The 50,276-nt window shown below is 72.9% G+C and carries 48 protein-coding genes and 1 tRNA gene; 24 read left to right on the top strand and 25 right to left on the bottom strand.

Annotation, left to right across the window (positions count from 1 at the left end):
- Positions 1 to 124: 124 nt before the first annotated feature.
- The gene (locus tag ACWEJX_RS21620; protein ID WP_451609037.1) at positions 125 to 1,036 is read right to left on the bottom strand and encodes a serine/threonine-protein kinase; all 912 of its coding nucleotides are present in this window, start codon (positions 1,034 to 1,036) and stop codon (positions 125 to 127) included.
- Positions 1,037 to 1,123: 87 nt separating this feature from the next.
- On the opposite strand from ACWEJX_RS21620, the gene ACWEJX_RS21615 reads away from it, so the two are divergent.
- The 3 genes from ACWEJX_RS21615 (at position 1,124) to ACWEJX_RS21605 (ending at position 3,362) form a co-directional block, all read left to right on the top strand.
- Positions 1,124 to 1,669: an RNA polymerase sigma factor gene (locus ACWEJX_RS21615; RefSeq protein ID WP_451609036.1), complete on the top strand. Its 546-nt coding sequence runs from the start codon at positions 1,124 to 1,126 to the stop codon at positions 1,667 to 1,669.
- A 53-nt stretch (positions 1,670 to 1,722) separates the two neighbouring features.
- Positions 1,723 to 2,556 (top strand): hypothetical protein, encoded by an 834-nt coding sequence (locus ACWEJX_RS21610; RefSeq protein ID WP_451609035.1) that lies wholly within the window; start codon positions 1,723 to 1,725, stop codon positions 2,554 to 2,556.
- A 95-nt stretch (positions 2,557 to 2,651) separates the two neighbouring features.
- Complete coding sequence (locus ACWEJX_RS21605; RefSeq protein WP_451609034.1) at positions 2,652 to 3,362, top strand: hypothetical protein; 711 nt, start codon at positions 2,652 to 2,654, stop codon at positions 3,360 to 3,362.
- A gap of 79 nt (positions 3,363 to 3,441) precedes the next feature.
- On the opposite strand, the gene ACWEJX_RS21600 is transcribed toward ACWEJX_RS21605, so the two are convergent.
- The 7 genes from ACWEJX_RS21600 to ACWEJX_RS21570 form a co-directional block, all read right to left on the bottom strand.
- On the bottom strand, positions 3,442 to 3,738 hold the full coding sequence (locus tag ACWEJX_RS21600; RefSeq protein ID WP_451609033.1) for a YciI family protein: 297 nt from the start codon (positions 3,736 to 3,738) through the stop codon (positions 3,442 to 3,444).
- 68 nt (positions 3,739 to 3,806) lie between these two features.
- Complete coding sequence (locus tag ACWEJX_RS21595) at positions 3,807 to 4,664, bottom strand: LysR family transcriptional regulator (RefSeq protein ID WP_451609032.1); 858 nt, start codon at positions 4,662 to 4,664, stop codon at positions 3,807 to 3,809.
- 37 nt (positions 4,665 to 4,701) lie between these two features.
- Entirely contained in the window at positions 4,702 to 5,163 is a 462-nt protein-coding gene (locus ACWEJX_RS21590; RefSeq protein WP_451609031.1) for a hypothetical protein, read from the bottom strand.
- A gap of 36 nt (positions 5,164 to 5,199) precedes the next feature.
- Complete coding sequence (locus ACWEJX_RS21585; RefSeq protein ID WP_451609030.1) at positions 5,200 to 5,745, bottom strand: RNA 2'-phosphotransferase; 546 nt, start codon at positions 5,743 to 5,745, stop codon at positions 5,200 to 5,202.
- An 89-nt stretch (positions 5,746 to 5,834) separates the two neighbouring features.
- Complete coding sequence (locus ACWEJX_RS21580; protein ID WP_451609047.1) at positions 5,835 to 6,749, bottom strand: MerR family transcriptional regulator; 915 nt, start codon at positions 6,747 to 6,749, stop codon at positions 5,835 to 5,837.
- A 167-nt stretch (positions 6,750 to 6,916) separates the two neighbouring features.
- Positions 6,917 to 8,707 carry an SDR family oxidoreductase gene (locus ACWEJX_RS21575; RefSeq protein WP_451609029.1) on the bottom strand — a complete coding sequence of 597 codons (1,791 nt, stop codon included), beginning with the start codon at positions 8,705 to 8,707 and terminating at the stop codon, positions 6,917 to 6,919.
- Positions 8,707 to 9,603 (bottom strand): M24 family metallopeptidase, encoded by an 897-nt coding sequence (locus tag ACWEJX_RS21570; protein ID WP_451609028.1) that lies wholly within the window; start codon positions 9,601 to 9,603, stop codon positions 8,707 to 8,709. The genes ACWEJX_RS21575 and ACWEJX_RS21570 overlap by 1 nt, the downstream gene beginning before the upstream one ends.
- Before the next feature lie 241 nt (positions 9,604 to 9,844).
- Between ACWEJX_RS21570 and ACWEJX_RS21565 the strand changes: the two genes are divergently transcribed.
- From ACWEJX_RS21565 to ACWEJX_RS21550, 4 genes are read left to right on the top strand one after another with little or no spacing between them, the layout of a single operon-like run.
- The gene (locus ACWEJX_RS21565; RefSeq protein ID WP_451609046.1) at positions 9,845 to 10,810 is read left to right on the top strand and encodes an ABC transporter ATP-binding protein; all 966 of its coding nucleotides are present in this window, start codon (positions 9,845 to 9,847) and stop codon (positions 10,808 to 10,810) included.
- Positions 10,807 to 11,748, top strand: a complete 942-nt coding sequence (locus tag ACWEJX_RS21560; protein WP_451609027.1) for an ABC transporter permease — start codon at positions 10,807 to 10,809, stop codon at positions 11,746 to 11,748. The genes ACWEJX_RS21565 and ACWEJX_RS21560 overlap by 4 nt, the downstream gene beginning before the upstream one ends.
- A gap of 1 nt (position 11,749) precedes the next feature.
- Entirely contained in the window at positions 11,750 to 12,661 is a 912-nt protein-coding gene (locus ACWEJX_RS21555; RefSeq protein WP_451609026.1) for an ABC transporter ATP-binding protein, read from the top strand.
- A gap of 14 nt (positions 12,662 to 12,675) precedes the next feature.
- On the top strand, positions 12,676 to 13,395 hold the full coding sequence (locus ACWEJX_RS21550) for an ABC transporter permease (protein WP_451609025.1): 720 nt from the start codon (positions 12,676 to 12,678) through the stop codon (positions 13,393 to 13,395).
- Positions 13,396 to 13,547: 152 nt separating this feature from the next.
- Here the strand turns inward: ACWEJX_RS21550 and ACWEJX_RS21545 are convergent, their stop codons facing one another.
- On the bottom strand, positions 13,548 to 14,735 hold the full coding sequence (locus ACWEJX_RS21545; RefSeq protein WP_451609045.1) for a CynX/NimT family MFS transporter: 1,188 nt from the start codon (positions 14,733 to 14,735) through the stop codon (positions 13,548 to 13,550).
- 218 nt (positions 14,736 to 14,953) lie between these two features.
- Positions 14,954 to 15,658 carry a FadR/GntR family transcriptional regulator gene (locus ACWEJX_RS21540; protein ID WP_451609024.1) on the bottom strand — a complete coding sequence of 235 codons (705 nt, stop codon included), beginning with the start codon at positions 15,656 to 15,658 and terminating at the stop codon, positions 14,954 to 14,956.
- A gap of 146 nt (positions 15,659 to 15,804) precedes the next feature.
- On the opposite strand from ACWEJX_RS21540, the gene lpdA reads away from it, so the two are divergent.
- Entirely contained in the window at positions 15,805 to 17,208 is a 1,404-nt protein-coding gene (gene lpdA, locus ACWEJX_RS21535) for a dihydrolipoyl dehydrogenase (RefSeq protein ID WP_451609023.1), read from the top strand.
- Positions 17,209 to 17,357: 149 nt separating this feature from the next.
- A complete protein-coding gene (locus ACWEJX_RS21530; RefSeq protein WP_451609022.1) occupies positions 17,358 to 18,056 on the top strand; it encodes a rhomboid-like protein in 699 nt (232 codons plus the stop codon).
- A gap of 79 nt (positions 18,057 to 18,135) precedes the next feature.
- Here the strand turns inward: ACWEJX_RS21530 and ACWEJX_RS21525 are convergent, their stop codons facing one another.
- The 9 genes from ACWEJX_RS21525 to ACWEJX_RS21485 all read right to left on the bottom strand — a co-directional run bounded on the left by ACWEJX_RS21525 (position 18,136) and on the right by ACWEJX_RS21485 (position 27,799).
- Entirely contained in the window at positions 18,136 to 18,942 is an 807-nt protein-coding gene (locus tag ACWEJX_RS21525) for an HAD family hydrolase (protein ID WP_451609044.1), read from the bottom strand.
- 11 nt (positions 18,943 to 18,953) lie between these two features.
- Positions 18,954 to 20,243 carry a serine--tRNA ligase gene (serS, locus tag ACWEJX_RS21520; protein ID WP_403794515.1) on the bottom strand — a complete coding sequence of 430 codons (1,290 nt, stop codon included), beginning with the start codon at positions 20,241 to 20,243 and terminating at the stop codon, positions 18,954 to 18,956.
- Between the two features lie 316 nt (positions 20,244 to 20,559).
- Positions 20,560 to 21,495, bottom strand: coding sequence for a prephenate dehydratase (gene pheA / locus ACWEJX_RS21515; RefSeq protein ID WP_403794518.1), 936 nt, complete (start codon positions 21,493 to 21,495; stop codon positions 20,560 to 20,562).
- A gap of 102 nt (positions 21,496 to 21,597) precedes the next feature.
- The gene (efeB, locus tag ACWEJX_RS21510) at positions 21,598 to 22,854 is read right to left on the bottom strand and encodes an iron uptake transporter deferrochelatase/peroxidase subunit (RefSeq protein ID WP_451609021.1); all 1,257 of its coding nucleotides are present in this window, start codon (positions 22,852 to 22,854) and stop codon (positions 21,598 to 21,600) included.
- 5 nt (positions 22,855 to 22,859) lie between these two features.
- Entirely contained in the window at positions 22,860 to 24,830 is a 1,971-nt protein-coding gene (locus tag ACWEJX_RS21505; protein ID WP_451609020.1) for a copper resistance CopC/CopD family protein, read from the bottom strand.
- Between the two features lie 25 nt (positions 24,831 to 24,855).
- The gene (locus tag ACWEJX_RS21500; protein WP_451609019.1) at positions 24,856 to 25,329 is read right to left on the bottom strand and encodes a copper chaperone PCu(A)C; all 474 of its coding nucleotides are present in this window, start codon (positions 25,327 to 25,329) and stop codon (positions 24,856 to 24,858) included.
- A complete protein-coding gene (locus ACWEJX_RS21495; protein ID WP_451609018.1) occupies positions 25,326 to 26,042 on the bottom strand; it encodes an SCO family protein in 717 nt (238 codons plus the stop codon). Before ACWEJX_RS21495 ends, ACWEJX_RS21500 begins: the two co-directional genes overlap by 4 nt.
- Before the next feature lie 45 nt (positions 26,043 to 26,087).
- Complete coding sequence (locus tag ACWEJX_RS21490; RefSeq protein ID WP_451609017.1) at positions 26,088 to 26,861, bottom strand: DUF1775 domain-containing protein; 774 nt, start codon at positions 26,859 to 26,861, stop codon at positions 26,088 to 26,090.
- 125 nt (positions 26,862 to 26,986) lie between these two features.
- Positions 26,987 to 27,799 carry a hypothetical protein gene (locus ACWEJX_RS21485; protein WP_451609016.1) on the bottom strand — a complete coding sequence of 271 codons (813 nt, stop codon included), beginning with the start codon at positions 27,797 to 27,799 and terminating at the stop codon, positions 26,987 to 26,989.
- A gap of 237 nt (positions 27,800 to 28,036) precedes the next feature.
- Between ACWEJX_RS21485 and ACWEJX_RS21480 the strand changes: the two genes are divergently transcribed.
- Positions 28,037 to 28,486: an ATP-binding protein gene (locus ACWEJX_RS21480; RefSeq protein ID WP_451609015.1), complete on the top strand. Its 450-nt coding sequence runs from the start codon at positions 28,037 to 28,039 to the stop codon at positions 28,484 to 28,486.
- Between the two features lie 98 nt (positions 28,487 to 28,584).
- On the opposite strand, the gene ACWEJX_RS21475 is transcribed toward ACWEJX_RS21480, so the two are convergent.
- Together ACWEJX_RS21475 and ACWEJX_RS21470 are read right to left on the bottom strand one after the other, a co-directional pair.
- Complete coding sequence (locus ACWEJX_RS21475) at positions 28,585 to 30,054, bottom strand: aminopeptidase P family protein (RefSeq protein ID WP_451609014.1); 1,470 nt, start codon at positions 30,052 to 30,054, stop codon at positions 28,585 to 28,587.
- 107 nt (positions 30,055 to 30,161) lie between these two features.
- Positions 30,162 to 31,694 (bottom strand): PP2C family protein-serine/threonine phosphatase, encoded by a 1,533-nt coding sequence (locus ACWEJX_RS21470; protein WP_451609013.1) that lies wholly within the window; start codon positions 31,692 to 31,694, stop codon positions 30,162 to 30,164.
- A 381-nt stretch (positions 31,695 to 32,075) separates the two neighbouring features.
- On the opposite strand from ACWEJX_RS21470, the gene ACWEJX_RS21465 reads away from it, so the two are divergent.
- Both ACWEJX_RS21465 and ACWEJX_RS21460 read left to right on the top strand, forming a co-directional pair.
- Complete coding sequence (locus ACWEJX_RS21465; protein ID WP_451609012.1) at positions 32,076 to 32,891, top strand: bifunctional DNA primase/polymerase; 816 nt, start codon at positions 32,076 to 32,078, stop codon at positions 32,889 to 32,891.
- Between the two features lie 241 nt (positions 32,892 to 33,132).
- Entirely contained in the window at positions 33,133 to 33,756 is a 624-nt protein-coding gene (locus ACWEJX_RS21460) for a hypothetical protein (protein WP_451609011.1), read from the top strand.
- 219 nt (positions 33,757 to 33,975) lie between these two features.
- Here ACWEJX_RS21460 and ACWEJX_RS21455 read toward each other — a convergent pair whose 3' ends face one another.
- From ACWEJX_RS21455 to ACWEJX_RS21445, 3 genes are all read right to left on the bottom strand, one after another.
- Complete coding sequence (locus ACWEJX_RS21455) at positions 33,976 to 34,953, bottom strand: DUF5926 family protein (RefSeq protein WP_451609010.1); 978 nt, start codon at positions 34,951 to 34,953, stop codon at positions 33,976 to 33,978.
- A gap of 335 nt (positions 34,954 to 35,288) precedes the next feature.
- Positions 35,289 to 35,900 (bottom strand): ATP-binding protein, encoded by a 612-nt coding sequence (locus ACWEJX_RS21450; RefSeq protein WP_451609009.1) that lies wholly within the window; start codon positions 35,898 to 35,900, stop codon positions 35,289 to 35,291.
- Between the two features lie 107 nt (positions 35,901 to 36,007).
- Positions 36,008 to 36,832: a glycerophosphodiester phosphodiesterase gene (locus ACWEJX_RS21445; protein WP_451609008.1), complete on the bottom strand. Its 825-nt coding sequence runs from the start codon at positions 36,830 to 36,832 to the stop codon at positions 36,008 to 36,010.
- A gap of 149 nt (positions 36,833 to 36,981) precedes the next feature.
- Between ACWEJX_RS21445 and ACWEJX_RS21440 the strand changes: the two genes are divergently transcribed.
- The 12 genes from ACWEJX_RS21440 (at position 36,982) to ACWEJX_RS21385 (ending at position 48,500) form a co-directional block, all read left to right on the top strand.
- On the top strand, positions 36,982 to 38,430 hold the full coding sequence (locus ACWEJX_RS21440) for a S1C family serine protease (RefSeq protein ID WP_451609007.1): 1,449 nt from the start codon (positions 36,982 to 36,984) through the stop codon (positions 38,428 to 38,430).
- A 59-nt stretch (positions 38,431 to 38,489) separates the two neighbouring features.
- Positions 38,490 to 38,574: transfer RNA gene (locus ACWEJX_RS21435), tRNA-Ser, on the top strand.
- A gap of 141 nt (positions 38,575 to 38,715) precedes the next feature.
- Entirely contained in the window at positions 38,716 to 39,165 is a 450-nt protein-coding gene (locus ACWEJX_RS21430; protein ID WP_451609006.1) for a hypothetical protein, read from the top strand.
- A gap of 365 nt (positions 39,166 to 39,530) precedes the next feature.
- Positions 39,531 to 39,839, top strand: a complete 309-nt coding sequence (locus ACWEJX_RS21425) for a hypothetical protein (RefSeq protein WP_451609005.1) — start codon at positions 39,531 to 39,533, stop codon at positions 39,837 to 39,839.
- A gap of 173 nt (positions 39,840 to 40,012) precedes the next feature.
- On the top strand, positions 40,013 to 41,215 hold the full coding sequence (locus ACWEJX_RS21420) for an acyl-CoA dehydrogenase family protein (protein ID WP_451609004.1): 1,203 nt from the start codon (positions 40,013 to 40,015) through the stop codon (positions 41,213 to 41,215).
- Positions 41,212 to 42,171 (top strand): bifunctional MaoC family dehydratase N-terminal/OB-fold nucleic acid binding domain-containing protein, encoded by a 960-nt coding sequence (locus ACWEJX_RS21415; RefSeq protein ID WP_451609003.1) that lies wholly within the window; start codon positions 41,212 to 41,214, stop codon positions 42,169 to 42,171. Before ACWEJX_RS21420 ends, ACWEJX_RS21415 begins: the two co-directional genes overlap by 4 nt.
- Before the next feature lies 1 nt (position 42,172).
- Entirely contained in the window at positions 42,173 to 43,168 is a 996-nt protein-coding gene (locus ACWEJX_RS21410; protein ID WP_451609002.1) for an acyl-CoA dehydrogenase family protein, read from the top strand.
- Between the two features lie 14 nt (positions 43,169 to 43,182).
- Complete coding sequence (locus tag ACWEJX_RS21405) at positions 43,183 to 43,578, top strand: MaoC family dehydratase (RefSeq protein ID WP_451609043.1); 396 nt, start codon at positions 43,183 to 43,185, stop codon at positions 43,576 to 43,578.
- Entirely contained in the window at positions 43,575 to 44,741 is a 1,167-nt protein-coding gene (locus ACWEJX_RS21400) for a lipid-transfer protein (protein WP_451609001.1), read from the top strand. The genes ACWEJX_RS21405 and ACWEJX_RS21400 overlap by 4 nt, the downstream gene beginning before the upstream one ends.
- Positions 44,742 to 45,072: 331 nt before the next feature.
- Complete coding sequence (locus ACWEJX_RS21395; RefSeq protein ID WP_451609000.1) at positions 45,073 to 45,921, top strand: DUF1906 domain-containing protein; 849 nt, start codon at positions 45,073 to 45,075, stop codon at positions 45,919 to 45,921.
- Positions 45,922 to 46,134: 213 nt separating this feature from the next.
- The gene (locus ACWEJX_RS21390) at positions 46,135 to 46,668 is read left to right on the top strand and encodes a SigE family RNA polymerase sigma factor (protein WP_451609042.1); all 534 of its coding nucleotides are present in this window, start codon (positions 46,135 to 46,137) and stop codon (positions 46,666 to 46,668) included.
- A 176-nt stretch (positions 46,669 to 46,844) separates the two neighbouring features.
- Positions 46,845 to 48,500: a long-chain fatty acid--CoA ligase gene (locus ACWEJX_RS21385; RefSeq protein ID WP_451608999.1), complete on the top strand. Its 1,656-nt coding sequence runs from the start codon at positions 46,845 to 46,847 to the stop codon at positions 48,498 to 48,500.
- Between the two features lie 169 nt (positions 48,501 to 48,669).
- On the opposite strand, the gene ACWEJX_RS21380 is transcribed toward ACWEJX_RS21385, so the two are convergent.
- On the bottom strand, positions 48,670 to 50,276 hold a 1,607-nt coding region (locus tag ACWEJX_RS21380; protein WP_451608998.1), incomplete at its 5' end, for a response regulator.

The raw sequence follows: 50,276 nt of genomic DNA, 5'->3' as shown, positions 1-50,276 counted from the left end.
GACCGGCTCCCCGCCGGTGCGGACCGGCTCCCCGCCGGTGCGGACCGGCTCCCCGCCGGTGCGGACCGGCTCCCCGCCGGTGCGGACCGGCTCCCCGCCGGTGCGGACCGGCTCCCTGCCGGGTTCAACGCTGCAGCCAGCTCAGCAGGGTCGTCGCCGTGAACACCGTGGCCGACGCCACACAGACCGCGCGGGGGGTCAGCCATGCGGGGCCTTCCGCGGGCCGGGACTGTGGCACCGGAGCCAGCAGCGCGTCTGCGAAGGCCCGGGCGGTCGGCGGTCGGTCCGCCGGCTCGACGGACATCGCGGCCCGCAGCAGCAGGTCGACGTGGGGTGGGAGCTCCGCTCCGGCAGGGAGCGCCGGCAGCGTCGAGGCGGACGGCTGGTCGGTCATCAGGGCCGTGGCGCGCCCGCCCGGGCCGAACGGCTTCCGCCCGGTCAGCAGCTCGTAGGCCACGACGGCCAGCGCGTACACGTCGGCCCTGCCGTCGAACCCGTCGGTCTGGAAGGCCTGCTCCGGGGCCATGTACGCGGGCGTACCCGTGGTCACCGTCAGCCCGGACGCGTCGGCCAGTTGCTTCGCGCTGCCCAGATCCGCCACCAGCACCGCGGCGGGCGCGGGGCCGGTGGCGAGCAGCAGGTTGGACGGCTTGACGTCGCGGTGCACCACACCCGCCTCGTGCAGGACCTGGACCGCGTAGCCCGCCTCCGCGGCCAGCCGCAGCGCCTCCTGCGGGTCGCACTGCCCGACCCGGTCCTCCAGGGTGCCGCCGCGGACGAGGTCCATGACGAAGTAGGGCTGGTCCTCCTGCACCCCGACGTCGTGCACCCGGACCACCCGCGGGCTGGCGATGCGGCGCAGCAGCCTCGCCTCCGCCAGGAACCGCTCGCGCACATCGGCGTTGGCGGCCCAGTTCTCGGCCAGCACTTTCACCGCGACCTCGGTGTCGAGCTCCGGATCGTAGGCCTTCCAGACCGTCGCGAAGGAGCCGGCTCCGAGCCGCTCCAGAAGGAGGTAACGGCCGAGCTTGCGCATGTGGCAGCATTCTGCCGGAGTCGGCGGGGGTGTGGAACGCCCGTTCGGCGGGTGTGATGCCAGGCGGCAGGAACCGGGGGGATCCGAGTGTTCGAGGAAGGCGAGCTGGAGCGGCTCGTGACGGCCGCTCAGGCCGGCGACCCGGGGTCGATGGAGTATTTGCTGGCCAAACTGCGGCCGGTGGTGCTGCGCCGTTGCTCGCGCTTCCTGCCTCACCACGCCGACGCGGAGGAGGCCGCGCAGGACGCGCTCCTGTCCATCAGCAAGCACCTGGGGGAGTACGGCGGCCACGGCTCCTTCCTGGGCTGGGTGACGGTGATCGCCTCGAACGCCGCCCGGTCGACCTACCGCTCGATGCGCCGGCGCGCCGAGGACAGCCACGCCGACCTCCCCGACTCCGTCGACCCGCGCACCACCAGCGTCATCGCGGGGACCCGGCTCGACCTGATGGAGGCGCTGGCCGCGCTGGAGCGGCAGCACCCCACCCTGGTGGAGTCCTTCGTGCTGCGTGACCTGGGCGACCTGACCTACGTCCAGGTGGCCGAGCAGCTGGACGCCCCGTTGGGCACGGTCAAGGACCGTATCCACCAGGCCCGCCGCTTCATGCGCGAGCGCCTGGTCACCGGTCGGTGAACGGCGGTCCCGCTCAGGGCGGCGGTCGCGCCGTCATCCGGTACCGGTCCGCCGTGGCCGCTCTGGTGACGGCCGCCGCGCTCGGGCTGGTGACCGGCCGATTCGTCCTGCCGCCGCCGCCCGGGGCCGACGCGCCCCCGGGTGCGCGGTCGGGTGCCGCCGCCGGCGGGGCGTCCCGGGGCACGTCCGCCCTCCCGGCGCCCGGCGTGTCCACGCCGACGCCCGCGCCCTCGGCCTCCGGCTCGGCCTCCGGTTCGGCCTCCGGCTCGGTCTCCGGCTCGGTCTCCGGCTCGCCGACCGGTGCGACCGGGCCGGTGACGAAGGCGAACCTGCTGGAACCCGCGGCGTTCAGCCCGGATGTCGGCGTCGGTCGGATCCACGTCACCGACCGGTACGGCGACGGGCATTACGCCAACGCGGCCTGCACCGGGGAGAAGACCCTCACCGAGACCCTGGGCGGACCCGGTGCCCACTTCCGCGGACTGATGACCAGCACCCGCACCGAGCCGGACGACCCCACGCTGGCCCTGGACGGCGCCGACCAGGTCGCCCGCGAGGTCGCCGCCGAGGCCCGGAGCCCTTCCCTGGCGCAGAACTTCGCCCAGCGCCTGCTGCTGGAGCAGGTGCCCTGCCAGGAGGAAACGCCAGGGCACTGGGTCTACGGAAGGACCACGACCGTGCGGCTCGCCCCGGACGTCACCGCGAGCTGGATGGGCGCCTACCAGGGATCCCTCAACACCACCGGCACGGCGCCCGAGGGCGAGGAGCCCTGCGGCGGCATCGCCGTGCTGCGCAGCGGCACCCACTACGGGGTGCTGGAGGTCGACGCCTGCCTGGGGAGGGCCGCGATGGACCGCGTCGTCAGGACCGCTCTGTCACAGCTGTGAAACAGCGGGTCGGGGCTCCAACTTTCCCTCCGCCGGCGGCATCACCCCGGTTGTACGAGGACGCAGCAGGCGTCCCGACCAGCAGGGGGACCAAGATGACCGAGAACCAGACCGCCCAGCAGAAGTCCGTTCGCCGCAACCGGTTCGCCGCCGCGGCCTGCGTCGCCGCCGCGCTGATCACGGCCACCGTCGTCGGCACCCAGTCGGCCACCGCCGCCGGGGCCGCGCGCACCACCGGGGCCGCCGCCCACCCGGTCGTCGCCCACCCGGCCGCGGTCGCGGCCGTCGCGCCGGGGCTCGGCTCCGCCGACCTCGTCCAGAGCGAGGACTTCTTCCGGCAGGGTCTGAACCCGGTCGGCGCGACCGTCGCGCTGAACGGACGCCAGGCGCTGTCCGCGTGCTCCGGCGAGGAGACGATGCGCGACCTGACCAAGGGCAAGGCCACCGCGTACGCGTCCGTGACCTGGAGCTTCACCACCGACGGCGTGCTGACCGAGTCGGCGGCGAGCGCCCCCACCAAGACCGCGGCCGCCACCTGGGAGAAGCAGCTCGTCGGGCTCGTCCAGGACTGCCAGAACGAGCCCGCCGGCCACTGGTACTACGGCGCGGCCCACACCCTGACCACCGCCGGCGGCACCGCCCGCTGGTACCCGGCCCACAACGGAGACGGCGCCGTCAGCGGCGGGGTCGCGGTCCTGCGCAGCGGCACCAGGGTCGCCGTCGTCGAGCTCACCGGCCGGCCCACCGACGCCCCGACCTCCGTCGAAGGCATCGCCACCGCGGCACTGAACCGCCTCGCCTCCTGAACGGCGGCCCGGCTCCGTCCGCGCCGCCGGGCGGAGCCGGCCCCGAACCACCCGGCCCGGCACGTACGACAGCGCGAGGTCACCGGCGTCCCGAGGCGCGCAGGCCGGGGAGCGCGGTACGCGTGGGCTCGAACTCGATCACTTCGTAGGTGACGGCGCCGGTGCGGAGGAAGGGGTCCTCGGCGATGACCTTCTCGATGGTCTCCCGGCTGTCGGCGCGGGCCAGGATCACGCCGCCGGTCCTCGGCACCCGGCGTCCGGTCAGGAGGAAGACGCCGTCGGCGATGTTCCGGTCGACGTACGCGTAGTGCTCCGGCAGCAGTGCGTCGAGCCGGTCCAGGATCCCGTCCCGGTAGGTCAGCAGCAGAATGAACATGTCGGCAGGTAACGCCTGATCGCCGGGGGCCGTCCACGAGGCAGCGCCTCATGCGGCTGAGCCGCTGCCTAACGCGCCAGCGTGCGGGCGATCGCGCGCAGCCCGGAGTGAGGCAGGTCACTCGACCAGGCGAGCGCCAGGCGCAGCCGGGGCGGGTCCTGTGCCAGCGGGCGCCATGTCAGGCCCGGTTCCTCCGCGGCGGGGCGGGGCCGCAGCGCGACCACCGGGTCGCCCGAGCCCAACTCGGCCAGGAGCAGCGCCCGGCGCGGAGGCACGGCGCGCACGGCGGGTCGCCAGCCGGCGGCGTGGCAGGCGGCCAGGACGGCATCGTGGTAGCCGGGGGCCAGCTCCCGGCGGAACCAGAGCAGTTCCTGTCCTTCCAGGTCGGCCCAGTCGATCGCGCCGCGCGCGGCCAGCGGATGCCCGGGGGCCAGCAGCACACCCAGCGGCTCGTCGTGGATCACCACCGATTCGAGGCCGTCCGTGTCGGCCGGGAGCGTCAGCACGCAGCAGTCGAGTTCGCGGCGGCGCAGCCGGGCGAGCTGCTCGGCGGAGCCCGCGTCCGCGAAGGTCAGCGCCACACCGGCCGCCGTGGCGGCGATGCGGAACCGTCGTGGCAGTTCGGGCGGCACCCCCGGCGGCACACCCACCGTCCACGCGCGCGCGGCCGATGCCGCCGCCACCGCGCGGATGCCGCGTTCCGCCGCCGCCAGCGTCGCCCGCGCCTCGGGCAGCAGGGCCGCGCCCGCGGCCGTGAGGGTCATCCCGGCAGGGGAGCGCACGAACAGGGGGGCGCCGAGCTCCGCTTCCAGCGAGCGGATCTGCTGGCTCAGCGAGGGGGACCGCAGGCCGAGCCGCTGCGCCGCCCGCCCGAGGTTCTCCTCCTCGGCGACGGCGCAGAAGTATGTGAGCTGCCGCAGCTCCACGGGCCACCTCCCCGTCGGCCATCATCCCCCGCGGCAGCTACTTCCGGACCCGGCCCGAGAGCCAGGGGGAGAGCATGCGGAGGGTGACCGGCTCCTTGTGGGTCTCGTCGCCGGGGAGCGGGACGACCAGCCACCAGCCGGGCGGGAAGAAACGGCCCTTGACGTGGGCGAGGCCGCCGAAGACGGAGCGGAGGAAGGCGGGTACGGAGTCGCGCGGGACGTCGTCGAAGACGACGCCTTCGACGGTGATCTGCGCGTCGTCCTCGGGGTAGAGGCGGACGGTGACCGACGGGGTGCCGCCGAGTTCGACGAACGCCTCGTGGGGGAGGGTGCCGTCCGGGTCGAGGACGGTGAAGGCGCCGGCGGAGGTGCGGCGGGAGGTCCGGTCGGCGCCGATGTCGTCGGTGACCAGCATCTCCAGGTTGAATTCCCGGGCCACCTCGCGGATGGCGGCGACGGCCGATTCGGTGGTGGGCAGGTGCGGGTGGTGGGCTCCCATGGGGACGATCATGCCCGACCGCTGCCGGTGCGGGCCTCAGCGGGGGAAGCGGATGAACTCCGGCGGTACGGCGTCGGTGAGCCAGACGCCGTTGGCGCTGACGTGGAACACGTGCCCGGCCCGGTGCATCGCGCCGGCGTCGACGCTCAGCACCACGGGGCGGCCGCGGCGGGCGCCGACGCGGGTGGCGGTCTCGCGGTCGGGCGAGAGGTGGACGTGGTGCCGGCTCATGGGGCGCAGGCCCTCGGCCCGGATGGCGGGCAGCCGGCCGGCGACCGTACCGTGGTAGAGGTACGCGGGCGGTTCGGCGGCCGGCAGACCGAGGTCGACCGGGACGGTGTGGCCCTGGCTGGCCCGGATCCTGGTGCCCTCGATCGCGAAGCGTTTCTTGTCGTTGGCGGCGACCACGTGGTCGAGCTCGGCGCGGGTGATCGGGAAGCCGTGCGCGGCGGCGGCCCGCAGGAGCGCGTCGATCTCGGTCCAGCCGTGCGCGTCGAGCACGAGCCCGATCCGTTCGGGCTGGTGGCGCAGGTGTTTCGAGAGGTATTTCGACACCTTCACGGTGCGTTTCTCGTCGTTCATGAATTCATTGAAGCTCCAGGTTTGATCCACAGCCAACTGTATTTATCCACAGGCAAGTTGGCGTTTCTGTGGACAACGAGCCTGGAAAATCAGATGGATTGATCGACTTGGTTGTTTTTCAGGTTGTTTGAGGCAAGTGCATCCAATGTCCTGGTCTGCACCTCGCGTTCGGCCGCCGCCGCGATGAACGCCGACACGTTCTCCTGGCCAACGAGCCGCTGTACGGCCCGGATCGTCTCCGGCGGAAGCGCGACCGTACGGGGCTCCCGGCCGCTCGGCGGGGGCGCGTCCGGGGACAGGTGGAACTGGAGGTGAGCGGTGGCGAACAGGCGCATCGCCCGCGCCAGTTCGGCGTCCACGGTCTGCTGGGCGAGCGGGCGGAGCCGGCGCACCAGATCCGTCGCCTCCTCCGCGTCCGCGTCCGTCGGCGGCCGGTGCTCCAGATAGCGGGCGAAGACGTGCTCGCTGGTGAACTCCAGGAAACGGGCGGCGATGTGCTCGACCTGACCGCGAAGTTCCCTCAGATGGCCGGTGATGGCGGCGAGCGGCACGCCCGCCGCGTGCAACTCGGCGGCCACCGCGAGCTCTTGGGGGCTCGGGACGAGGTATTCCTCGGTCTCCCGGTCCGGGATGCGCTCCAGGACACCGAGCTCTATGGCCTCCCGGACCGCGTCCTCGTCGGGCCGGCCGCCGAACCGGGCGTCGAGCTCGGCGCGCGAGATCCGGTCGGCCTCCTCGTCCGTCCACGGCCCGTCGACCTCGGCGACGAGACCCAGCACCCCGCCGAGCCCGCGCCCGGCGTCCCAGGCCTCCAGGAGCTCCTTGATGGAGGCCAGGGTGTAGCCGCGGTCCAGCAGGTCGGCGATCTGCCGCAGCCGGGCCAGATGCGTGTCCCCGTACACGTTCGACCGGCCGCGGCGCTCCGGGCGGGGCAGCAGACCGCGGTCCTGGTAGGCGCGGATCGTGCGCACGGTGGCTCCGCTGCGATGGGCCAGGTCCTCGATCCGGTACTCCGGATGCGACCCCGACCCGGACCCCGACCCGGACCCCGACCCCGGCCCCGGCCCGGACCCCGGATGTGCTGACTGCTCCGACAAAACCGCTCCCACCGACCGCTCCCTTCACCCGCCGAGGGATCGTACGACCCGGCCCGCCCCGCCCGGGCCGTCGCCTACGCCGGCGGCTGCCAGCGCGCGAGGCCGCGCAGCAGGCCCGGCGCCAGCCGGGACAGGACGTGGGCGCCGCGGGCCTCCGGGGTCACCGGAACCACGGCCTCGTTGCGCAGCACCGCGCGCAGGATCGCGTCTGCGACCTTCTCCGGCGGGTAGTTGCGCAGCCCGTAGAGGCGCGACGCCTTCTTCTGGCGGCGCTTCTCCTCCGCCTCGTCCGTGACGCCCGCGAACCGTGCGGTCGACGTGATGCCCGTGTTCACGATGCCCGGGCAGATCGCCGAGACCCCGATGCCCCGCCCCGCCAGCTCGGCTCGCAGGCACTCGCTGAGCATCAGCACCGCCGCCTTCGACGTGCTGTACGCGGGCAGCGCGCGGGAGGGCTGGAAGGCCGCCGCCGACGCCGTGTTGACGATGTGGCCGCCCTGGCCGCGCTCGGCCATCTGTGCGCCGAAGGCCCGGCAGCCGTGGATCACGCCCCACAGATTGACGTCGAGGACCCGCTTCCACTCCTCGCTCGTGGTGTCGAAGAAGGAGCCGGTCAGGCCGATCCCCGCGTTGTTGACCAGGACGTCGACCACGCCGTACTCGCTCGCCACCTTCGCGGCCAGCTTCTCCATCGCCTGCTCGTCGGCGACGTCGACGGTCTCGCCCCAGGCCGCGGGCGCCCCGATGAGCCGGGACATCTCCGCCGTACGGGCCGCGCCCTCGGCGTCCCGGTCCACGGCTATCACCCGGGCGCCGGCCTCGGCGAAGGCGAAGGCGGTGGCCCGGCCGATGCCGCTGGCGGCGCCGGTCACCAGGACCAGCTGGCCGCCGAAGCGCTCCGCGTACTCCGGGCGCACCCCGCTCTTCGCCGCCGTCTTCGGTGCCTTGGCCGCCGGGTCCTCGTTGGCTTCCACGAACTCGGTGATCCACGCCGCCAGTTGGTCGGGCCTGGTGCGCGGCACCCAGTGCTTGGCCGGCAGCGTGCGCCGGGTCAGGTCCGGCACCCAGGCGGCCAGGTCGTCGTAGAGCCGCTCGGAGAGGAAGGCGTCACCGGTCGGCGTGATGAGCTGCACCGGCACGTGCGCGTACGCGTCGGTGCGGGGGCGGAGCATCCGGGCCCGCACGTTGTCCCGGTAGAGCCAGGCGCCGTGTGCCGCGTCGGTCGGCAGGGACGGCGTCGGGTAGTCGCCGGCCGGGATCCCCTCGACCCGCTCCAGCATGCGCGGCCAGCGCTTCCCGAGCGGCCCGCGCCACGCGAGCTCCGGCAGCGACGGCGTGTGCAGCAGGTACACGTACCAGGACTTGGCGCCCTGGCCGAGGAGCTGGCCGACCCGGCGCGGGGTGGGCCTGGCCATCCGGTTCTTGATCCAGTGCCCGAAGTGGTCGAGGGACGGCCCGGACATCGAGGTGAAGGAGGCGATCCGGCCCTCGGTGCGCGGCACGGTCGCGAACTCCCAGGACTGCACCGAGCCCCAGTCGTGGCCGACCAGGTGGACCGGGCGGTCCGGGCTGACCGCGTCCGCGACCGCGAGGAAGTCGTCCGTCAGCTTCTCCAGGGTGAACCCGCCGCGCAGCGGCACCGGCGCCGTCGACCGGCCGTGGCCGCGCACGTCGTAGAGCACCACGTGGAAGTGTTCGGCGAGCCGGACCGCGACCTCCGACCAGACCTCCTTGGAGTCCGGATAGCCGTGCACGAGCAGCACGGTCGGCCGGCTCGCGTCGCCCAGCTCGGCCACGCACAGCTCGATCCCGCCGGTACGGACCCAGCGCTCCCGAGCCCCCTTGCGTCCCGCGATGCCCGCCATCAGGCCGCCGTCCCTTCCTCGTTCCAGCGCCGCACGTGCGGCAGGTCGTCGTCCAGCCAGAACGCGCTCTGCTCGGGGTCCTTGGAGTCGGTGACGACCAGGATCTCCTCGAACTTCGCGCCCGTGCCCCGGAATCCGAGGTGCGGCTCGACCGCCCACAGGCCCGGCCTGGGCGGGTGGTCGGAGAACTTGTACGGGGACCACAGCGGCGACCAGCCGTCGCGGTGGCCGTGCAGGGCGTCGCTCGCCAGGCCCTTGAGGGACTGGGTGCCGAAGCCGAACAGGGTGGGCGCCCAGCGGCGCTCCCTGACCCGGTCGATCTTGTGGGCGATGACACCGAAGGGATAGGCCCGGTGCCGGTTCGCGTAGCCCTGGCGGACCATGAGCCGGTCCACGTCCTCGTAGATCTCCCGCAGCGTGCGGCGCTCGCGCACCTCGCGCAGGATCAGCTCACGGTGGTCCTTGAGGTCGGCGAGCAGCTTGTCGTGGACCGGGTTGAGGCCGAGGCAGCCGGAGTAGCCGATGTCCGCCGTGTAGCCCTTGTGGACCGGGGCCATGTCCAGGATGAACGGCATCCCGGCCTCCAGCCTCCGGTTCGTGGGGAAGAACTGGAGCGGGATCTTGAAGTCGACGAAGGCCGTGCGGTCGCCGAACCAGGCGAAGGGCCGGTGGAACCAGTCCCGCACCCCGCGCTCGTACAGCCACTCGCGCTGCATCCGCGCCGCCTCGCGCTCCGTCACGCCCGGCTTGAGCTGGGCCGCGACGGCCTCCGCGCACGCGTACGAGAGCCGCTGCACCTCTCTGAAGCCGCGCAGCTCCTCGGTGAGTTCCCGGGTCGCCGCCGTGCCTGCCGCCGTACCCGCCGCCGCGCCCGCCGCCGTACCTGCCGATGCCATGCCACCCCGCCCGTCCGTGTGTGAGCGCGCGTGAGCGTCCGGTAGCCCTACGCGTCCGTAACTTGACATCGATGAATGTGACAATGCCTGGCGGCTGCGTCAAGGGGTGTGCACGGGCCTGTGGAAAACGAGACCTTGGTCGCGGCTCCCCTACGGGCTTGTACGTCTGGAGTCGGAGAGGGATCGAGCCGTTGGGCTGACGACTGGCCGTGACGCACACCACTACCTTCGAAGCGTGACTGTGATCGCCACCGAAAGCCTCAGCAAGCGGTTCCCCCGGGTGACCGCTCTCGACCGGCTCTCCCTGGACATCGGGCCCGGTGTGACCGGACTGGTGGGTGCCAACGGAGCCGGCAAGTCCACGATGATCAAGATCCTGCTCGGTCTGTCCCCGGCCACGGAGGGCCGCGCCGAGGTCCTCGGACTCGACGTCGCCACCGCCGGCGACCGGATCCGCGAGCGCGTCGGCTACATGCCGGAGCACGACTGCCTGCCGCCCGACGTCTCGGCCACCGAGTTCGTCGTCCACATGGCGCGCATGTCCGGCCTGCCGCCGACCGCCGCCCGCGAGCGGACCGCCGACACCCTGCGCCACGTCGGTCTGTACGAGGAGCGCTACCGCCCCATGGGCGGCTACTCGACCGGCATGAAGCAGCGCGTGAAACTGGCCCAGGCCCTCGTCCACGACCCGCAGCTGGTGCTGCTCGACGAGCCGACGAACGGCCTCGACCCGGTCGGCCGCGACGACATGCTCGGCCTGATCCGCCGCGTGTGGACGGACTTCGGCATCTCGGTCCTGGTCACCTCGCACCTGCTCGGCGAGCTGGAGCGCACCTGCGACCACGTCGTCGTCATCGACGGCGGCAAGCTGCTCCGCTCCAGCTCCACCCGCGACTTCACCCGCAGCACGACCACCCTCGCCGTCGAGGTCACCGACACCGACGAGCACCCGGACGGCACGGAGGCGCTGCGTGCGGCCCTCACCGCCGCCGGTGTCACGCTCCACGCGGGCGTGGAGGACGGGCTGCCGGGCGCCGGTCACATCCTGCTCCTCGACGCCCCGGGCGAGGAGATCCACGACCTCGTCCGCGACACCGTCGCCGGCCTCGGCCTCGGCCTGGTCCGCATGGAGCAGCGCCGCCACCACATCGCCGAGGTCTTCAAGGCCAAGGACCAGCAGCAGGAGGAGGAGGTGCCGGCGCGATGAGCACCCACGCCACCGAGAACTCGGCGAACAACTCGGCGAACAACTCGGCGAACGGCTCTGCGGACACCCGTATCCACAACATCGGATACCGCAGTTACGACGGACCGCGCCTCGGCCGCGCCGCCGCCCGCCGGGCGCTGTTCTCGCAGTCGCTGCGCGGCGCGTACGGCCTCGGCCGCAGCGCCAAGTCCAAGGTGCTGCCGATGCTGCTGTTCGCCGTGATGTGCGTGCCCGCCCTGGTCATCGTGGCCGTCGCGGTCTTCACCAAGGCCCCGAAGCTGGTGATGGAGTACACGCAGTACGCGATCTTCCTCCAGATGGTGATCGCCATCTTCGTGGCCGCCCAGGCCCCGCAGTCCGTCTCCCGCGACCTGCGCTTCCGCACCGTGCCGCTGTACTTCGCCCGCCCGATCGAGCGCGTGGACTACGTCCTCGCCAAGTTCGCCGCGATGAGCTCGGCGCTCTTCATCCTGACCGCCTCCCCCCTGCTGATCCTCTGGATCGGATCGCTGCTCGCCAAGATGGACTTCGCCGACCAGACCGAGATGTTCGGCCAGGGCCTGGTGTCCGTGGCCCTGCTGTCCCTCCTCTTCGGCGGCATCGGGCTCGTCATGGCGGCCCTCACCCCGCGCCGCGGCTTCGGCGTCGCCGCCGTCATCGCCACGCTGGTGATCTCGTACGGAGCGGTCTCCACCCTCCAGGGCATCGCCTACAGCACCGACCACGTGGGCGCTGTCAAGTGGATCGGCCTGTTCTCCCCGCTCACCCTCATCGGCGGGGTGCAGGACGCCTTCCTCGGCGCGCCCACCGCCGCACCCGGCGGGGAGGCCGCGGCGCCCGGCACCGGGGTCGGCGTGATCTACCTGCTGGTCGTCCTCGCGCTCATCGCCGGTTCGTACGGTGTGCTGATGCGCCGCTACCGAAAGGTCGGGCTGTGACATGACGGTCCTGAACATCGACCACGCCTCGCGCTGGTTCGGCAACGTGGTGGCCGTCAACGACGTCACCATGACCATCGGCCCGGGCGTCACCGGACTGCTCGGTCCCAACGGCGCCGGCAAGTCCACCCTCATCAACATGATGGGCGGCTTCCTCGCCCCTTCCACCGGCACCGTCACCCTCGACGGGGAGACGATCTGGCGCAACGAGTCGGTCTACAAGGCGATCGGCGTCGTGCCCGAGCGGGAGGCGATGTACGACTTCCTCACCGGCCGCGAATTCGTCGTCGCCAACGCCGAGTTGCAGGGCCTCGGCGACGCGGAGGCCCAGAAGGCCCTCGCCACGGTGGAGATGGAGTACGCGCAGGACCGCAAGATCGCCACGTACAGCAAGGGCATGCGGCAGCGCGTGAAGATGGCCTCGGCCCTCGTCCACGAGCCGTCGGTGCTGCTGCTCGACGAGCCGTTCAACGGCATGGACCCGCGCCAGCGCATGCAGTTGATGGACCTGCTGCGCCGGATGGGCGCCGACGGCCGCACGGTGCTGTTCTCCTCGCACATCCTGGAGGAGGTCGAGCAGCTCGCCTCGCACATCGAGGTGATCGTGGCCGGACGGCACGCCGCCTCCGGCGACTTCCGGCGCATCCGCCGGCTGATGACCGACCGGCCGCACCGCTATCTCGTCCGCTCCAGCGACGACCGGGCGCTCGCGGCGGCGCTCATCGCCGACCCGTCGACGGCCGGCATCGAGGTCGACCTCACGGAGGGGGCCCTGCGCGTCCAGGCCGTGGACTTCGGCCGGTTCACCGCGCTGCTCCCGAAGGTCGCCAAGGAGCAGGGCATCAGGCTGCACACGGTCTCGCCCTCGGACGAGTCCCTCGAATCCGTCTTCTCGTACCTCGTCACGGCCTGAAAGGAGCCCGACCGATGTATCACCCCACCGTCGCCCGGCTCACCTACCGGGCCCTCCTCGGCCGCCGGCGTGCGCTGATCCTCTTCGCGCTGCCCGCCCTGCTGATCGTGATCGCCGCGGCGGTCCGGATGTTCAACGGCGCCGACGACCAGGTCGCCGCCAACTTCCTCGGCGGCTTCGGGCTCGCCACCATGGTGCCGCTGATCGGCGTGATCGCCGGCACCGGAGCGATCGGACCGGAGATCGACGACGGCTCGATCGTCTATCTGCTCGCCAAGCCGGTGAAGCGGTCGACGATCATCGTCACCAAGCTGACCGTGGCCGTCGCCGTCACCATGGTTTTCTCCGCCGTGCCGACCCTGATCGCCGGCTTCGTCCTCAACGGCAACGGCCAGCAGGTGGCGGTCGCCTACACCGTGGCGGCCCTGGTGGCCTCCATCGCCTACAGCGCGCTGTTCCTGCTGCTGGGCACGGTCAGCCGGCACGCCGTCGTCATCGGCCTGGTCTACGCCCTGGTCTGGGAGGCGCTGTTCGGCTCCCTGATCTCCGGTGCCAAGACCCTGAGCGTCCAGCAGTGGGCGCTCGCGCTCGCCGAGAAGGTCACCGGCGACGCCCTGATCACCTCCGAGGTGGCGCTGCCGACGGCGATGGTGCTCCTCGTCGCGGTGACGGTCGGCGCGACCTGGTTCGCGGCAGCCAAGCTGCGGACGATGACGCTGGCGGGCGAGGAGTAGACCGGCCCGACCCGGACGCGCGGTTCGGAGGCGTACGGGCCCGCCGGCCGGGGCCGTACGGCCTCGCCGGCCCGGAGGCGTACGGGCCCGCCGGCCCGGAGCGATACGCCCTCGCCGGCCCGGAGCTGTACGGGAGGACGGACGCGGTCCGTCTAGACCGTACGGTTCCGGGCCGCGAGCAGTCCCACCGCGAGCGCCGTCGCGCAGACGCCGAGCACCACGGCCAGCGGCAGCGTCCAGGAGCCGCTCGCCTGGTGCAGGGCGCCCGCGGCCAATGGGCCGGCGGCGGCCAGGAGATAGCCGACGGTCTGGGCCATGCCGGAGAGCCGGGCGGCCGTCGCCGCGTCGCCCGTGCGCAGCACGATCAGGGTGAGCGCGAGGCCCACCGCACCGCCCTGCCCGACGCCGAGCAGCGCCGACCAGAGCCAGGCGCCCGCGACCGGGGCCGCCATGAGGCCCGCGTAACCGGCCGCCACCAGCGACGTGACCAGCACGATCAGCGGGCGCTGGCCGCGCATCCGGCCCGCGAGCAGCGGCACGACGAAGGCGCCCGCCACCTGCATCAGGTTGTTGAAGGCGAAGACGACACCGGCGGTGGAGCGGCTCATCCCGTGGTCCGTGAAGATCGTCGGCATCCAGGCGATCAGCACGTACGTCCACAGCGACTGAAGGCCCATGAAGAGCGTGACCTGCCAGGCCAGCGCCGACCGCCACACGCTCACCGGCCGCGCGGCCACGGAAGCGGCCGGAACGGGAACGGCCCGCACCCCGTGCCCCGTACGCCCCCGGGCGATCAGCAGCTGCGGCAGCCAGGCGAGCGCCGCCACGACCGCGAGCAGCGACCAGACGCCCAGCGACGCCTGCCAGCCGCCGAGAGCCCGCTCCAGCGGCACCGAGGAGGCGGCGACGAGGGTGGCGCCCGCGATCATGGCGCCCGTGTAGACGGAGGTCATGGACGCGGCCCGGTCCGGGAAGTCACGCTTGATCAGGCCCGGCATCAGGACGTTGAGCAGGGCGATCGCCGTGCCGACCAGGACACCGCCCGCGTAGAGCGCGGCCGCCGTCGGCAGGATCCGCACCAGGATGCCCGCGCCGAGCAGCAGGAGGGCAGCGAGGAGGACCCGCTCGGCGCCGAAGCGCCGGCCGAGCCAGGGCGCCACCAGCGCGCCGAGGCCCAGGAAGAGCACCGGCACCGAGGTCACCAGGGAACTGGCCGCCGCCGACAGGCCGTACGTCTCCGCCATCTCGCTCACCAGCGGCGACACGCTCGCGAGGGCGGCCCGCATGTTGAGCGAGGCCAGCACGATGCCGACGAGGAGCAGCGCCGGGTGCGCGAGCAGCGCCCGCCGGGCACCCGCACCGACGGCGCCGGCGGAAACGGCCGCACTGCCCGCACCGCCTGCACCGCCCGCACCGGCGACACCAGCAGCACCAGCGGCACCGGCCGCACCGCCCGCGCCCCCGGAAACGCCCGCACCGCCCGCACCCCCCGCACCGTTCGCGGAGGATCGGGTCCCCGCCTCCGCCTCGGCGTGAAACGTCGTCGAGGAACCGGCCGTCACCGGGCACCACCCTCCGCCGGGTCCGCCAGGGCGGCGTCCAGTGCGGCGTGCGTCTCCATCGGGACCCGCAGCAGCTCCCGCGCCCCGGCTTCCGCCGCCTCCGCGTCGCCGTTCTCGATGGCCACGACGACGGCCTCGTGCAGGTCGATGTCGACCCCCGGCATCGCCGCGTCGCACAGCGCCTCGACCAGCACCTCGTGCACCTGGGTGGAGAAGAAGCGGTAGACCTCGCGGAAGGCGGCGTTGTGGGTGGCCTCGACGACCGCCAGGTGGAAGGCGAGGTCGGCGTCCGCGTCCCGGTCGCCCTCCTCGCGCAGCGTGGTCAGGGCCGCGCGCAGCCGCAGCAGGTCGTGGGTGTCGCGCCGCACGGCCGCGAGCCGCGCCGCCTCCGCCTCCAGGGCGGCGCGCAGCTCCAGGACGTCGCGGGCGCCCGCGTGCCGCACGGCGCCGAGGACGGCGGCCGGGTCGGCGGTGGACCTGACGAAGGTGCCGTTGCCCTGACGGGACTCCAGGAGACCGGCGTGGACGAGGACCCGGACGGCCTCGCGGACCGTGTTGCGGCCGACGCCGAGGAGCGCCGCCAGCTCGTGCTCGGTGGGAATCCGGTCCCCGACCGCCCACTCGCCGGCCGCGAGCTGCGCCCGCAACTGCTCGACCACGGAGTCCACCAGCGAGGTCCGTCCCGCCGCCTTCAGCGCCATCGTCGCTCCTGCCTTCGAGGCCATTCATCCGGTTGCCCAGTCATCCTACAAGTGACGTCGCTCGCCTCCCCGGCCGGCCCACAGCTACCGGACTACTGTGGGCTCGTACGTGTGCCGAACACCCTCACCACCCTCGGGAGTCAGTCATGTCAGACCGCTTCGACGTCGTCGTACTCGGAGCTGGCCCCGGCGGCTACGTCGCCGCCATCCGCGCCGCCCAGCTGGGCAAGCGGGTCGCGGTCGTCGAGGAGAAGTACTGGGGCGGTGTCTGCCTGAACGTCGGCTGCATCCCCACCAAGGCGCTGCTGCGCAACGCCGAACTCGCCCACATCTTCAACCACGAGGCCAAGACCTTCGGCATCAAGGTCGACGGCACGGTCTCCTTCGACTACGGCGAGGCGTTCCGCCGCAGCCGCACGGTCGCGGACGGCCGCGTCAAGGGCGTCCACTTCCTGATGAAGAAGAACGGGATCACCGAGTTCGACGGCCGGGGCACCTTCCTCGACGCGAACACCCTCCAGGTGGCGAAGGCCGACGGCACCACGCAGACGATCACCTTCGACAACTGCATCATCGCCACCGGCGCCACCGCGCGTCTGCTGCCCGGCACCGCCCTCAGCGACCGCGTCGTGTCGTACGAGGAGCAGATCCTCGCCGAGGACGCCCCGCAGTCGATCATCATCGCCGGCGCCGGCGCGATCGGCATCGAGTTCGCGTACGTCCTGAACAACTACGGCACCAAGGTCACCATCGTCGAGTTCCTCGACCGGATGGCCCCGCTGGAGGACGAGGAGGTGTCCAAGGAGCTCGCGAAGCAGTACCGCAAGCTCGGCATCGACGTCCTCACCTCGACCCGCGTCGACGCCATCGACGAGTCCGGCCCGCAGGTCCGCGTCACCGTCACCGGCAAGGACGGCTCGCAGAAGGTCCTGGAGGCCGACAAGGTCCTGCAGGCCATCGGCTTCGCGCCGAACGTCTCCGGCTACGGCCTGGAGAACACCGGTGTCGCCCTCACCGAGCGCGGCGCCATCGACGTCGACGGCCGCTGCCGCACCTCCGTGCCGCACATCTACGCCATCGGTGACGTGACCGCGAAGCTGATGCTCGCGCACACCGCCGAGGCCATGGGCGTCATCGCCGCCGAGACCATCGCGGACGCCGAGACGATGGAGCTCGACTACCCGATGATCCCGCGCGCCACCTACTGCCAGCCGCAGATCGCGAGCTTCGGCTACACCGAGGCCCAGGCGCGCGAGAAGGGCTACGACGTCAAGGTCGCCAAGTTCCCGTTCATGGCGAACGGCAAGGCGCACGGCCTCGGCGACTCGACCGGCTTCGTGAAGATCGTCGCCGACGCCAAGTACGGCGAGATCATCGGCGCCCACCTGATCGGCCCGGACGTCACCGAGCTGCTGCCCGAGCTGACCCTGGCGCAGCAGTGGGACCTCACGGTCCACGAGGTCGCGCGCAACGTGCACGCGCACCCGACCCTGGGCGAGGCCGTGAAGGAAGCGATCCACGGCATCGCCGGTCACATGATCAATTTCTGAGGTTTCCCGAGGGTTTCTCTCGGACGGCGAAGGTTTCGCTCATAAATCACCCAGCTCGGGGTGATAGGCACTGATATGTGCCGAGCAAAACCTCAAGCCGATTCCCGGTGCCACCGGGTGGCGAACCATCCCGGCCGATCAGGTCGTGGGTGCGTTCGTCACCCGGTACGCACCTCTGGCTGGCCGTCATCGCCATCACCAGCCTGGTCATCGCGCTTTCCCCGGACCGGCTCGAGCGCTATCTGCTGCACCGCAACAGCAGCAATCTCTTCGAGCTCTCCCACCATCCGTCGCGCGCGCTGCTCAGCAGCGCCTTCTGGATCGAGAACCCGGAGAGCCTGCTCCTCTACGCCGTCCTCTTCGAGGTCCTGCACGCGCCCGTCGAGCGCTGGCTCGGCACCGTGAAATGGCTGGTCGTCGTCGCCACCGCGCACGTCGCGGCCACCCTCATCAGCCAGGAGGTGGTCCTCCTCGCCATCCGGGACCAGCACGTGCCGCGCAGCATGGCGCACGTCGTCGACATCGGGGTGAGTTACGGGCTCGCGGCCTCGGCCGGCATCCTCACCTACCGGCTGCCGCGCCCCTGGCGCTGGTTCTACCTGGCCGGGGCGGTGGCCTTCTTCGCCGTGCCGCTGGTCACCAACCGCACGTACACGGACCTCGGGCACGCGATCTCGCTCGTCATCGGCCTGGCCTTCTGGCCGCTCGCGCGGTCCGCGGGGCCGGGACCGGGGCCAGGATCGGGGCCGGGGCCGGGATCGGGGCCAGGGGCAGGGCGCGGACCCCGGCCCGGACCCGGGCCGGGGCGAAAACCGCTGGTCGGCGGCGGAGGGCCCGGCGCACACTAGGGGTACGGAAACGGGGCGGCCGCTTCGAGCGCGCGGAGGCGAACCGCGCGGGCCGCCCCGCTTCTCGTACTCCCTGGTCCTATGCGCCGAGCAGACGCTCCAGGACGACGGCGATGCCGTCCTCCTCGTTCGAGCCGGTCACCTCGTCGGCGACCGCCTTCAGCTCCACGTGCGCGTTGGCCATCGCCACGCCCCGGGCCGCCCAGCCGAACATCGGGATGTCGTTGGGCATGTCGCCGAAGGCGATGGTCTCCGCGGCCTTCACGCCGAGCCGGCGCGCGGCGATCGAGAGGCCGGTGGCCTTGGTGAGGCCGAGCGGGACGATCTCCACGATGCCCGGGCCGGCCAGGACGACGTCGACGAGCCCGCCGACGGTCTCCCGGGCGATCAGGGTCAGCTCGTCGTCGGTCAGCGTCGGGTGCTGGATGTAGAGCTTGGTCAGCGGCGCCGCCCACAGCTCGGCCGGGTCCTCGTACGGGACGTACGGCAGCGGCCCTTCCTGGCTCCGGTAGCCGGGGCCGATCAGGACCTCGCCCTCCAGGCCGTCGCGGCTGGCGGCCAGGGCCAGCGGCCCGACCTCCGCCTCGATCTTGGAGAGGGCGAGGCCGGCGAGCTGCCGGTCGAGCGTGAGCGAGGTCAGCAGCCGGTGCTCACCGGCGTGGTAGACCTGCGCGCCCTGCCCGCACACCGCGATCCCCTCGTAGCCGAGGTCGTCGAGGATGTGCCGGGTCCAGGGCACCCCCCGCCCGGTCACGATGATGTGCGCCGCTCCGGCCTCGCTCGCCGCGACGAGCGCCGCGCGCGTCCGCTCGGAGACGGACTCGTCGGCCCGCAGCAGCGTGCCGTCGAGGTCCGTCGCGACCAGGCGGTAGGGGAACGTGCTCACCGGGAACGTGCTCACTTGGAGACCGGCTCCAGGACCTCGCGGCCGCCGAGGTAGGGGCGCAGCACCTCGGGCACCCGCACCGAGCCGTCGGCCAGCTGGTGGTTCTCCAGGATCGCCACGATGGTGCGCGGGACGGCGCACAGCGTGCCGTTCAGCGTGGCCAGCGGCTGCACGGTCTTCTTGCCGTCCTTCTCCTCGCGCATGCGCACGGAGAGGCGGCGGGCCTGGAAGCCGTCGCAGTTGGAGGCCGAGGTCAGCTCGCGGTACTTGCCCTGGGTCGGGATCCACGCCTCGCAGTCGAACTTGCGCGAGGCCGAGGCGCCGAGGTCGCCGGTGGCGACGTCGATGACCTGGAAGGGCAGCTCCAGGGAGTTGAGCCACTGCTTCTCCCACTCCAGGAGCCGCTTGTGCTCGGCCTCGGCGTCCTCCGGAGCGACGTACGAGAACATCTCGACCTTGTCGAACTGGTGGACGCGGAAGATGCCGCGGGTGTCCTTGCCGTACGTGCCGGCCTCGCGGCGGAAGCACGGCGAGAAGCCGGCGTAGCGCAGCGGCAGCTTGTCGGCCTCGATGATCTCGTCCATGTGGTACGCGGCGAGCGGCACCTCGGACGTGCCGACCAGGTAGAAGTCGTCCTTCTCCAGGTGGTACACGTTCTCGGCGGCCTGGCCGAGGAAGCCGGTGCCCTCCATGGCGCGCGGGCGGACCAGCGCCGGGGTGAGCATGGGGATGAAGCCGGCCTCGGTGGCCTGCGCGATCGCCGCGTTGACCAGGGCGAGCTCCAGGAGCGCGCCGACGCCGGTCAGGTAGTAGAAGCGCGAGCCGGAGACCTTGGCGCCGCGCTCGACGTCGATGGCGCCGAGGGCCTCGCCGAGCTCCAGGTGGTCCTTGGGCTCGAAGCCCTCGGCGGCGAAGTCGCGGATGGTGCCGTGCGTCTCCAGGACGACGAAGTCCTCCTCGCCGCCGACCGGCACGTCCTGGTGGACGATGTTGCCGAGCTGGAGCAGCAGCGCGCGGGCCGTCTCGTCGGCCTCGTTCTGCTCGGCCTCGGCGGCCTTGACGTCGGACTTGAGCTGCTCGGCCTTCTGCAGCAGCTCGGCGCGCTCCTCGGGGGAGGCCTTGGGGATCAGCTTGCCGAGCGACTTCTGCTCGGAGCGGAGTTCGTCGAAGCGGACGCCGGACGACCTGCGCCGCTCATCGGCGGAGAGCAGGGCGTCGACGAGGCCGACGTCCTCTCCACGGGCGCGCTGGGAGGCGCGAACACGGTCGGGGTCCTCACGGAGCAGGCGAAGGTCAATCACCCCACCAGGCTACCGGTGCGGCAGGTACGGCCCTACTCGATATGGGTTTGCGTGGCGCTTTGCCCGAATTGCTTCGCTTTCCAGCGAATTCCTCATTCGGAGTTCTGCACAGCGAGAGTGAGTTATCCACAGGGTGTGCGAAAGATCTGTGGACGAGCGCCGCCCGTCGATCTCCACGGCAATTTCCCACTCCTTCGAGTGAGAATACCTCGCTCCAAAGTGTGGGGCCCCGGACCTGGGATGACGGTGATTTGTCGACCTGTCCCAACCGTCATGTCGACTTGTCCCCAGCCTGCGGGGCGAGCCTGTGGATAACTCAGGCCCGGCCGTCCTGGGCCCGGGCCAGCCAGTCCGACGCCGCCGTGAACTCGGTGTCCGTCGTCCCGCGCCGCAGCGGTCGTACGTCCTCGGGCGCGACGCCCGCGCGCGGGTACGAGCCCAGGAAGCGCACCTGCGGGCAGATCCGCTTCAGGCCCATCAGCGCCTCGCCGACCCGCCGGTCCGAGATGTGGCCCTCGGCGTCGACGGCGAAGCAGTAGTTGCCGATGCCCGCGCCCGTCGGGCGCGACTGGATCAGCATCAGGTTGACCCCGCGGACCGCGAACTCCTGGAGGAGTTCGAGCAGGGCGCCCGGGTGGTCGTCGCCGAGCCACAGCACGACCGAGGTCTTGTCCGCCCCGGTGGGCGCCGCCGGCCGCGCCGGGCGGCCCACGAGCACGAACCGCGTCTCCGCGTTCTCGGCGTCGTGGATCTCGGTCACCAGCGGCTCGAGACCGTACGTCGCCGCCGCGAACTCACCCGCGAAGGCCGCGTCGAAGCGGCCCTCCTGCACGAGCCGGGCCCCGTCTGCGTTGGAGGCGGCCGACTCCCACACCGCCTCCGGCAGATGCGACCGCAGCCAGTTCCGCACCTGCGGCTGGGCGACCGGATGGCCGGTGACCGTCTTGATCTCCGACAGCTTCGTCCCCGGCCGTACGAGCAGGGCGAAGGCGATCGGCAGGACCACCTCGCGGTAGATCATCAGCGGCTCGCCCGAGGCCAGCTCGTCGAGCGTGGCGGTCACGCCGCCCTCGACCGAGTTCTCGATGGGCACGAGCGCCGCCGCCGCCTCACCGTTGCGCACGGCGTCGAGCGCGGCCGGGACCGAGACCATCGGGACGAGCTCCCGCGTCGCGGCCTCGGGCAGCGTACGCAGCGCGGCCTCCGTGAAAGTGCCTTCGGGACCGAGATACGTATACCGGGTGGCGGACATACGGTCACCCTAATGGAGCCGGTCCGCCGGGGCGGTGGCGTTCTGCGCCTTGAGAACCCGGCTACGCCGGGAGTGACCCGGCGTACGCCGCAACAGGGCCGGCTACGCCTCCAGAAGCCGCTGGCCCACGTACTCGCCCTCGGCCGGCCCGCCCGGCACCGCGAACAGACCGCTCGACTCGTGCCGCACGAACGGGGACAGCGCGTCGCCCCGGTCGAGCTTGCGCTGCACGGGCACGAAGCCGCGCAGCGGGTCGGCCTGCCAGCACACGAAGAGCAGACCGGCGTCCGGCGTGCCGTCGGGCGCGATCCCGTCGTGGAAGGAGAACGGCCGGCGCAGCATCGCCGCTCCGCCGTTCTGTTCGGGGGCGGAGATCCGGGCGTGGGCGTTGTCCGGGATGACGGCCTTGCCGTCCGGGCCGAGCTTGTTCAGGTCGAGCTTGGTCGTCTCGGTCCCGCCGCTCAGCGGTGCGCCGTCCGCCTTCCGCCGGCCGATGACCTTCTCCTGCTTGTCGAGCGGGAGCTTCTCCCAGTCGTCGAGCAGCATCCGGATCCGCCGCACGACCGCGTACGAGCCGCCCGCCATCCAGTCGGACGAGGAGGACCCGGGCACGAAGATCCGGCGGTCGAAGTCGGGCTCGGACGGCTTCGGGTTGTTCGTGCCGTCGACCTGGCCCATCAGGTTGCGGGCCGTCATCGGCCTGGCCGTGGCCCCGGCGGACCGGTTGAAGCCGTTCATCTGCCAGCGCACCCGGGCCGCGCCCGCCGCGTCCTTCTGGACCGCGCGCAGCGCGTGGAAGGCGACCAGGGCGTCGTCCGCGCCGATCTGCACCCACAGATCGCCCTCCGAACGCTTCGGGTCGAGCGCGTCGGACGAGAAGGCGGGCAGCGGATCCAGCTGCGCCGGGCGGCGCGCGGCGAGCCCGGTGCGATCGAAGAAGGTGCGGCCGAAGCCGAAGGTCACCGTCAGGGAGGACGGCCCCGCGTCGAGCGCGATCCCGGTGTCGTCGGTCGCGGTCCCGCCCGCCATCAGCGCCTTGGCCGTGGCCGACCAGCGGCGCAGCAGCGCGGCGGCCTCCTTGCGGCCGGCGCCGGGGGCGAGGTCGAAGGCGATCAGATGGCCGCGGGCCTGAAGCGGAGTGGTGATCCCCGCTTGATGTTTCCCGTGAAACATCACCTCGGTCGCGCCGACGGAGGCGAGCGCCTGCGGGCCCGCGGCGCCGTCGGCGGAGCCGTCTTCGGACACTGCCGCGGTGATCCCGGCACCGCCGGCCGCGCCGATCACGAGCCCGGCGGCGCCTGCCGCGCCCACGGTGCCGAGCACCCGCCGCCGGGAGATCTCAAGATTGTTGTCGCTCACGGGGTTCAGCCGATCTTCACGTTCTTCTCGATGGTGGTCTGGTCGATGTCGGAGGTGCGGACCGTGACCTGCATCGTCCATTCGCCCGGCATCGGCAGCTGGACGCCGGCCGCACTCCAGTGTCCGGTCTGGACCCGGTCGGGCAGCACCGGCAGCGGGCCGATGTTCTTCTCCTTGAGGGTGAAGGCGACCTTCACCTCGGGGACGTCCAGGCCCCGCCCGTTCGGCCGCAGCACGTAGATGTGCAGCGCGTTGGCGCCCGTACGGCCCGGGTCGAGGGTGAGCTGCACGGTGCCCTTGCCGTCGACGCCGCCCGTGTCGAAGGGCAGCCGGACGTCGATCGGGCGGTTGGGGACGGCGGTGGACCCGGCCGCGGCCCGGCCGCGGCCCGTCTCCTCCTCCGTGCGGGCGGGCTCGGTGGCGGTCAGCACGGTCGTGACGGCGAGCAGCACGACGGCGACGGCGGCCTCGGTGAGCACCGAGCGGCGCAGCCCGGCCCGCTCGGGGTCCGCGTCCCGCGCCTTCTTCCGCCGGGCGGTGGCGACGGCGGCCCGCTGCCGCGCGAGCTGCGCGGCCCGCTCCTCGTCGACCTCGACGGCCTCGGGGCTCTGCGCATCCGAGGGCTCCTCGGTCCCCTCGGCCTCCTCCGCCCGCTCGGAAGCGGCCCCCTCCGCTCGCTCGGAAGCAGGCGTCTCCGCGAGCCGCCGCACCCAGCGCCGTGACACCCAGCCGATGGCCACGAGCACGGCGACCAGGCCGATCTTGACCAGGAGGAGCTGTCCGTACCGGGTGTCGGTGAGCGCAGACCAGGTGCCGACCTGCCGCCAGGACTGGTAGATCCCGGTGGCGGCGAGGACGACGACCGAGCCGAACGCCACCTTCGAGTAGCGCTCGACGGCCGACCGCTCGACCGACGGCGCCCGGTACAGCGCGACGAGCAGCGCGGTCAGACCGCCCAGCCAGGCGGCCACGGCCAGCAGGTGCAGGATGTCGACGGGCATCGCGACGCCCGGCTGCAGCCCGGTGGAGGCGTGCTCGGCGAGCGCCCAGGTCCCGGCGATGCCGGCGGCGACGACGACGCCGCCGAGCGCGAGCCCGAAGGTGAGGTCCCGGCGCCCCTCCTCGTCGCGCTCGTCGCCCTCGTTCCCGTGGTCCTGCTCCGCCACGTTCCTGGCGTACGCGCCGAACAGCACGGCCACGAACAGCGCCGCCGCGCCGAGCAGCAGCAGCCGGGAGGAGAGCGCCGCCCCGGTCTTCGTCTCCAGGACGGCCCGCAGCCCGCCCAGGTCGAAGACGTCGGCGAGCTTCCCGGTCCGGGTGTACGGGTGACGGAGCAGCAGCAGCGCGAGCGTGGAGCCGGTCAGCGTGAGCCAGCCGCCCACCACGAGCTTCTGCACCGGTCGTACGGCCGCACCGCGCGGCCAGCAGGCGAGCACGAACGCGCCGCCGCCGACGAGGACGACGAAGGCGGCGTACGAGAGGTAGCGCGCGATCCCGTACAGCGCGCCGACGGCCCCGCCGCCCACCGGAGTGTCCGGCAGGGCGACGGAGGTCTTCGACGGGGCGCCGATGGAGAAGGTGAAGGCGCCGGAGACGGGGTGGCTGTCGGCGGAGACCGTCTGCCAAGCCACGGTGTAGGTGCCGTCGGGCAGCCCGGGCAGCAGCTCGACCCCGTAGCGGACGGTCGAACCGCTGCACCGGTCGCGGATCTCGCCCGTGTCGGCCCGCTTCCCCGCCGGGTCGAGGACCCGGATGGAGTCGCCGCTCATGGCGACCTGTTCGGAGAAGGTGAGGTCGACCTCCTTGGGGGCGGTGGCGACGACCGCCCCGTCCTGCGGGTCGCTGCCGGTCAGCGCCGCGTGCGCGGACGCGGGGCCGGCCGTGGCGAGCAGGGCGCCGAGGAGCGCGGCGGCGACGAGCAGCAGCCGGGCGACGACGGCCGGCGTCGGCCCGAGGCGCGGGGCGGTGGTTGTCACGGTTTCTGGCACTCCCTCAGAGCGGTCAGTGCTGCTTCGGGTTGTGGTTGGGCGCCTCGACGGGAAGCTCGACCTTGATGGGGGCGGACTTCTCGAAGTGGAGCTCGATGCCGACCTTCTCGCCCTGCTTGGGCTGCTTCTTAAGCTCCATGAACATGATGTGGCTGCCACCGCGTTCGAGCTTGAGCTCGCCGTTCGCCGGGATGTCGAAGGACTTCACCTCCTGCATCTTCTGGTTCTTGGACTCGTGGATCGTGATGTCGTCCGAGAGCGAGCTGGTGACGGAGGTGAGCTTGTCGGCCGTGTTCCCGTCGTTGGTGATGGTGAGGAAGCCGCCGGCCATGTCCATCACCGGCTGCGGCATGAACGCGCCGCTCACCTTCAGTTCGGGGCCGCTCTTGGCGTCCGAGGACGAGGACGAGCAACCGGTCAGCGCGAGCGCGGCGGCGAGCGCCACGGCCGAGACGGAGGCGGACAGGGTGGTGGTGCGGCGGGTCACGGGTTCTCCCCCTTGATGAGCTTCGGCAGGTCGGCGGCGTACTGGTCGGCGGTGGTGCTCTCGCCGTACAGGACGTAGCCCTGGTCGGTCGTCGGCGAGAACGCGATCACCTGCGCTCCGTGCATGGAGACGACCGTGCCGTCCTTCTCCTTCGTCGGCGGGTCGATGCCGATGCCGATCGAGCGCGCCCCGGCCTGGATGGCCGAGAAGTCGCCGGTCAGACCGGTGAACGACGGGTCGCCGGCGGCGGGCAGCCACTTGCCGAGCTCGGCGGCGGTGTCCCGCTCCGGGTCGGTGGTGACGAAGACGACCTGGAGCTTGTCCTGGTCGGCCTTGGGGAGCTGCTTGCGCGCGATGGCGATGTTGCTCATCGTCAGCGGGCACACGTCGGGGCAGTGGGTGTAGCCGAAGTAGATGAGCGTCGGCTTGCCCTTGGTGCGCTCGCGGAGGTCGTACTTCTGGCCCTTGGTGTCGGTGAGGACCAGGTCGGGCTTGGTGAACGGCCGGTCGAGGACGGTGGCGGCCTTGGTGTTGTCGGTGCCGCCGGAGACGTCGGCGACCGGCGCGTTGGCGGCGCCGGACGCCTTCTCGTCACCGCCGCCGTTGAGGCCGACAGCGGCGGTGATGCCGATCGCCGCGACGATCGCCACGGTGGCGGCGATCAGCGGCGCACGGCGGCCGGGGCGGTCGCCGTCGGTCTTGGTGTCAGACATGGCTGGTGTGTCTTTCGGGAGAGGGGATGTGCGCGGGGCCGTGTGTCAGGCCGAGCGACGGCGCCCGGCCAGGACGCCGAAGGCGACTCCGGCGACTCCGATGGCGATGCCGACGACGCCGAGCACCCGGGCCGCGTTGTCGGTCGAGGAGGCGGCGGCCTCCTTGTGCTCGCCGGCCTTGTCGCCGTGCTCGTCGCCCTTGTCGTCGGCGCCCTTGGCGGCACCGCCGTGGTGGTCGTCGTCGCCTTCGCCGGTCGCGGCGGACAGCTTCAGGACCGGCGCCGGGTTCTCGGGCTCGGCGGCGCCGTCCTTGGGCTCCTCGATCCAGCGCGCGACCTTGTTGTCGTCGTAGGTCTGCACGGCCTTCAGGACGATCCGGTCGGTGTCCTCGGGCAGCTGGCCGAGGGAGAGCGGGAACTGCTGGAACTGGCCGGGGCCGATCTTCGAGCCGTCCGCCGTCCAGGTCACCTTGGAGACGGCCTCGTTGATCTTGCTGCCCTCCATCTCCAGCGGCTTGGCGAGCTTCGCCTTGGCGACCTCGATCTTCCAGCCGGGGACCGGCTGCGGCATCACGGAGGCCAGCGGGTGGTCGGCCGGGAAGGAGAGCTCGACCTTGACCGTGGAGGCGGTGTCGCTCTCGTTCGGCACCTTCAGGTTGACGGTCGCGTAGCCGCCCTGCGTGGCCTGGCCCTGCGGCTGCACGCTCACGTGCGCGAAGGCGGTGCCGGAGAGCAGCAGGACGGAGGAGGCGGCGACACCGGCGGCGACGGCGGCACGGGAGACGAACGTACGGGGCGGGAACGCACGGGAAACGCTCATGGCAGAGACACTCCAGCTCATGGAAAGTGGGAACGGTCGGAAGACAGGCGTGCGCGGTCCGCGTGCGGACGCGGACGGCTGCGGACCCGCCCCCCGGAATTCCTCCGTTGCTGGAGCGGCCCGCCTCAGGCTGCGAGGACGCAGCGGGCGGCGGCCGGCGGGCCGCGCCTGATCACCGTGTGCTGAAGTGCCTCGGCCACCGGTGGCGGCGAGGAGTCGAAAGCGGTACGGGCGGGCCGGCGCGGCCCGGTGGCCGGGGCGCCCGGCAGGCCGGCGAGCAGGGCCCGTACGAGGAACAGCGCGGCGCGCAGCGAGCGTACGAGCGCGCACTCGGCGAACTCGGCGACGCCCTCCGTCGACAGCCGGACGAGCCGGCCGAGGGCCAGGTCGCCGCGGCGCAGCAGCCAGCCGGTGGCGAGCGCGGCGAGGAGGTGACCGAGCAGCATCGGGAGGCTGGGCACCAGTTCGGCGGGCGCGACGGGAACGACCGGGGAAGGCATCCCGCTCATGCCCGCCATGTGCGCGTGCGGCCCGGCCGCGGCCGGGGCGACCGGGGTGAGCCCGGCGTCGCTGACGATCCGGGCCGCGTCGGCGGGGCTCAGCGCGGACGCGCCGCGTCCGCAGACCAGCTTGGCGGCGAGGTTGACGAGCGCGTTGTCCGACTGCGGGCCCAGGGCCAGCGGTCGCTGCCCGAGGCCGAACAGGGCGTGCAGGCCGAGCTGTCCGACCGTGAGCGCGCCGACGACGAAGGACAGCGAACGCTCGCGTCCCGCGACGAGCACCGTGAAGCCGAAGACGCCGAGGAAGCCGGCGGCCAGCGACCACAGCGCGATCCCCGCGCAGGCGGCCAGCGCGTGGCCGAGCGCGGCCAGCACGACGCAGACCGCGGTGAACACCGCGGCCCTCAGCATGCGTGGCGCGAGCGCGGGGGCAGACATGGCGGGCCCATCATCGCACCAGGCCCACCCCGCCCATACGGCAGGTCCGGAAGGTCACCCTTGTGCGCCTTCGGACGGCATCCCGTCGGACTCCGACCGGCACGGAGCGGCGCGCATTACACCGGCGCACCGATTCCCGCATCCGCCGAACGGGCGCTGTTGCGGTGGGAGGGGGCTTATGGACCGCGCCGCACGGCAATACGTATCGGTATGTCGTGGCGCACAGGAGGCTGGAGCATGAGCATCTGGTGGTCCCTGCATCTGCGGCGCGAGGCCGCGAGCGTGCCACTCGCCCGCCGGCTGCTGCTCGGCACGATGGAGACGGCGGGCGTCGACCCGGACGTCTCCTACGACTTGTCGGTGGCCCTGACGGAGGCGTGCGCGAACGCCGTCGAGCACGGTGGCGCCTCCGGCGGCCGCTTCGGCCCGGCCTCGGCGGCGTATCGCGTCACCGCCTACCTGGACGGTGAGACCTGCCGCATCGAGGTGGCCGACTCCGGCCCCGGCTTCCCGGGGCCCGCACCCGTGCCGCCGGCCGACACGTACGCCGAACACGGCCGCGGGCTGCGGCTGATCGAGGAGCTCGCCGACCACGTGCACGTCGGCCGTACGGGTCGGGGCGGTGCGCTGGTCAGCTTCGACAAGCTCCTCAAGTGGCGCCCGGACGCGCCGCTCGCGCTGGCGTAGCCAGCGTCGCCGGCGTGGCGCTGCCGGGGCGGCCGGCGCCACAGACGGGAGGAGCCCCCACCGACGGTGTCGGCGGGGGCTCCTGACGCGAGGGGAGGTCAGCCCTGCAGGGCGGCCATCCACGCCTCGACCTCGTCGGAGCGGCGCGGCAGCCGGTCCGACAGGTTCCGGTTGCCCGAGTCCGTCACGAGGATGTCGTCCTCGATGCGGACGCCGATGCCCCGGTACTCCTCCGGCACGCTGATGTCGTCGGCCTGGAAGTAGAGACCCGGCTCGACGGTCAGGCACATGCCCGGCTCCAGGGTCGTGTCGACGTACGCCTCGGTGCGCGCGGCGGCGCAGTCGTGGACGTCCATGCCGAGCATGTGACCGGTGCCGTGCAGGGTCCAGCGGCGCTGCAGGCCGAGCTCCAGGACGCGGTCGACCGGGCCCTCGACGAGGCCCCACTCGACGAGCTTCTCGGCGAGCACGCGCTGGGCGGCGTCGTGGAAGTCGCGGTAGGCGGCGCCGGGCTTCACGGCGGCGATGCCGGCCTCCTGGGCCTCGTACACGGCGTCGTAGATCTTGCGCTGGACGTCCGTGAAGCGGCCGTTGACCGGCAGGGTGCGGGTGACGTCGGCGGTGTAGAGCTCGGTGGTCTCCACGCCGGCGTCGAGCAGCAGCAGGTCTCCGGAGCGGACCGGGCCGTCGTTGCGGACCCAGTGCAGGGTGCAGGCGTGCGGGCCGGCGGCGGCGATGGTGCCGTAGCCGACGTCGTTGCCCTCGACGCGGGCGCGCAGGAAGAAGGTGCCCTCGATGTAGCGCTCGCTGGTCGCCTGGGCCTTGTCGAGGACCTTGACGACGTCCTCGAAGCCGCGCGCGGTCGAGGCGCACGCCTTCTCCAGCTCGGCGATCTCGAAGGCGTCCTTCACGAGGCGGGCCTCGGAGAGGAAGATCCGCAGCTCCTCGTCGCGCTCGGCGGTGACCTTGTCGGCGAGGGCGGCCTCGATGCCGGCGTCGTGGCCGCGGACGGCGCGGACCGGGCCGGTCGCCGCGGTCAGGGCCGCGGGCAGCTCGCGGACGTCCTTCGCGGGCAGGCCGAGCAGCTGCTCCGCCTCGGCGAGGGAGTGGCGGCGGCCGACCCACAGCTCGCCCTGGCCGTCGAGCCAGAACTCGCCGTTCTCGCGGTTCGAGCGCGGCAGCAGGTAGATCGTGGCGGTGTGGCCCTCGGCGGTGGGCTCCAGGACGAGCACGCCGTCGTGCGTCTGGTCGCCGGTGAGGTACGCGTACTCGGTGGAGGCGCGGAAGGAGTACTCGGTGTCGTTGGACCGGGTCTTCAGGTTGCCGGCCGGGATCACCAGGCGCTCGCCCGGGAAGCGGGCGGAGAGCGCGGCGCGGCGGGCGGCGGTGTGCGCGGCCTGGGCGATCGGGGCGAGGTCGTGCAGCTCGGTGTCGGCCCAGCCGGACTTCATGTTGTCGGCGAGCTCGTCGGAGACGTCCTGGTACAGACCGTTCTTCCGCTGCTTGATCGCCTGCTCTTCGGAACCTTCCGGGGTCTCCGGGGTCTCCGTCGTGAGCTCATCGGCCACGGTTCTGCCTCCTTTGGTACGACACTGAACCATCACCATCGTACGTTCGTGCGGAGGCGTCCCAGAGGCGGAAGGTCCGCTTCCGGTAAGTCGCCGGGTGGCACTTCTCACTCGAAGCGTGCCGCCAGCAGCACCACGTCCTCGCCGTCGCCCGCCGCCGTGTCCGGGCCGTCCGGGCCGTCCGGGAGCAGGGTCCGCAGGACGTGGTCGGCGACGGCGCCCGGGTCGGCCCGGTCCGCCCGCGGCACGCTCGCGGCGGCCGCGTGCAGCCGTGCGAAGGCCCGGTCCATGGGGTCGCCGGTGCGCCGCAGCAGCCCGTCGGTGTACAGCAGCACCGTTTCTCCGGGTGCGGGCGACAGCTCCACGCTGGGCGCCTCCCAGCAGGCCAGCATGCCGAGCGGCGCCGACAGCGAGGTCTCCACGTACTCGGTGCGGTGCTCGCCGACGACCAGCGGCGGGGCGTGCCCGGCGCCGGCCAGGACGATCCGGCGGACGGCCGGCTCGCAGTAGGCGAAGAGCGCGGTGGCCGACCGGGCGGGCTCGGTGAGGCGGAGCAGCAGTTCCAGGTCGGACAGGACGGCGACCGGGTCCTCGCCCTCCATCACGGCGTACGCGCGGAGCGAGGCGCGCAGCCTGCCCATGGCGGCCAGGGCGCTCGGCCCGCTGCCGGTGACGGACCCGACGGCGAGCCCGAGGGCGCCCTCGGGCAGCGGCAGCGCGTCGTACCAGTCGCCGCCGCCCCGCGGGCCGGTGCGGTGCCGGGCGGCGAGCTGCACGCCGGGGACCCGGGGGAGCCGGCTGGGCAGCAGTTCCTCGGCGACGGTGGCGACCCGCACGCGGGCGCGCTCGACCTCCAGGAGGCGGGCCAGGTGCTCGGTGGCGAAGCGCCCGTAGAGCCCGACGAGGTGGCGCTGGCGTTCGGCGGGCTCGGCGGGCTCGTCGTACAGCCAGACGACCGCGCCGAGCTTCCCGGCCTCCGCCGTGGCGAGCGGCAGGGCGTAGCTGGCGGCGTAGCCGAGGCGGGCGGCGACCTCGCGGAGCCGCGGGTCGAGGTCCTCCTCGGATCGCAGGTCCGGGACGGCGACGGGGCGGGGCAGCGAGCCCTCGGTCAGCGGGTCGAGGCCGTCGAGGATGCGGCCGTACGAGGTGACGCTGCGCGGCACGGTCTCGATGGCGCCGAGCTCGGCGTGGGCGAGGCCGAGGCCGACGGTGCTGGTGGGGCCGAGGCCGTCGGCCGGTTCGAGCACGGCCATCCCGCGGCGCGCCCCGACCAGGGCGGCGCCGGCGCGCAGCAGCTCGTGCAGCGCCTCGTCGAGCGTGGCGGTCCTGATCAGGGACTCGGTGAGTTCCTGGAGGAGGGTGAGGTCCGAGACCCAGCCGGCCAGGCGGTCCTGCAGCGGCGTCCCGGGGGGCATGGCGGAGACCGGGGCGGAGAGCGGCGCGCCGAGGGGTGCCGCAGTGTGCGGGGGAGAGGGAACGGTGGAATCGATTCCGGCCACTTTCGGCGCGCGGGGTGTAGTCATGGCAGACGGCTTTCCGACCTGCGCATTTCCTGCAATAGCATCGCAAACCCCCAAGTCATTCTGCGCCGCTATCCATCGATCCACATCTACACGCACATGTAGATCGATGTCCAGCATTGTCACCATGGGACTTCTGGTGTCCGTGGGGCGGTGCGAGAGGGTTGAAGACTAGGGGAAGTTGGCCGAAAATTACCCCCGGTGTGCACCATTTGCGGTCGACTGGCGTCGTTTGAAAGCGCGTCATTCTGAGCGTGACGGGTACGTAATCGGTGACGGGCAGGGGCAGTTGACGACGCCTCTGAATACGGACGCGGAACCCGGGCGTCCTCATCACCGCAGGCCGCACCCCTATCCCCGAGTGGCGGGGAACGTGTTCCGGCAGGACTGCCCACGGAGCTCGGGCGCAGCTCGTACGCACAGTGAAAAGACGTGCACACGGTGTGATGTGTGCGCGTGTGTGATGTGGATTCTGGCGTTCAACGGAAAGGACGAGCGCTCATGCGCGAGATCCCCGGAAGGCGACGCAGGCTCCGGTTCCGGCGCGGCAGGCGCGGTGCGGGCATGGAGGGCGTGGCGAAGACCGTCCCTGGTCAGCTCGACGCGGCGCTGCTGTACGCCACCGCCTGGGGCTGGCCGGTGCTGCCGGGCGTGGGGCTGCGGTCGGGCGGAGCGCGTACGACGGGGCAGGGCGCCGGACGGGGAGCCGGACCGGGAGCCGCTTCCCGCGCGGATGCCCGCACGGATGCCCGCACGGATGCCCGTACGGACGGGGGTGCCGCCGCCGTCGCGAGCTGTGCGTGTCCCGACCCCGAGTGCGTCGTACCCGGCGCCCACCCCTTCGACCCCGGCCTCCTCGCGGCCACGACCGACGCCCGCATGATCCGCTGGTGGTTCGGCGGCCGTCCCGACGCCCCGGTCCTGCTCGCCACCGGCGGCCGCGCCCCGTGCGCGGTGAGCCTGCCGGCCGCCGCGGGCGCCCGCGCCCTCGCCGCGCTCGACGCGCAGGGCATGCGGCTCGGCCCGGTCGTGGCCACGCCCGACCGGATGGCCCTCCTCGTCGCCCCGTACGGCCTCGAACGGCTCGGCGAGCTCCTCTACGCGAAGGACAGCGTGCCCGGCTCGCTGCGCTTCCACGGCGACGGCGGCTATCTGCCGCTGCCGCCCTCGGCCACCGGGACCGGCCACGTCCGCTGGGAGCGGGCGCCGCTCGAAGGCTCCGCGCGGCCGTGGCTGCCGGACGTCGAGGCGGTCGTGGACGCGCTCGTCGAGGCGGGCACGAGCACACCGGGCGGCGGCAGCAGGCTCGCGCACTGACCGGTGCGCCGACCCGCGTACGGGCTCGGGCACGGACTCGTGCACTCGCCCGGGCACGGACCAGTGCACTCACCCGGGCACTGACCCGCGTACCGACTCGTGCGCGGAGCCTTCACCCGTACGGGTGTGGAGGGCCGGGGCATCCAGGGGAATCGGGCGCGCGGCCGGCCGGGAGCCCGCCGGCCGCGGATATCTTCGCCGGAGGATCTTCGGGGGTCTTTCGACAGGAGGGCGCGTCCGCGTGAGACCTGCGCAGCTGCGGGTACTGGCCCTCGGGGTCGTCGTGTCGGTCGCCGTCCTGGTGCCGATCGCGGCGACGGCCGGCCCGTCGGGGACGTCGGCGGACGAGTCGGTGGCGACGGACGGCGGGTCGGCGGCGGACGGCGAGCCGGCGACGGACGGCGAGTCGGCGGCGAAGAACCACGACCGGGTGCACGCCGGGCCGAAGGGCGGCCTGCTCGCTGACCTCGGCCTGGCCCCGGCCCGTACCGCGGTCTCCTCCCCCGCCACCCGCTGCGGCCCGGAACTCGCCTCCCCGGACGGCGTGGAGGCCCAGACGTGCGTGGTGTCCGAGGGCGCCGACACCTGGGCGCGTACGTACTACCGCAACGCGACGGGCCAGCCGCTCGACGCCGTGCTCACCCTGATGGCGCCCGCCGGGCGGACCGTACAGGTGCGGTGCGCGGTCGAGGCGCGGGACGAACCGGGGACGTGCGAGACGCCGAGGGAGCGCCGGACGGGACGCGCCTCCGCGGATCACGCGGACTATTCGGCGGTGGCGGAATTCGCGGGGTCCGGGGAGGGCGACAACACGCCGCTGCTGCTGCGCTCGGGGAGCAACGCGGCGGAGCCGGAGGGTAGTTGAGCCTCGTACGGATCCGGGACCGGATCCAGGGCATGGAAAGGCCCGATCGCTGGCGACGGGGGATGCACCAGCGACCGGGCTTCCAGAACGGTAACAAGAGATTGGCCGTTCGCAAATTCGATCTCGGTTATTCGGACAGGGATTTGGCCCTTCCGGCGAGATCTTGTGGCCGACGTCACCGACTGGTCGGTCTGTCAGTCACGGATACCACCTGGGGTATCAGCTGAGCGTCACCTGGCGGTTGGTGAGGCCGCCGCGTGCGCGACGCTCCTCGACGGTGAGGGGAGCGTCGCTCGCGAGCGCCGCGGCGAGCCGCTCGGCGAACTCGGCGGCCGGCTTCTCGCAGTCCTCCGCCGTCATCGTGCTCGGCAGGTCCCACACCGGAACCATCAGGCCGTGGGCCCGGAAGGAGCCCACGAGCCGGGTGTCCGGGCCCAGCGAGGTGGTACCGGCGGCCTGCAGCCGGGCGAGTGCGTCGAGCAGCTTCTCCTCCGGGTGCGGCATGACCCAGCGCAGGTGGTTCTTCTCCGGGACCTCGCACCAGTAGGCGGCGTCGACGCTCGCCAGCTTCACGGTGGGGATGGCGGCGGCGTTGGCGCGCTCCAGGGAGGCGGCGACCTCCGGGTTGGAATTGTCCGCCGTCTCCGGAATCCAGAATTCGAATCCCGAGTGCACCTCCGGCGCAAAATCGCTGTTCGGGTCGAGCAGCTCCTGCAGCCGCGGACCCTCCGCCTCGACGCGCCGCGCGGCGACCGGCGTGCCCGGCTCGGCCACCAGGGCGCGCTGCAGGGTGTCGGCGAGGTCGCGGGCCAGGTCACCGGTGGACGACTCGTTCTGCAGCGCGATCAGCACCGAGCCGTCGTCGCGGCGCAGCGCCGGCCACGCCATCGGCAGCACGGTCGCCAGGGTCACGGACGGCACGCCCTCCGGCAGCCCGTCCTTCAGCGTGAGCGGCACGGTCGCGGCCGGCACCAGCTCGCGCAGCGCGACCCAGTCGCACTCGCCCGGCAGCCCCTCGAACGGGCGCTGCACCAGCTCGGTCACGGCGTGCGCGGCGGCCCGCCCGTGACACGCCTTGTAACGGCGACCCGAACCACAGGGGCACGGCTCGCGCGCACCGACGACCGGGATCTCCCCGCTCGTGACCTGTGCCTGCCCGGCCTTGCCGGGCTTCGTCTGGGGGCGCTTCTTGGCCATGGTGGGTCTTTCTCCCGATCGCGGCGATCCAGTAATGGCCGCGAGCCTAGCCGCCCGGGGTCCGCAACGGGGCCCAGGCACCACCGCGCGGGGCGAGCACGGGGGGGCGGCGGGGGGAAGCGCGGCGGGGCGGGGCGTACGGCGCGGGGCCTCCCGTACGGGACGGGGCCCGGCGTACGGCGGGGGGCCCGGCGTACGGGGCGGGGCCGAGCACCGTCGGCGCCCGGCCCGTCCCTGTGTCCCTGCGTCCTTCCCCGTGTCCGGTGTCCCGTGTCCCGGGTCCCGTGTCCCGTGTCCCAGCGACTGCGGCGCCGAACGCGCCGCCCCGCCCGTCGTCAGTCCAGGTCGTCGTACGCGTCCAGGAAGCCCAGACCCGGGCCGCCGCCGACCCGTGTCGCGAAGTCCTCGCGGCGATGGCCCTCACCCGCGGTGACGAGGGCCCAGACGGTGACCTCGCCCGTCGCGCTGTCGCGGACGCCCCAGTCCTGGGCGAGCGCGCTGATGATGTTCAGCCCGCGGCCGCCGCGCGCGGTCACCGACGGGGTGGCCGGAACCGGGCGGGTCGGGCCGCCGCCGTCCGTCACCTCGACCATGAGGCCGCCGCGTCTGTCGACGCTCCAGGCGGCCCGTACGTCACCGTCGCCCACGTCCGCGCCGGGGCCCAGCGGTCTGCCGTGCCGACAGGCATTGCTCAGCAGTTCGGAAAGGATCAGCACCGCGTCGTCGACGACCGATTCGGACATCCCGCTGCGGCTCAGCTGCTCCCGCATCCGGTGTCGCGCCTCACCCACGCCCGCAGGGCCATGAGGTACGGCCATGCTCGACGACGTGGGCACCTCCTGTGCCACCACCAACGCCACCCCCGAGACCTCCTTCGCCCCACGCCACGAGGTGAATGCCCCAATGGCCTGGACCGGAAACCGGCCAGTACCCCTCCGGTGACGCACTCGTGACGATCGCGTACGTTCCGAACGCGCCGGTGCACACCCCGCACCCGTGTGACAGCCGGGGCAGAAGGGGCTCAAGTGGCCGCGCCGGCACCGCTTTTACGTGCCTATGCGCGGCCGAGCTGGGCGAGGACCTGCTTCGGCCGGTTCGTGATGATGGCGTCGATCCCGAGCCGTACGCACAGCTCCACGTCCTCCGGATCGTCCACGGTCCACACGTGGACCTGGTGGCCGGCCTTCTGGAGCCGCAGGATCACGGTCGGGTTGTGCCGCACGATCCGGATCGAGGGGCCGGCGATCCGCGCGCCCGCCGGCAGCCCGCCGGAGCGCAGCCGGGGCGTGACGAACTGGGAGAGCGAGACCGTCGGCAGCGTCGGCGAGGCCGCGGCGACGCGGTGCAGCGAACGCGCCGAGAAGCTCATGACGCGGACCGGCGACTCCTCGGGCGCGGCCGGCTTGGCGAGCCCGAAGCGGTCGAGCAGCTGGAGCAGCTTCTCCTCCACCTGTCCGGCCCAGCGGGTGGGGTGCTTGGTCTCGATGGCCAGGTCGATCCGCCGGCCGGCGTCGGAGACCAGCTCCAGGAGCCGTTCGAGGGTGAGGACGGAGGTGGCCTCCGGGTCGCCCCAGTCGGGGACCTCGCCGGACTCGTCGCGCCCCTTCCACGTACCGAAGTCGAGCGCGGCGAGATCGGCGAGCTCGAGGGCGGAGACGGCGCCGCGGCCGTTGGAGGTGCGGTTGACGCGCCGGTCGTGGACGAGGACGAGATGGCCGTCGGCGGTGAGCCGGACGTCGCACTCCAGGGCGTCGGCTCCGTGCTCGATGGCCTTCACATAGGCGGCCAGGGTGTGCTCGGGGGCGTCTTCGGAGGCGCCGCGGTGGGCGACCACCTGGACGGGGAGCGGGCGGCTCGGCGGCTTGGGTGCGTGGGTCACCGCGTCATGGTACGGCTGTCCGGTTTGCCCCCAAGTAAACAATCGGGTGCAGACGCACAGCTCCGGCTTACAGTGGCCTGACGTGCTGTGGGAAAAGCTGACCGCAGCACGATTGACGACCTGACCGCGCAGTGTACGAGGAGAGAGCTGTGAGCACCGAGAACGAGGGCACGGCGGTTCCGGCGGACCAGACTGCCCCGTCCGCCCCCGCGACTCCTCCCACCCCGCCCGCGCCGCCCGCCACCCCTCCGGCGGAGCAGCCCACCGAGCCGCTCGCCAAGCAGCCCGCCGAGCAGCCCGCCGAGCAGCCCGCCGAGCCGGTGACGGCGGTCCAGGAGCCGGTGACGGCCGTGCCCCCCGCCCCGGCCCCGGCCCCGGCCTCCTCCCCGGCCGCCGCCGGTGGCTGGCCGCCCGCCCCGCCCGTGACGCCGTCCTGGGGAGCGCCCCAGCCGGCCGCCGCTCCCCAGCCCCCGCGCAAGCGGACCGGCGGCCTGGTGGCCGCGGTCCTCGTCGCGGCCCTGGTCGCCGGCGGTGTCGGCGGCGGCATCGGCTACTGGGCGGCGTCCCAGCGCGACGGCGACTCCACGAGCTCGACGACGGTCTCGTCCGGCGAGGCCCCCTCCTCCTTCAAGCGCGACCCGGGCACGGTCGCCGCGGTCGCCGCCAAGGCGCTGCCGAGCGTCGTCACCATCCAGGCGAAGTCCGGCGGCATCGACGGCGAGGGCGGCACGGGCACCGGCTTCGTCTACGACAAGGAAGGCCACATCGTCACCAACAACCACGTGGTGGCCTCCGCGGCGGACGGCGGCACGCTCTCCGCCACCTTCTCCAACGGCAAGACGTACGACGCCGAGGTCGTCGGCCGCGCGCAGGGCTACGACGTGGCCGTGATCAAGCTGAAGAACGCGCCGTCCGACCTGACCCCGCTGCCGCTCGGCGACTCGGAGAAGGTCGCGGTCGGCGACTCGACGATCGCGATCGGCGCGCCCTTCGGCCTGTCGAACACGGTCACCACCGGCATCATCAGCGCCAAGAACCGCCCGGTGGCCTCCGGCGACGGCTCCGGCGGCAAGAACTCGTACATGAGCGCGCTGCAGACCGACGCCTCGATCAACCCGGGCAACTCCGGCGGCCCGCTGCTCGACGCGAGCGGCGCGGTGATCGGCATCAACTCGGCGATCCAGTCGGCGGGCAGCGGCTACGGCCAGTCGCAGGCGGGCTCGATCGGCCTCGGCTTCGCCATCCCGGTCAACCAGGCCAAGAACGTGGCCGAGCAGCTGATCAAGACGGGCAAGCCGGTCTACCCGGTCATCGGCGCCACGGTGAACATGCAGGAGAAGGGCGAGGGCGCCACCATCGCCGACCAGGGCACCGGCGGCACCGCCGCCGTCACCCCGAACGGCCCGGCCGCCAAGGCCGGCCTCAAGCCCGGCGACACCATCACCGCCTTCGACGACCGCCAGATCGACAGCGGCCCGACCCTCATCAGCGAGATCTGGACCCACAAGCCCGGCGACACCGTCAAGATCACCTACGTCCGCGCCGGCAAGACCGCCACCGCCACGGTCACCCTCGGCGAACGCACGGGCGACAGCTGACCGCGCCCGCCAGCCGGTAGGCTGTAGCCGCTCGGCCGCCGGTTGGCGCGGAGAGCACGGGTGGGTTGCCCGAGCGGCCTAAGGGAACGGTCTTGAAAACCGTCGTGGCGAGAGTCACCGTGGGTTCAAATCCCACACCCACCGCAGCAGATGAGAGGGCGGGTTCCGGAAACGGGGCCCGCCCTTCGCGTTGTCCGCCTCCGGTCCGGCCGGGGCCGTGTGTCAGTGGGCGCTGTTAGCGTCCGGGCCGTTCTTGCAGAGTGCGGAGCAGGCTTGGGAGGGCGCGTGGGCGCTTCGGGGTGGGACTACTCGGTGCCGTACCAGGAGGATCTCGTCGGGGCGTTCCAGGCGCTGCGGCGGAAGGTCTTCGAGGAGCGGGCCTACTACTGGGGGCCGGGGGCCGAGGGCGACTGGTTGCCGGCGGGGGAGCGGCGGCCGTGGCCCGAGACCGAGGAGGAGCTGTGGGAGGACGAGCTCGTCCAGGAGGAGGGCACGCACTCGATCCTCGACATCTTCAAGGTCATCGGACCGGACGAGGAGCCGGACTACGGCACGGTCAAGCAGGTCACCGAGGAGGAGGCCCTGAGCGTCCTGGGCAGGCGGAGGCTGACGCGGGCCGACGTGCCGCGCTTCGGGGAGTTCGACCAGTGGCGCTGGTACGGGCGGTGCGCCGTGCTCCATGACGACCAGGGGAAGCCCGAGGAGATCTACTTCTGGGGTTTCTCCGGCGACTGAGACGCGAGCGCCGCTCGTGCGCGTGTTCGGCCGTGACGGGAGAGGCGGGGTCGACCTGAGGGACGCGGGGCGAAAGCGGGGAAACCCGGCGAAACGCTTCGCCTCTTGCGGCGCCCGGCCTCCCTGCCCCGCGCCCTGTCGCGACACGCCCGACCTGCGGCTTTCTTGACGGCAAGAGGGTTTATCGACTTGTCCTCACGCTTGAGGGGGAATCGGGCACTCCGGGGTGGTTCGCCGGGGATTCGGTGGGCAACTCTGGTCTCGCGACGTCGAGCACAACGACCGAGGCAGTCGGCCAACTGCCCGGTTCTCGAAGGTAGTTCAGCGCCTCAGCTACAGAGCTTCAGTTCCTGGAGGAACAAGACATGGCAAGCATCCGTACCGCCCGCGTTCTCGCCGCTGCCGCCGCCCTGCCCCTCGCCGCCGCGCTCTTCACCGGGGTGGCCCAGGCCGACAACGGAGGATTCGCGGACAACGGATCGAACACCAGCGTCGCCACCATCCTCGGCAGCGGCGTGGGCGGCAGCAACCTCGGCAACTCGACCACCACGCAGCAGGTGGCGACCGGCTCCGGCGCCTCCAACCAGAACAACACGGCGAGCGTGAACGGCTCCGCCTTCACGCACATCGACCAGGACAACGCGGTGGTCAACTTCTATCCGCTGTGGTGGTGACCGGCCCGACGGGGGAGATGACGGCGGGGTGAACGACGGCCCGTGCGGCGGTACTTCGGTACCGGCGTGCGGGCCGTTCCCGTGTTCCCCGTTCGCCGCATCCGTGACCTTGACAGGGCTCCATTTTCTGACGGACAGTCAGAAAACCTGAGTTCTGACGAGAGGGCCACACCGTGCATCTCGCTCCGACCGAACGCCAGCTGCGGCTGCGCGCCGAGCTCCGCGCGTACTTCCGCGACCTGATGCCCGACGGCCCCCCGCCCCCCGCCGACACCGCCGCCCAGCGCGCGCTGCTGCGCCGCATCGGCGCCGACGGCATGCTGGGCATCGGCTGGCCCGAGGAGTACGGCGGCCAGGGCCGCGGGCCCGACGAGCAGTTCGTGTTCTTCGACGAGGCCTACCGCGCCGGCGCCCCCGTCTCCATGGTCACCCTCAACACCGTCGGCCCGACCCTGATGAAGTACGGCACCGACGAGCAGAAGGCCCGCTTCCTCCCCGGCATCCTGCGCGGCGAGACCGTCTTCGCGATCGGCTACAGCGAGCCCGAGGCCGGGACCGACCTCGCCTCGCTCAGGACCAGGGCCGTCAGGGACCAGGACGACTGGCTGGTCGACGGGCAGAAGATCTTCACCTCCAACGCCCACAACGCCGACTGGATCTGGCTCGCCTGCCGCACCGACCCCGACCCCGCGACCCCCCGCCACCGCGGCATCTCCATCGTCCTCGTCCCCACCGGCGCACCCGGCTTCTCCTGGACCCCGATCGAGACCGTCGGCGGCCTGATGACCACGGCCACCTACTACGACTCCGTCCGCGTCCCCGCCGACAACCTCGTCGGCCCCGAGAACGGCGGCTGGGGCCTCATCACCAACCAGCTCAACCACGAGCGGGTCGCGCTCGCCGCCATCGGCATGCAGGCCGAGGACTTCTACGAGGCGGCCCTCGCCGCCGCCCGTACCCCCGACCCGGCGACCGGGCGGCGCCGGACCGACGAGCCCTGGGTGCGCATCCGGGCCGCCGAGGCGCACGCCCGGCTCGCGGCGACCCGGCTGCTCAACTGGCGCCTGGTCGGGGACGTGGGCGCGGGGCGGCTCGCGCCGGGGGACGCCGGCGGGGTGAAGTTCGCCGGAACGGAGTCGGCCGTCGAGGTCTACCGCATCTGCCAGGAGATCGCGGGCCCCGCAGGACTGGTCCGGGCCGGCTCACCCGGTGCGCTGGGGGAGGGCGCCGGCGGTGGTGTCCGCGTCGGCGTCGGCGAGCTTGAGCGGATGAACCGGGCCGCCCAGATCAACACCTTCGGCGGCGGCGTGAGCGAGGTGCAGCGCGAGCTCGTCGCGACGATGCGGCTCGGGATGAAGGGGAGGGGGCGGCGATGAACCCCGAGGCGGAAGACTCCCTGTACGAGCGGCTCAAGGCGTACGAAGGGCGGACCACGTCCGCCGCGTCCGTCGGCAGGGACCCGGTCAACGCGCCCATGATCCGGCACTGGTGCGAGGCCATGGGCGACACCAACCCGGCGTACGAGGGCCCCGACGCCATCGCGCCGCCCACGATGCTCCAGGCGTGGACCATGGGCGGACTGTCCGGCCACCCCACCGACGGCACCGGCCGCTCCGGCGCGTACGAGGAGCTGTCGGCCCTCCTCGACGGCGCCGGCTGCACCTCGATCGTCGCCACCGACTGCGAGCAGGAGTACCTCCGCCCGCTGCGCCCCGGCGACACGATCACCTTCGACGCCGTCATCGAGTCGGTCTCGCCCCGCAAGACCACCAAGCTCGGCACCGGCCACTTCATCACCACCCGCATGGACATCCGCGCCGACGGCGAACTCGCCGGCACCCACCGCTTCCGCGTCCTCAAGTACGCGCCCGCGCAGCAGCAGCAGCAGCGGCGCGAGCCGAAGCCGAAGCGGCCCCGGCCCGTCGTCAACCGCGACAACGCCGGCTTCTGGGCGGGAGTCGCCGAGCACCGCCTCCTCATCCAGCGCTGCGCCGACTGCGCGACCCTCCGTTTCCCCTGGCTGCCCGGCTGCAACGCCTGCGGCTCGCTCGCCTGGGACACCGTCGAGGCGGGCGGCGACGGCACCGTCTACTCGTACGTCGTCATGCACCACCCGCCCTTCCCGGCCTTCACTGTGTCCGATGATGCCGCTGACGCGGCGGGCCCTTACGCCGTCGCGCTCGTCGAACTCGCCGAGGGCGTCCGGATGATCAGCAACGTCGTCGGCGTCCCGTACGACAAGGTCCGCATCGGCATGCCGGTCCGGCTGGAGTTCCTGCGCGTGGACGACGAGCTCGAACTGCCCGTCTTCCGCGCCGGATCGGAGGGCTGACATGGACTTCGACCCCACCGAGGAGCAGCAGGCCGCCCGCGACCTCGCCGCCCGGATCTTCGGCGACCTCGCCACCCACGAGCGGCTCGCCGCCGCCGGCACCGGCACGGACGCCGAGCTGTGGAAGGCGCTGTGCGCGGCAGGTCTCGTCGAGGCCGTCGAGGAGACCGGGCTGCTCGGCCTGGTGCTGCTCGCCGAGGAGCAGGGGCGCACGACGGCACAGGTGCCGTTCACGGCGAGCGCGGTGTACGGGCTGCTCGCCGTCGCCCGGCACGGTACGGAGGAGCAGCGCGCCCGGCTGCTGCCGGGCCTTCGGGCCGGTACGACCGTCGTGACCGGCGCCTTCCCGGCGTCTTCGTCGTACTGGGTGCCCTGGCTGCGGGACGCCACCCACGTCCTCGTACCGGACGAGCGGAAGACCCTCCACCTCGTCCCCGTCACCGGCGACGCCGTCGAACCCGTCGAGCTCACCGCGCCCTGGTCCGCCGGACGCGCCGTCCTCGACCCGGCGTCCGGGGAGCGGATCGGCGGCCCCGGGCCGGAGGCGTACGAGGACGTGCTCGCCGCCGCCCGGATCGCCTTCGCCGGGCTCCAGGCGGGCGTCTGCGCCGGCTCGCTGGCGCGCGCGGTCGCGTACACCTCCGTCCGCGAGCAGTTCGGCCGCCCGCTCTCCTCGAACCAGGCGGTCCAACTCCGCGCCGCCGACGCCTACATGGACACGGAGTCCATCCGGGTCACCGCCTACGAGGCGGCCTGGCGGTACGACCAGCGGCTGTCCGTCGCCGAGCACGCCCTGACGGCCGCGTGGTGGGCCTCGGAGGCCGGCAAGCGGGTCGTGCACGCCGGGCAGCACCTGCACGGCGGCCTGGGCGCCGACCTCGACCACCCCGTGCACCGGCACTTCCTCTGGGGCCGGCAGCTCGACGCGTATCTGGGCTGCGGCACCGAACTCCTCGCCGAACTGGGCGACCTGCTCGCACAGGGAGAGACGCGATGACACCTGGAGACGCGCTGAGGCCCGGAGACGAGTTGGCGCCGCTCACCGTCCCCGTCACCCGCACCCTGATCGTCGCCGGCGCCATCGCCTCCCGCGACTACCAGGACGTCCACCACGACGCCGAGCTGGCGCGGGCCAAGGGCTCCCCCGACATCTTCATGAACATCCTCACCACCAACGGCCTGGTCGGCCGCTACATCACCGACCACTTCGGCCCCCGCGCCGTCCTGCGCAAGGTCGCCATCCGCCTCGGCGCCCCCAACTACCCCGGAGACACGATGACGTTGACCGGCACGGTCACGCAGGTCACCACGGCTTCCGACGGCGACACGGTCCAGATCAAGGTCGTCGGGGCCAACAGCCTCGGCCACCACGTCACCGGCACGGTCACGGTGGAGGTCCCCCGGTGAGCCTCCACTCCCCCGACGCGCTCGGCGGCCGCGCCGCCATCGCCGGCATCGGCGCGACCGAGTTCTCCAAGGACTCCGGCCGCAGCGAGCTGACCCTCGCCGTGGAGGCAGTCCACGCGGCCCTCGACGACGCCGGGCTCCGGCCCGCCGACGTGGACGGCCTGGTCACCTTCACCATGGACACCAGCCCGGAGATCACCGTCGCCCAGGCCGCCGGCATCGGCGAGCTGTCCTTCTTCTCGCGCGTCCACTACGGCGGTGGCGCCGCCTGCGCCACCGTCCAGCAGGCCGCCCTCGCCGTCGCCGCCGGCGTCGCCGACGTTGTGGTCTGCTACCGGGCCTTCAACGAGCGCTCGGGCCGCCGCTTCGGCTCCGGCGTGCAGCACCGCGAGCCCTCCGCCGAGGGCGCGGCGCTCGGCTGGCAGCTGCCGTTCGGGCTGCTCACCCCGGCCTCCTGGGTCGCCATGACCGCCCAGCGCTACCTCCACACGTACGGGCTCACGCCGGACGCCTTCGGCCATGTCGCCGTGACCGACCGCCGCCACGCCGCGACCAATCCGGCCGCGTACTTCTTCGGCAAGCCGATCACCCTCGCCGACCACGCCGCCTCCCGCTGGATCGCCGAGCCGCTGCGGCTGCTCGACTGCTGCCAGGAGACGGACGGTGGCCAGGCGATCGTCGTCACGTCCACCGAGCGCGCCCGCGACCTCGCCCGCCCGCCCGCCGTGATCGTGTCGGCCGCCCAGGGCGCGGGCCGCAACCAGGAGGCGATGACCAGCTTCTACCGGGACGAGCTGACCGGGCTGCCCGAGATGGGCGTGGTGGCCCGCCAGCTGTGGCGCGGCTCGGGGCTCGCGCCCGGCGACATCGACGTCGGCATCCTCTACGACCACTTCACCCCCTTCGTCCTCATGCAGCTGGAGGAGTTCGGCTTCTGCGGGCCGGGCGAGGCGGCCGACTTCGTCGCGGCGGACGCGCTGCCCCTGAACACCCACGGCGGGCAGCTCGGCGAGGCGTACCTGCACGGCATGAACGGGATCGCGGAGGCGGTACGGCAGCTGCGCGGCACCTCCGTGAACCAGGTGCCGGGCGCCGCGCGGGCGCTGGTGACGGCGGGCACCGGGGTTCCCACGTCCGGGTTGATCCTGGGCACGGACGGCTGAGGCGACGGCCTGAGCGGTGGCCGGTCGCGGCGGAGGGCTCTTCACTCACGCCATGAGCCCCTTGAGTCCTTTGAGTCGCTTGAGTCGCTTGAGTCGCTTGAGTCGCTCGACCGCGGCGACCGACGTGACTGCCCTGACCGCCGTGAAGAGTGCCCCGCCGGGCCTCCGGCGCGGGCTGGGCCTCCGGCGCGGACCGGGCCACCTCCGCGGGCTGGGCCCCTCGCGAGGGTCGGGCCCTCTGCGCGGGTCGGACCCCCGGCGCCGTCCGGGCCACCGGCGCCCGCCCGGTCGTCTGCGCTCGCCGGGCCACCGCCGCCCGCCCGTCCGTGCCGTGCTCGCCGCTGCCGCCGCGCTCGCCGTCGCCGTGCTCGCCGCCCTCCTCACCGCCCCCGCCCCCGCCCACGGCATCCCGGCGCCGCCCCGGGCGCCCGCCGCACCGGCCCCCGCGCCCGCCCTCAGTTTCTTCTCCGGCAGCGCCTTCGACACCTGCGAGGCGCCGTCCACCGCAGTGATGCGGGCCTGGCGGGCCTCGCCGTACCGGGCCGTCGGGGTGTACTTCGGCGGCCGCGGCCGGGGCTGCCCCGCCCAGCGCGAACTCAGCCGCGGCTGGGTCGACACCGTCCACGCGCTCGGCTACCGGCTCCTGCCGCTGTTCGTCGGCTCGCAGGCGCCGTGCGTGAACTCCGCGGCCAAGCGGAAGTACGCGATCGGGCGCACGCCCTGGCGGCAGGGCACCCAGGAGGCCGGCGACGCGGTGAACGCCGCCAGGGCCCTCGGCATCGACCGGGCGAGCCCGCTCTACCTGGACATCGAGGCGTACCGACCGGGTGACGCCGCCTGCCTCGCGACCACCCTCCGCTTCGTCCGGGCGTGGGACCGCGAGGTGCGCCGGCTCGGCTACGTACCCGGCTTCTACAGCAGCGCCGACACCGGCGTCCGCGACATGGAGCGGCAGCGGGTGGCGGGCGTGCCGGACCTGCCGTCGGTGGTGTGGTTCGCGCGCTGGCGCGGCGGGCCCGCGCTCGACACGGAGAGCGTGCTGAGCCCTTCGGCCTGGCAGCCGCACGGGCGGATCCACCAGTACGCGGGCAACGTCACCGAGACGTACGGCGGCAGGCGGATGACGATCGACCGCAGCGTCGTCGACGCCCCGGTGGCCCGCGTCGTCCCACAACTCTGAACCGCCCCCCGACTCACGCTCCTGACCCACGCCCGCGACCCCGCTCCGGCGTGCGCCCCTGAGGCCGGGACCCTGACTCGGATCCGGTCCGGCTCCTTCCAGAGGAGGTGAGGCGGCCCCCACCCCTACAACCTGAGGGGGAGTGCGGTTCGGGACCTGCGGGCGATCCCCGGCACGCCCGCCCGCTCCTAGCGTGGAGGCATGACTCCGCCACTGTCTGGCCCCGTCTGCGCCGGCGCCTCCACGGCCGCGTTCCCGTCGTTCACGTCGTACGTACGGGCCCGCGGCCCCGTCCTCCTGCGCACGGCGCGCTCGCTGACCGCGAACCCGGCCGACGCCGAGGACCTGCTCCAGACGGCGCTCACCAAGACCTTCATGGCCTGGGAGCGCATCGAGGACCACCGCGCCCTGGACGGCTACGTCCGCCGCGCGCTGCTGAACACCCGTACCTCGCAGTGGCGCAAGCGCAAGGTCGACGAGTACGCGTGCGGTGACGAGCTGCCGGAGCCGGCCGGGCTGCCGGAGAGCGACCCGGCGGAGCGGCAGGTCCTGCACGACGCGATGTGGCGCGCCGTGATGAAGCTCCCGGACCGCCAGCGGGCGATGGTCGTCCTCAGGTACTACGAGGACCTGAGCGAGGCGCAGACCGCCGAGGTGCTCGGGGTGTCCGTGGGCACGGTCAAGAGCGCCGTCTCGCGGGCGCTCGGCAAACTCCGCGAGGACCCGGAGCTGGCCCCCGTGCGGTGACCTGCGCCGTCCGCCCTGCACGCGCGTCCTTGAATTGACCGCGTTACCCTCAGTTACGCCAGTAATCACTGGCAAATTGCCTACTCCCGGGTAGTGACATACCGCGAGGTACGTGAGCAGAATCGGCAGCACCCCAGTTCATTACTGCCGCGTAGCGCGCCCACCGGGAGGACGCCGTGCTGAGCACCATGCAGGACGTACCGCTGACCGTGACCCGCATCCTGGAGCACGGGATGAGGATTCACGGGAAGTCCGTCATCACCACCTGGACGGGAGAGCCCGAGCCGCAGCGCCGCACCTTCGCGGAGGCGGGCGCGCGCGCCGGACAGCTGGCGAACGCCCTGCGCGACGAACTCGGGGTCACCGAGGGCGAGCGGGTCGCCACCCTCATGTGGAACAACGCCGAGCACGTCGAGGCGTACTTCGCGATCCCCGCCATGGGCGCGGTCGTCCACACCCTCAACCTGCGCCTGCCGGCCGAGCAGTTGGCCTACATCGTCAACCACGCCGCCGACCGCGTGGTCGTCGTCAACGGCTCGCTGCTGCCGCTGCTCGCCCCGCTGCTGCCGCACCTCCCGACCGTCGAGCACGTCGTCGTCACGGGCCCCGGCGACCGATCGCTCCTCGACGGGGTGACGCCGCGCGTCCACGGCTATGAGGAGCTGATCGCCGGCCGGCCCACCACGTACGCCTGGCCGGAGCTGGACGAGCGCGCCGCGGCCGCCATGTGCTACACCTCCGGCACCACCGGCGACCCGAAGGGCGTCGTCTACTCCCACCGCTCCATCTACCTGCACTCCATGCAGGTCAACATGACGGAGTCGATGGGCCTGAGCGCCAAGGACACCTCGCTCATCGTCGTCCCGCAGTTCCACGTGCTCGCCTGGGGACTGCCGCACGCGAGCTTCATGTCGGGCGTCAACATGCTGATGCCGGACCGCTTCCTCCAGCCGGCCCCGCTCGCCGAGATGATCGAGCGCGTGAAGCCGACCCACGCGGCCGCCGTCCCCACCATCTGGCAGGGCCTGCTCGCCGAGGTCACCGCCCGCCCGCGCGACATCAGCTCGATGGCCGACGTCATCATCGGCGGCGCCGCCTGTCCGCCCTCCCTCATGGAGGCGTACGACAAGCTGGGCGTCCGCCTCATCCACGCCTGGGGCATGACGGAGACCTCCCCGCTCGGCACCGTGGCCCACCCGCCGGCCGACGCCACCACCCCGGAGGAGGCGTGGGCCTACCGCGTCACGCAGGGCCGCTTCCCGGCCGGCGTCGAGGCCCGCCTGGTCGGCGCCGGCGGCGACGTCCTGCCCTGGGACGGCGAGTCCGCGGGCGAGCTGGAGGTCCGCGGCAACTGGATCGCCGCCGCCTACTACGGCGGCGCGCACGGCGAACCGTTCCGCCCCGAGGACAAGTTCAGCGCGGACGGCTGGCTGAAGACCGGCGACGTCGGCGTCATCAGCGCCGACGGCTACCTCACCCTCACCGACCGCGCCAAGGACGTCATCAAGTCCGGCGGCGAGTGGATCTCCTCCGTCGACCTGGAGAACGCCCTCATGGGCCACCCGGCCGTCGCCGAGGCCGCCGTCGTCGCCGTCCCGGACGAGAAGTGGGGCGAGCGGCCGCTCGCGACCGTCGTCCTCAAGGAGGGCGCGAGCGCGGACTACGAGGAGCTGCGGGCCTTCCTCGCCGCCGAGGGCGGCATCGCGAAGTGGCAGCTGCCGGAGCGCTGGGCGGTCGTGCCGAGCGTCCCGAAGACGAGCGTCGGGAAGTTCGACAAGAAGGTGATCCGCAAGCAGTACGCGGACGGCGAGCTGGACGTCACGCGGCTCTGACGCGCCGCACTGACGCGCAGCTCTGACGCCCCGCTCTGACGCGCCGTACGGACCCAGCGCTCTGACGCGCCGTACGGACGCAGCGCTCTGACGCGCAGCTCTTACGCGCCGCATTGGCGCGCCGTACTGGCGCGCCGCGTGACCGGCACCGACAGGCCCCGCCCGTGGGTCAGTTGGTGCCGATCTTCGCGAGCAGGTCCACGATCCGGGCCTGCACCTCGGTGCTGGTCGACCGCTCGGCGAGGAAGAGCACCGTCTCGCCCGAGGACAGCTTCGGCAGCTCGGCCTCGTCGAGGTCCGACGAGGTGTAGACGACGAGCGGGGTGCGGTTCAACTGCCCGTTCGCACGCAGCCAGTCGATGATCCCGGCCCGGCGGCGGCGCACCTGCATCAGGTCCATCACCACCAGGTTCGGCCGCAGCTGCTGGGCGAGCGCGACCGCGTCCGTGTCGGCCGCCGCCCGCGCCACCTGCATCCCGCGCCGCTCCAGGGTCGCCGCGAGCGCCTGCGCGATGTCGTCGTGCTCCTCGATCAGCAGGACCCGGGATGGGTGCTGCTCGCTGTCCCGGGGCGCGAGCGCCTTGAGCAGGACGGCCGGGTCGGCGCCGTACGCCGCCTCCCGCGTCGCCTGCCCGAGGCCCGCCGCGAGCAGCACCGGCACCTCGGCCGCCACGGCGGCCTGACGCAGCGACTGGAGCGCGGTACGGGTGATGGGCCCGGTCAGCGGGTCGACGAAGAGCGCGGCCGGGAAGGCGGCGATCTGCGCGTCGACCTCCTCGCGGGAGTGCACGATCACGGGGCGGTAGCCGCGGTCGCTCAGCGCCTGCTGCGTGGCGACGTCGGGCGCGGGCCAGACGAGCAGCCGGCGCGGGTTGTCCAGCGGCTCCGGGGGCAGTTCGTCGTCCACGGGCTGCGGCTGCGGCCGGTTCGCCACCTCCACGGCCCCACCCGGTCCGTCCAGCGGCTCCGGCCCCTCCGCCGATCCCTCGGCGGGCGCCTCTATCGCGTACGCACGGCCTTCCGGCGCGGGCGCCGGGCTCAGCTTGGGTACGGGAACGGTTACGGGAACAGGTCCGGGGACGGGTCCCGGAACAGGTCCGGGAACGGGTCCGTGCGCGGGCGTGGGAGCCGCCGTCGGCGTGGGGGTCGGCACCGGAGCCGGAGTCGGAGCCGGTACGGGCTTGGGCAGTTCCTGCACGGCGGGCTCGGGGCGGTTCTCCTCGGCCGGGTTGCCGAGCTTGCGGCGCCGGCCGGAGGGGCTCGCGGGCGGCGCGAGGGGCACGCCCTGCCCGAGGGTGCGAACGCTGAACGCGCGGCCCTGGGTGGCGGTGGCGTCCTTGGGCGCGGGGACGGCCGGGGCTGCGGGAGCGGGAGCCGGGGGCGTCACGGGCGCCGCGGGGGCGGCCGCGGGGACGGCTGCGGGGACCTCCGGCGGAAGCGGGATCGAGCCGGTACCGGTCCCGCTGGCCGTCGCCGCCGTCGCCGTCGCCGTGGCAGGCGCGGCAGGCATGACAGGCATGGCCGGCGCGGCAGGCATGGCCGGCGCGGCGACGGTGGGCAGCGGGTGCGGCTGCGGCGGCGTGTGGTCGTCCTCCGGCGCCGTCCGTACGGCGTCGTGCACCACGTCGGGGCGGTCGGCCTCGGCGGGACCCAGCGCGAACGGCGTGCGCGGCCCGGCCTCCTGCGCGGCGAGATCGCCTTCGAGGACGTGTCGTTCGCGTACGGGACCGAGGACGAGGCCCTGACCGGCGTCGACCTGCGGATACCCGCCGGGCA

Source organism: Streptomyces sp. NPDC004788, from assembly GCF_053601115.1.
Note: the sequence above shows the minus strand (reverse complement) of the source record. Positions and strands in the feature narration are given on the sequence as shown.

Coding starts and splice junctions, on each gene's coding strand:
- ACWEJX_RS21620 (WP_451609037.1), bottom strand. CDS start 1,036: ATGCGCAAGCTCGGCCGTTACCTCCTTCTGGAGCGGCTCGGAGCCGGC.
- ACWEJX_RS21605 (WP_451609034.1), top strand. CDS start 2,652: ATGACCGAGAACCAGACCGCCCAGCAGAAGTCCGTTCGCCGCAACCGG.
- ACWEJX_RS21600 (WP_451609033.1), bottom strand. CDS start 3,738: ATGTTCATTCTGCTGCTGACCTACCGGGACGGGATCCTGGACCGGCTC.
- ACWEJX_RS21590 (WP_451609031.1), bottom strand. CDS start 5,163: ATGGGAGCCCACCACCCGCACCTGCCCACCACCGAATCGGCCGTCGCC.
- ACWEJX_RS21585 (WP_451609030.1), bottom strand. CDS start 5,745: ATGAACGACGAGAAACGCACCGTGAAGGTGTCGAAATACCTCTCGAAA.
- ACWEJX_RS21575 (WP_451609029.1), bottom strand. CDS start 8,707: ATGGCGGGCATCGCGGGACGCAAGGGGGCTCGGGAGCGCTGGGTCCGT.
- ACWEJX_RS21570 (WP_451609028.1), bottom strand. CDS start 9,603: ATGGCATCGGCAGGTACGGCGGCGGGCGCGGCGGCGGGTACGGCGGCA.
- ACWEJX_RS21560 (WP_451609027.1), top strand. CDS start 10,807: ATGAGCACCCACGCCACCGAGAACTCGGCGAACAACTCGGCGAACAAC.
- ACWEJX_RS21555 (WP_451609026.1), top strand. CDS start 11,750: ATGACGGTCCTGAACATCGACCACGCCTCGCGCTGGTTCGGCAACGTG.
- ACWEJX_RS21550 (WP_451609025.1), top strand. CDS start 12,676: ATGTATCACCCCACCGTCGCCCGGCTCACCTACCGGGCCCTCCTCGGC.
- ACWEJX_RS21540 (WP_451609024.1), bottom strand. CDS start 15,658: ATGGCGCTGAAGGCGGCGGGACGGACCTCGCTGGTGGACTCCGTGGTC.
- lpdA (WP_451609023.1), top strand. CDS start 15,805: ATGTCAGACCGCTTCGACGTCGTCGTACTCGGAGCTGGCCCCGGCGGC.
- pheA (WP_403794518.1), bottom strand. CDS start 21,495: ATGTCCGCCACCCGGTATACGTATCTCGGTCCCGAAGGCACTTTCACG.
- ACWEJX_RS21495 (WP_451609018.1), bottom strand. CDS start 26,042: ATGTCTGACACCAAGACCGACGGCGACCGCCCCGGCCGCCGTGCGCCG.
- ACWEJX_RS21490 (WP_451609017.1), bottom strand. CDS start 26,861: ATGAGCGTTTCCCGTGCGTTCCCGCCCCGTACGTTCGTCTCCCGTGCC.
- ACWEJX_RS21485 (WP_451609016.1), bottom strand. CDS start 27,799: ATGTCTGCCCCCGCGCTCGCGCCACGCATGCTGAGGGCCGCGGTGTTC.
- ACWEJX_RS21480 (WP_451609015.1), top strand. CDS start 28,037: ATGAGCATCTGGTGGTCCCTGCATCTGCGGCGCGAGGCCGCGAGCGTG.
- ACWEJX_RS21470 (WP_451609013.1), bottom strand. CDS start 31,694: ATGCTGGACATCGATCTACATGTGCGTGTAGATGTGGATCGATGGATA.
- ACWEJX_RS21465 (WP_451609012.1), top strand. CDS start 32,076: ATGCGCGAGATCCCCGGAAGGCGACGCAGGCTCCGGTTCCGGCGCGGC.
- ACWEJX_RS21455 (WP_451609010.1), bottom strand. CDS start 34,953: ATGGCCAAGAAGCGCCCCCAGACGAAGCCCGGCAAGGCCGGGCAGGCA.
- ACWEJX_RS21425 (WP_451609005.1), top strand. CDS start 39,531: ATGGCAAGCATCCGTACCGCCCGCGTTCTCGCCGCTGCCGCCGCCCTG.
- ACWEJX_RS21415 (WP_451609003.1), top strand. CDS start 41,212: ATGAACCCCGAGGCGGAAGACTCCCTGTACGAGCGGCTCAAGGCGTAC.
- ACWEJX_RS21410 (WP_451609002.1), top strand. CDS start 42,173: ATGGACTTCGACCCCACCGAGGAGCAGCAGGCCGCCCGCGACCTCGCC.